This is a genomic window from Modestobacter sp. SSW1-42 (assembly GCF_046635825.1).
Classification (GTDB): Bacteria; Actinomycetota; Actinomycetes; order Mycobacteriales; family Geodermatophilaceae; genus Modestobacter.
This window is the reverse complement of the sequence record NZ_JBISCA010000005.1, coordinates 225369-283039: the sequence shown is the minus strand read 5'-3', so window position 1 is coordinate 283039 and position 57671 is coordinate 225369. Positions and strand designations below refer to the sequence as shown.

Annotated in this window: 46 protein-coding genes, 1 pseudogene and 1 riboswitch (1 of these 48 only partly in view); of the genes and pseudogenes, 35 read left to right on the top strand and 12 right to left on the bottom strand. The window is 74.9% G+C overall.

Going from position 1 to position 57671, the window contains the following annotated elements:
* Positions 1-321, top strand: the final stretch of a protein-coding gene (locus ACGBYP_RS18635) for a helicase-related protein (protein ID WP_411586508.1). Its footprint begins 2841 nt before the window's first position; the window shows 321 of its 3162 coding nt (coding positions 2842-3162); its start codon lies beyond the left edge, outside the window; it ends in the stop codon at positions 319-321.
* Positions 302-2128: a DrmB family protein gene (gene drmB, locus ACGBYP_RS18630; RefSeq protein ID WP_411586507.1), complete on the top strand. Its 1827-nt coding sequence runs from the start codon at positions 302-304 to the stop codon at positions 2126-2128. Before ACGBYP_RS18635 ends, drmB begins: the two co-directional genes overlap by 20 nt.
* 22 nt (positions 2129-2150) lie before the next feature.
* Here the strand turns inward: drmB and ACGBYP_RS18625 are convergent, their stop codons facing one another.
* The gene (locus ACGBYP_RS18625) at positions 2151-3104 is read right to left on the bottom strand and encodes a helix-turn-helix domain-containing protein (protein WP_411586505.1); all 954 of its coding nucleotides are present in this window, start codon (positions 3102-3104) and stop codon (positions 2151-2153) included.
* Positions 3105-3268: 164 nt separating this feature from the next.
* Here ACGBYP_RS18625 and ACGBYP_RS18620 point away from each other — a divergent pair, with 164 nt between their 5' ends.
* The 9 genes from ACGBYP_RS18620 (at position 3269) to ACGBYP_RS18580 (ending at position 13964) form a co-directional block, all read left to right on the top strand.
* Entirely contained in the window at positions 3269-4093 is an 825-nt protein-coding gene (locus tag ACGBYP_RS18620; RefSeq protein ID WP_411586504.1) for an alpha/beta hydrolase, read from the top strand.
* Positions 4090-4866: an MBL fold metallo-hydrolase gene (locus ACGBYP_RS18615; protein ID WP_411586502.1), complete on the top strand. Its 777-nt coding sequence runs from the start codon at positions 4090-4092 to the stop codon at positions 4864-4866. Before ACGBYP_RS18620 ends, ACGBYP_RS18615 begins: the two co-directional genes overlap by 4 nt.
* Positions 4867-4949: 83 nt before the next feature.
* Entirely contained in the window at positions 4950-5534 is a 585-nt protein-coding gene (locus ACGBYP_RS18610; protein WP_411586500.1) for a hypothetical protein, read from the top strand.
* The gene (locus ACGBYP_RS18605; RefSeq protein WP_411586498.1) at positions 5531-6433 is read left to right on the top strand and encodes an alpha/beta hydrolase fold domain-containing protein; all 903 of its coding nucleotides are present in this window, start codon (positions 5531-5533) and stop codon (positions 6431-6433) included. The genes ACGBYP_RS18610 and ACGBYP_RS18605 overlap by 4 nt, the downstream gene beginning before the upstream one ends.
* A 64-nt stretch (positions 6434-6497) precedes the next feature.
* The gene (locus ACGBYP_RS18600; protein ID WP_411586497.1) at positions 6498-7991 is read left to right on the top strand and encodes an amino acid permease; all 1494 of its coding nucleotides are present in this window, start codon (positions 6498-6500) and stop codon (positions 7989-7991) included.
* Positions 7992-8155: 164 nt separating this feature from the next.
* Positions 8156-8824 (top strand): DUF4352 domain-containing protein, encoded by a 669-nt coding sequence (locus tag ACGBYP_RS18595; protein WP_411586495.1) that lies wholly within the window; start codon positions 8156-8158, stop codon positions 8822-8824.
* A 145-nt stretch (positions 8825-8969) separates the two neighbouring features.
* Positions 8970-9956 carry a GGDEF domain-containing protein gene (locus ACGBYP_RS18590; RefSeq protein ID WP_411586493.1) on the top strand — a complete coding sequence of 329 codons (987 nt, stop codon included), beginning with the start codon at positions 8970-8972 and terminating at the stop codon, positions 9954-9956.
* A 138-nt stretch (positions 9957-10094) separates the two neighbouring features.
* Complete coding sequence (locus tag ACGBYP_RS18585) at positions 10095-11849, top strand: bifunctional metallophosphatase/5'-nucleotidase (protein WP_411586492.1); 1755 nt, start codon at positions 10095-10097, stop codon at positions 11847-11849.
* A 345-nt stretch (positions 11850-12194) separates the two neighbouring features.
* Positions 12195-13964: a putative bifunctional diguanylate cyclase/phosphodiesterase gene (locus ACGBYP_RS18580; protein ID WP_411586490.1), complete on the top strand. Its 1770-nt coding sequence runs from the start codon at positions 12195-12197 to the stop codon at positions 13962-13964.
* Here the strand turns inward: ACGBYP_RS18580 and ACGBYP_RS18575 are convergent.
* A complete protein-coding gene (locus ACGBYP_RS18575; protein ID WP_411586488.1) occupies positions 13954-14097 on the bottom strand; it encodes a hypothetical protein in 144 nt (47 codons plus the stop codon). The two genes, ACGBYP_RS18580 and ACGBYP_RS18575, sit on opposite strands and share 11 nt — an antisense overlap.
* 126 nt (positions 14098-14223) lie before the next feature.
* Here ACGBYP_RS18575 and ACGBYP_RS18570 point away from each other — a divergent pair, with 126 nt between their 5' ends.
* Positions 14224-14529, top strand: coding sequence for a hypothetical protein (locus tag ACGBYP_RS18570; protein ID WP_411586486.1), 306 nt, complete (start codon positions 14224-14226; stop codon positions 14527-14529).
* Between the two features lie 59 nt (positions 14530-14588).
* Here the strand turns inward: ACGBYP_RS18570 and ACGBYP_RS18565 are convergent.
* Positions 14589-14831, bottom strand: a pseudogene (locus tag ACGBYP_RS18565) (epoxide hydrolase N-terminal domain-containing protein); the annotation flags it as partial.
* Between the two features lie 71 nt (positions 14832-14902).
* Between ACGBYP_RS18565 and ACGBYP_RS18560 the strand changes: the two are divergent.
* The 3 genes from ACGBYP_RS18560 (at position 14903) to ACGBYP_RS18550 (ending at position 17806) form a co-directional block, all read left to right on the top strand.
* On the top strand, positions 14903-15787 hold the full coding sequence (locus ACGBYP_RS18560) for a DUF4253 domain-containing protein (protein WP_411586484.1): 885 nt from the start codon (positions 14903-14905) through the stop codon (positions 15785-15787).
* Between the two features lie 111 nt (positions 15788-15898).
* Positions 15899-17104 (top strand): DUF222 domain-containing protein, encoded by a 1206-nt coding sequence (locus ACGBYP_RS18555; RefSeq protein ID WP_411586482.1) that lies wholly within the window; start codon positions 15899-15901, stop codon positions 17102-17104.
* 180 nt (positions 17105-17284) lie between these two features.
* Entirely contained in the window at positions 17285-17806 is a 522-nt protein-coding gene (locus tag ACGBYP_RS18550) for a DUF4234 domain-containing protein (RefSeq protein ID WP_411586480.1), read from the top strand.
* 66 nt (positions 17807-17872) lie between these two features.
* Here the strand turns inward: ACGBYP_RS18550 and ACGBYP_RS18545 are convergent, their stop codons facing one another.
* Together ACGBYP_RS18545 and ACGBYP_RS18540 are read right to left on the bottom strand one after the other, a co-directional pair.
* Positions 17873-18946, bottom strand: a complete 1074-nt coding sequence (locus ACGBYP_RS18545) for a DUF5925 domain-containing protein (RefSeq protein WP_411586477.1) — start codon at positions 18944-18946, stop codon at positions 17873-17875.
* A gap of 83 nt (positions 18947-19029) precedes the next feature.
* The gene (locus tag ACGBYP_RS18540; protein ID WP_411586476.1) at positions 19030-24312 is read right to left on the bottom strand and encodes a DUF3320 domain-containing protein; all 5283 of its coding nucleotides are present in this window, start codon (positions 24310-24312) and stop codon (positions 19030-19032) included.
* A gap of 272 nt (positions 24313-24584) precedes the next feature.
* Between ACGBYP_RS18540 and ACGBYP_RS18535 the strand changes: the two genes are divergently transcribed.
* Positions 24585-27314, top strand: coding sequence for an MGH1-like glycoside hydrolase domain-containing protein (locus ACGBYP_RS18535; protein WP_411586474.1), 2730 nt, complete (start codon positions 24585-24587; stop codon positions 27312-27314).
* 103 nt (positions 27315-27417) lie between these two features.
* Here ACGBYP_RS18535 and ACGBYP_RS18530 read toward each other — a convergent pair whose 3' ends face one another.
* Together ACGBYP_RS18530 and ACGBYP_RS18525 are read right to left on the bottom strand one after the other, a co-directional pair.
* The gene (locus ACGBYP_RS18530; protein WP_411586472.1) at positions 27418-27618 is read right to left on the bottom strand and encodes a hypothetical protein; all 201 of its coding nucleotides are present in this window, start codon (positions 27616-27618) and stop codon (positions 27418-27420) included.
* A gap of 104 nt (positions 27619-27722) precedes the next feature.
* On the bottom strand, positions 27723-28226 hold the full coding sequence (locus ACGBYP_RS18525; protein ID WP_411586755.1) for a C40 family peptidase: 504 nt from the start codon (positions 28224-28226) through the stop codon (positions 27723-27725).
* Between the two features lie 24 nt (positions 28227-28250).
* A riboswitch (cyclic di-AMP (ydaO/yuaA leader) is annotated at positions 28251-28405 on the bottom strand.
* A 430-nt stretch (positions 28406-28835) separates the two neighbouring features.
* On the opposite strand from ACGBYP_RS18525, the gene ACGBYP_RS18520 reads away from it, so the two are divergent.
* The 13 genes from ACGBYP_RS18520 to ACGBYP_RS18460 all read left to right on the top strand — a co-directional run bounded on the left by ACGBYP_RS18520 (position 28836) and on the right by ACGBYP_RS18460 (position 40199).
* The gene (locus ACGBYP_RS18520; RefSeq protein ID WP_269177506.1) at positions 28836-29411 is read left to right on the top strand and encodes a TerD family protein; all 576 of its coding nucleotides are present in this window, start codon (positions 28836-28838) and stop codon (positions 29409-29411) included.
* A 65-nt stretch (positions 29412-29476) separates the two neighbouring features.
* Entirely contained in the window at positions 29477-30055 is a 579-nt protein-coding gene (locus ACGBYP_RS18515; protein ID WP_411586471.1) for a TerD family protein, read from the top strand.
* A gap of 55 nt (positions 30056-30110) precedes the next feature.
* Entirely contained in the window at positions 30111-30767 is a 657-nt protein-coding gene (locus tag ACGBYP_RS18510) for a hypothetical protein (protein WP_411586470.1), read from the top strand.
* Between the two features lie 88 nt (positions 30768-30855).
* Positions 30856-31434: a TerD family protein gene (locus ACGBYP_RS18505; RefSeq protein ID WP_411586469.1), complete on the top strand. Its 579-nt coding sequence runs from the start codon at positions 30856-30858 to the stop codon at positions 31432-31434.
* A 34-nt stretch (positions 31435-31468) separates the two neighbouring features.
* Entirely contained in the window at positions 31469-32701 is a 1233-nt protein-coding gene (locus ACGBYP_RS18500; RefSeq protein WP_411586467.1) for a toxic anion resistance protein, read from the top strand.
* Between the two features lie 39 nt (positions 32702-32740).
* Positions 32741-33229: a hypothetical protein gene (locus ACGBYP_RS18495; RefSeq protein WP_411586465.1), complete on the top strand. Its 489-nt coding sequence runs from the start codon at positions 32741-32743 to the stop codon at positions 33227-33229.
* Positions 33230-33239: 10 nt separating this feature from the next.
* Positions 33240-33803, top strand: a complete 564-nt coding sequence (locus ACGBYP_RS18490; RefSeq protein ID WP_411586464.1) for a TerD family protein — start codon at positions 33240-33242, stop codon at positions 33801-33803.
* A gap of 581 nt (positions 33804-34384) precedes the next feature.
* Positions 34385-34927, top strand: a complete 543-nt coding sequence (locus ACGBYP_RS18485; protein WP_411586462.1) for a hypothetical protein — start codon at positions 34385-34387, stop codon at positions 34925-34927.
* 103 nt (positions 34928-35030) lie between these two features.
* Positions 35031-36185 (top strand): HpcH/HpaI aldolase/citrate lyase family protein, encoded by a 1155-nt coding sequence (locus tag ACGBYP_RS18480; RefSeq protein WP_411586460.1) that lies wholly within the window; start codon positions 35031-35033, stop codon positions 36183-36185.
* A complete protein-coding gene (locus ACGBYP_RS18475) occupies positions 36182-37567 on the top strand; it encodes a phosphoribosyltransferase family protein (protein ID WP_411586458.1) in 1386 nt (461 codons plus the stop codon). The genes ACGBYP_RS18480 and ACGBYP_RS18475 overlap by 4 nt, the downstream gene beginning before the upstream one ends.
* A complete protein-coding gene (locus ACGBYP_RS18470; RefSeq protein WP_411586457.1) occupies positions 37564-38712 on the top strand; it encodes a cysteine protease StiP family protein in 1149 nt (382 codons plus the stop codon). Before ACGBYP_RS18475 ends, ACGBYP_RS18470 begins: the two co-directional genes overlap by 4 nt.
* Positions 38709-39572, top strand: coding sequence for an HAD family hydrolase (locus tag ACGBYP_RS18465; protein WP_411586455.1), 864 nt, complete (start codon positions 38709-38711; stop codon positions 39570-39572). Before ACGBYP_RS18470 ends, ACGBYP_RS18465 begins: the two co-directional genes overlap by 4 nt.
* 138 nt (positions 39573-39710) lie before the next feature.
* Entirely contained in the window at positions 39711-40199 is a 489-nt protein-coding gene (locus ACGBYP_RS18460) for a hypothetical protein (protein WP_411586453.1), read from the top strand.
* A gap of 75 nt (positions 40200-40274) precedes the next feature.
* On the opposite strand, the gene ACGBYP_RS18455 is transcribed toward ACGBYP_RS18460, so the two are convergent.
* A complete protein-coding gene (locus ACGBYP_RS18455) occupies positions 40275-41105 on the bottom strand; it encodes a hypothetical protein (protein ID WP_411586451.1) in 831 nt (276 codons plus the stop codon).
* Positions 41106-41308: 203 nt separating this feature from the next.
* Between ACGBYP_RS18455 and ACGBYP_RS18450 the strand changes: the two genes are divergently transcribed.
* Together ACGBYP_RS18450 and ACGBYP_RS18445 are read left to right on the top strand one after the other, a co-directional pair.
* The gene (locus tag ACGBYP_RS18450; RefSeq protein ID WP_411586448.1) at positions 41309-43129 is read left to right on the top strand and encodes a metallophosphoesterase family protein; all 1821 of its coding nucleotides are present in this window, start codon (positions 41309-41311) and stop codon (positions 43127-43129) included.
* 170 nt (positions 43130-43299) lie between these two features.
* Positions 43300-44061 (top strand): biosynthetic peptidoglycan transglycosylase, encoded by a 762-nt coding sequence (locus ACGBYP_RS18445; RefSeq protein WP_411586446.1) that lies wholly within the window; start codon positions 43300-43302, stop codon positions 44059-44061.
* A gap of 36 nt (positions 44062-44097) precedes the next feature.
* Here the strand turns inward: ACGBYP_RS18445 and ACGBYP_RS18440 are convergent, their stop codons facing one another.
* On the bottom strand, positions 44098-45261 hold the full coding sequence (locus tag ACGBYP_RS18440) for an RtcB family protein (RefSeq protein ID WP_411586444.1): 1164 nt from the start codon (positions 45259-45261) through the stop codon (positions 44098-44100).
* 157 nt (positions 45262-45418) lie between these two features.
* Between ACGBYP_RS18440 and ACGBYP_RS18435 the strand changes: the two genes are divergently transcribed.
* From ACGBYP_RS18435 to ACGBYP_RS18420, 4 genes are all read left to right on the top strand, one after another.
* The gene (locus tag ACGBYP_RS18435; RefSeq protein ID WP_411586442.1) at positions 45419-45898 is read left to right on the top strand and encodes an NUDIX domain-containing protein; all 480 of its coding nucleotides are present in this window, start codon (positions 45419-45421) and stop codon (positions 45896-45898) included.
* 102 nt (positions 45899-46000) lie between these two features.
* On the top strand, positions 46001-47692 hold the full coding sequence (locus ACGBYP_RS18430) for a L,D-transpeptidase family protein (RefSeq protein ID WP_411586441.1): 1692 nt from the start codon (positions 46001-46003) through the stop codon (positions 47690-47692).
* 84 nt (positions 47693-47776) lie between these two features.
* Positions 47777-48745 (top strand): TIGR03557 family F420-dependent LLM class oxidoreductase, encoded by a 969-nt coding sequence (locus tag ACGBYP_RS18425; RefSeq protein WP_411586439.1) that lies wholly within the window; start codon positions 47777-47779, stop codon positions 48743-48745.
* A gap of 83 nt (positions 48746-48828) precedes the next feature.
* Positions 48829-48975 carry a hypothetical protein gene (locus ACGBYP_RS18420; protein WP_411586437.1) on the top strand — a complete coding sequence of 49 codons (147 nt, stop codon included), beginning with the start codon at positions 48829-48831 and terminating at the stop codon, positions 48973-48975.
* A gap of 64 nt (positions 48976-49039) precedes the next feature.
* On the opposite strand, the gene ACGBYP_RS18415 is transcribed toward ACGBYP_RS18420, so the two are convergent.
* From ACGBYP_RS18415 to ACGBYP_RS18405, 3 genes are all read right to left on the bottom strand, one after another.
* The gene (locus ACGBYP_RS18415; protein ID WP_411586435.1) at positions 49040-50044 is read right to left on the bottom strand and encodes a zinc-binding alcohol dehydrogenase family protein; all 1005 of its coding nucleotides are present in this window, start codon (positions 50042-50044) and stop codon (positions 49040-49042) included.
* Between the two features lie 63 nt (positions 50045-50107).
* A complete protein-coding gene (locus ACGBYP_RS18410) occupies positions 50108-56308 on the bottom strand; it encodes a DUF4011 domain-containing protein (RefSeq protein ID WP_411586432.1) in 6201 nt (2066 codons plus the stop codon).
* Between the two features lie 352 nt (positions 56309-56660).
* Entirely contained in the window at positions 56661-57332 is a 672-nt protein-coding gene (locus ACGBYP_RS18405; RefSeq protein WP_411586430.1) for a hypothetical protein, read from the bottom strand.
* Positions 57333-57671 lie beyond the last annotated feature (339 nt).

The following is a 57671-nucleotide window of genomic DNA, read 5'->3' as shown; positions in this document are numbered from 1 at the left end:
ATGCGCCAGGCGATCGATCGAGTCGTGAGTGGCCTGCTCGCGGCCATCGAGCGGGCGGATCGCCTTGAGGCACCGGAGGCCGCAGCCGAGGTCTGGCGCCTCCTCCGGGACTGGGACGGTCGTGCCGCGTCGGCCCGCCAGATGGGCGGATCGCTGCCCTATGAACGGAGGCCAAAGGTGGACGAGGCGCTCCTGAAGCGATTCGGGCAGTCGGGTCAGGGTTGGTTGGTCGGTGACTCGATGCGTTCGGTCGAGCCAAGTGTTGCTGTCGAGGTCCAGGAGCCGATGGAGGAGGTGCACCGTGCAGAAGATCAAGCATGACCTTCGCCTGTCCGAGACCATCGCGCCGTACGGGGTGGGTGCGATCGTTGACGTGCGTGGCGAGTCGCTGATCGCGCCGGACACGTCATGGTGGGATCGCCGGTTCTCACCGGAGATCAGTTGCGACCGGTTGAGCGCACGGATCGGTGCCGGTGTCCTCCGTCAACCACCGACTCACGCGGGCCACGCCGGTAAGGACACGGCAAGCCTCCTGTACTGGCGCTTCCCGGCGTGGCGATTCTGCGAGCGGTGCTCGAAGCTGTCGATGTTGACGGGTAGGAACAAGGGCAAGTGGATCAACAAGTGTGAGTGCGGCGGGATCCTGGTCCCGATGCGGTACATCGCGATCTGTGAGAACGGAAGCCACGTGCAGGACGTCTCGTGGTTCAAGTGGGCGCATCGCGGTCACGACCAGGGTGTCACCGATGAGGTTCGCTTCTGTCGGGCCTACAAGGAGTTGAAGTTCGTACGTTCCGCGAAGTCGGGTGAGGGGCTCGGTTCACTGCGTGTCCTCTGTGGTGCGTGCAAGCGCTCGCGGCCCCTGTCGGAACTGGTGGGTACCGAGTCGCTCCAGCGCGACGGCATCAGATGTGACGGACGACAGCCTTGGGAGGACCCAGCCTCCGTCTCCGTTCCGTGTGAGCACCGGCTCGTGGCAGTGCAGCGGGGCGCTACAGGTAACTACCTAGCCGAGCGCATTTCGGCGCTCGACATCCCAGAGGAGCGTCCGCAGTCCCAGGAGCAGGCCGACCGCATCAAGGCCCACGTCTACTTCGAGAAGGTCGTTGCGGACAACGGCGGCCCCCAGGCGCAGATGGTCGCGGAGTGGATTGCCACTGAGATCGGTGTCCCCGTGGAGTCCGTGCTCCGGCTCGCGCAGGGTGAGGAGGAGGTCGACTCGCCCCTCCTGGACCTGAAGGATGGCGAATGGGCCGCATTCCTCAAGAAGCTGGAGGGGGGGCGGGACCGCAGCGGTGAGGACTTCGTGGTGGACGGCTGGCCCCTGTCCGGGGAGAGCCTCGGGCCCCGGGAGCTGACGCGTCGGCTCAGCGGCATCGGCCAGGTCCAGCGGGTGCGGGAGGTCCGAGCACTGTTGGGCTTCCGCCGCCACAACGCGGGTGCTGACCTCATCTCTGCAGACCTCGGCCCGGACCGTCGACGCCGTCCCGTCTATCCGGCCATCGAGCTCTTCGGGGAGGGGATCTTCCTCAGGTTCGACGAGGCTGCGTTGTCCGAATGGGAAGGCTGGTCCGAGGTCCGGGCACGAGCGGACATCCTCGTGAAGCGTCACGCGCAGTCGCCTTGGGCCCAGAGGCTCGACGTGCCCGAGCCTCGTTACATCGCCCTGCACACGATCTCCCACATGTTGATCCGGCGCCTGGCGTTCTCCAGTGGCTACTCCTCGGCGTCGCTGCAGGAGCGGATCTATGCCAACTCCAACCGGGCGGATCGGACTGCCGGCATCCTGATCTACACAGCGGCCGGCGACGCGCAGGGGACGTTGGGTGGTCTCGTCCGGTTGGGTGAGCCGTCGACGCTGCTCCCGTTGCTCATGGCCGCACTGGATGACGCGGATGTGTGTTCGAACGACCCGGTCTGCATCGAGAGCGATCGCCAGAGGTCTTCTTCGCTCAACCTGTCGGCATGTCACGGGTGTGCGCTGGTGAGCGAGACCTCCTGCGAGGCCGGAAACCGTCTCCTCGATCGCCAGCTGGTCGTCGGCGGAAGTAAAGTCCCTGGTTTCTTGGAATCCGTCGTCATCGAGATGCGCGAGGGCATGGGCGTGGCACCTGCCTCGGTCAGGTGATGGGCTACCTGCTGGCATCTACTCAGCCGAATGGGCCACAACGCTGCCATTCGCGCGGTGTTAGGGCATAGGTCGCTCGAAAGCGTCGCGTGAAGTGGCTGGCGTCGCTGAAGCCGCACGCCCGGGCAGTGGCTGCGATCGACCGCCGCCGGCCGGCGGGGGATACCAGCTGCGCCCGCGCCAGCTCCAGCCGCTGCCCGATCACCTCCTGCTCCAGGCTCAGCCCCGCATCGCTGAACAGCCGGTATAGCTGCCGCAGTGACACGTTGTGCGCCGCGGCGATGGTCGCGGGCGTCAGCGCCGGGTCGGTGAGGTGCTGGCCGATGTAGACCCGCACCCGCGTCAGCAACGTCTCCTCCCGCACCTCCCGACGGAGGGCGTCGTCGCCGGCGGCGGACACGATCAGCGCCCGCACCAGCTCCGCCGTCGCCGTCCCCAGGGACGCCGCACCCGGGTCGCCGGCCAGCTGCTCGGCGCGGCCGCACACCTCCTCCAGGTGCCTGCGCACCAGGTCATGCAGCGGGCTCGCCCGCAGCCTCGGGACGGCCCACCGGATCACGTCCACCGGCAGCGCGAGCTGCTCGTGCGGGACCATCACCGACCGCGAGCCACCGCCCACCGCGCAGCCGAACGCGTACGGCGCCGTCAGGTCGACCAGCATCAGGTCGCGGCCCTGCACCAGCTGCTCGTGGCCCAGCTGCGTGTACTCACCGCACCCGGCCGCCTGGTAGGCGATCGCGACGACGTCCGGCCCCTCCTGCTGCACGTGCCGCGGCGTGCGCACCAGCCCGAACGGCGTCGCGTCGGTGGTGAACACCGCCGCCCGGCCCAGCGGCACGAGGTGCATCAGGGCGTGCATGCGCTCGGGCGGCGTCCGCTGCTCGACGCGGCAGGGGAGGGAGGCCTCCAGCATCGCGGCGCGGAAGGCCTCGCCCCGCTCGGCGCGGGGCACGGTGCGCGTGTCCAGCAACAGCATCGGCGGCTCCCGGTGGTGTCGCCGTCGAGCCTGGCAGAAGCGCAAACACCGGGGAAGCGCTTCCGGCACGCACAGACCACAGGCGTGCACGCACAGCCGATCCGGGCCCGACGCCCGCTGCCAGGGTCCCTGGCATCCGCAGCCCCGGCAGTGAGGAGACCACCGTGCCCGCCCCCGACACCATCGTGCTCGTCCACGGCTTCTGGGTGACCCCGCGCAGCTGGGAGCACTGGAAGACCCACTACGAGGCCAAGGGCTTCCGGGTGCTCACCCCCGGCTACCCGGGCTTCGAGGTGGAGGTCGAGTCGCTCAACGCCGACCCGACACCGGTCGCCGCACTCACGCTGCCGCAGATCGTCGACCATTACGCCGCCGTCATCAGCGAGCTCGACAGCCCGCCGATCCTGATCGGGCACTCGGCCGGCGGCACGATCACCCAGCTGCTGCTCGACCGCGGCTACGGCGCCGTCGGCGTCGCGCTCAACTCCGCGCCGACCGAGGGCGTGCGCGTCCTCCCGCTGTCGCAACTGCGCTCGACGTGGACGGCGTTCAAGAACCCGGCCAACCGGCACCGCGCCGTCCCGCTCAGCGAGGAGCAGTGGCACTACGCCTTCACCAACACCTTCGACGCCGAGGAGTCGCGGCGGCTGTACCAGCGCTACGCCATCCCGGCGCCGGGCTCGATCATCTGGAGCGGCGTCCTGGCCAACCTGATGCCCGGCCCGCAGGACGCCCACGTCGACTACAAGAACCCGCACCGCCCGCCGCTGCTGTTCGTCTCCGGCGGCGAGGACCACATCATGCCGCCGTCCGTGCAGCGCTCCAACGCCGCGCACTACAAGGGCGACACCGTCACCGAGGTCCGCGACGAGCCCGGCTACCCGCACCTGCTGCCGGCCTCGCCAGGCTGGGAGCGCATCGCCGACGAGGTGCTCGACTGGGCCTTGGCGCACGCGACCGCGCCGCGGCCGGTGACCGGCGCGCAGTGAGGCTCACCCACGTCGGCGGGCCCACCCTGTTCATCGAGGTCGCCGGCTGGCGGATCCTCACCGACCCGACCTTCGACCCACCGGGACGTCGGTACCGCTTCGGCTGGGGCACCGGCTCGCGCAAGGTCGCCGGCCCCGCGCTGCAGCCCGCGGACCTGCTCCCGGTCGACGCCGTCCTGCTCACCCACGACCACCACGCCGACAACCTGGACGACGCCGGGCGCGCGCTCCTGCCGTCGGTGCCGGTGGTCGTGACGACGGCGTCCGGCGGGCGGCGGCTGGGCGCCCGCGGGCTGCGGCCGGGGGAGTCGACGGTGCTCACCGCCCCCGGGCGCCCGGACGTCGAGGTGACCGCCACGCCCGCGCGGCACGGCCCGCCGCTGAGCCGCCCGGTCGCCGGGGACGTCGTCGGCTTCGCGCTGCGCTGGGACGGCGGCTCGCTGTGGGTCTCCGGCGACACCGTGCTCTACCGCGGGCTGCGCGAGGTCGCCGAGCGGCTGCACGTCGACGTCGCCGTCCTGCACCTGGGCGGTGTGCGGTTCCCGGTCACCGGGCCGCTGCGGTACTCGATGACCGGCCGGCAGGCGGCCCGGCTGGCCGCGGTGCTCGACGCACCGGTCGTCGTCCCGGTGCACTACGAGGGCTGGAGCCACTTCGCGCAGGGCCGCGCCGCGGTCGAGCGCGAGCTGGCGCAGGCACCGGACGACGTCCGGCGGCGGTTCCGCTGGCTGCCGATCGGGGAGCCGGCCGAGGTGGAGCTGAAGACCGGATAGGTGTGGCTGTCGGGGGTCCGCCGGCTCGTCAGGCACCCTGGGTCCGCTCGCCGCGACCGGCGGGCCGAGGGAGGGATGCACGGGTGGAAGCAGCGCCGCCGTCACTGTTCGACGACGAGGTCGAGACCGGACCGGACCACGTCCGGCGGATCCCCGACGCGGAGCGCGCGCCGGTGCCGGTACGGGCAGAACGGTGGACCAGCCTGTCCGCCTGCGTCCTCGACGCGGTGTGGAGCGTGGGCGTCGACCACGACCGGGTCGTCGTCCCGCTCGTGCGCCGGGTGCTGGAGGTCGAGGCGACGGGTCCGCTGCTCGCCGAGACGCCGGCGGACGCCGACAGCCACCCGCTGCCCCGGCTGCTCACCCGCTTCCCCGACGAGCAGGCGCTGGAGGCCGCCGCGCAGAACCGGCAGCGGACGTCGACGCGCGGCGGCGTGACCAAGGCGGAGGCCGCGCTGCGCTACGCCCGGACCCTCGTCACGCACGGCGTCCTCGGCGTCGAGGACCTGCCGCGGCTGACGGCCGACCCGGCGCTGTGGGCGCGCCTCGACCGCGCGCTGAGCCGGGTCCCGGGGGAGGGGCAGCACGGCGCCCGGCGCAGCCACTTCTGGGAGCTCTGCGGCGTCGACGGCTCGGGCAGCAGCCAGGGCGGGGACAGCGCTTCGTGAGCATCCAGATGCGTGCCCTCGAGGTCGCGCTGCGGCTGGCCTACAAGCCGCGGATGGCCACCGCCGAGCGGGCGCGCAAGCGGCTCGCTGCGCCGAAGGGCAGCGCCGAGCCGCCGGCCCGGCTGCAGCAGCGGCACGACGTCCGCGCCCGGCAGGTCGACGGCTTCCCGGTGCACACCGTGCTGCCGTGCGGACGGACGCCGCAGCGCGCCGTCCTCTACCTGCACGGCGGCTCCTACGTCAGCGCCATCGCCCCGCAGCACTGGGCGCTCGTCGGCGCGCTCGCCGACGCCGGCGTCCGGGTGGAGGTGCCGCACTACGGGCTCGCCCCGCAGCACACCCACCGGGACGCGTATCCGTTCGTCACCGAGGTCCACCGCCGGCTCCTGGACGAGACGGACGACGTGACGATCGCCGGGGACTCCGCCGGTGGTGGGCTCGCGCTCGGCCTGGCGCAGACGCTGCCCGACGCCGGTCTGCCGCAGCCGACGCGCATCGTGCTGCTCTCCCCGTGGCTGGACCTCACGCTCAGCCACCCCGACCTCCCCGCCGTCGAGGTGCACGACCCGTGGCTGTCCAGCCGGGGGCTGCACGTCGCCGCCGAGGCGTGGGCCGGGGGCGACGACCCGACCCAGCCGCGGCTGAGCCCGGGCAACGGTCCGCTCGGCGGGCTCGCGCCGATCGACGTCCACGTCGGCACGCACGAGATCTGCCTGCCCGACGTCCGGCTGCTGATCGAGCGCGCCAGCGCCGCCGGCGTCCTCGGGCACGCGGAGGTCTGCGCGGGCGCCGTCCACGTGTACCCGCTGACCCCGACGCCGGAGGGGCGGGCGGCGGCCCGGGCGATCGTGCGGCGGATCGCCGGACACGGAGACGTTCCACCGGCGTCGCACAGCTGACACCCACCCAGGACGGCGCAGCCCTAGCGTCCGCGGCCACGAGTCGCTGACCAGGGAGATCTCCATGACGAGTGGCAGGAGCGGCGTCAGCTACGCCGCCGCGGACGACGGCTACTTCGAGAAGCGGGGCCTCAGCCGCACCGCCGGGTTCTGGGGACTGTGGGGGATGGGCGTCGCCGCCGTCATCTCCGGTGACTTCTCCGGCTGGAACTACGGCATCGCCGGCGCCGGCTGGGGCGGGTTCGCCGTCGCCTGCGTCATCGTCACCGCGATGTACCTGGCGATGATCGCCAGCATCAGCGAGATGTCCGCGGCCATGCCGCACACCGGCGGCGCCTACTCCTTCGCCCGCGCCGCGATGGGGCCGTGGGGCGGGTTCATCACCGGCCTGGCCGAGACGATCGAGTACGTCGCCACCACCGGCGTCGTCGTCTACTTCTCCGCCACCTACGCCGACGCCATCACCGACGAGCTGTTCGGGCTGTCGATGCCCGCGTGGACCTGGTGGGTGGTCCTGTACGCCGTCTTCCTGGCGGTGAACGTCGCCGGCGCCGAGCTGTCGTTCAAGGTCGCCACCGTCGTCGCCGTCCTGTCCCTGGGCGTCATCGCCGTCTTCGGCGTCATGGCGCTGTTCTCCGGGGCGCTGGACCTCGGCAGCCTCTTCGACATCGAGCCCGAGCCCGGCAACTCGACGTTCCTGCCGTTCGGCTGGTGGCAGGTCGTGCTCGCGCTGCCCTTCGCGATGTGGCTGTTCCTCGGCATCGAGGAGTTGCCGCTCACCGCCGAGGAGGCGCACACCCCGGCGCGCGACATCCCCAAGGCCGGCATGCGCGGGATGCTCACGCTCATCGTCTCCGGCGCCATCGTGGTCGTGCTCAACCCCGCCGTCACCGGGTCGGCCGCGATCAGCGAGTCGGGTGAGCCGCTGCTCGACGGGTTCCGCGCGATCCTGCCCAACAGCGACGTCGCGGCCATCCTGTCGGCGTTCGCGCTGATCGGGCTGCTGGCCTCGCTGCAGGGGATCATGTACGCCTACGGCCGCAACATCTACTCGCTCTCCCGCGCCGGCTACTACCCGAAGGCGCTGTCGGTCACCGGCGCCCGCAAGACCCCGTGGGCGGCGCTGCTCGTCGGCGCCGTCATCGGCTTCGCGGCCCTGCTCGCCGTCCAGTTCGGTGGGGACGCCGCCGGCAGCATCGTGCTCAACATCGCCGTCTGGGGCGCGGTCATCGCCTACGTGCTGCAGATGGTCAGCTACGTGCTCCTGCGCCGGAAGTTCCCCTCCGCCGAGCGGCCGTACAAGAGCCCGGTCGGCGTCCCGGGTGCGGTGTTCGCCGGGGTGATCGCGACGCTGATCTTCATCGGGGTCATGACCAACGAGGACTACCGCCCGGCGATCGTCGCCATCCTCGTCGTCTTCGTGCTCGGGCTCATCGGGTTCGCGCTCTTCGGCCGGCACCGGCTCGTGCTCAGCCCCGAGGAGGAGTACGCGATGACCGGTGGCCTGCACGGCGCGGTCGCCGAGACCGGCGAGCCGACGCGGACGCCGACGGCCTGACGGGCGCGCTGGTGGGGTGCGCGGTGCGGATGGTGACGGTGCTGTTCGGTTCATCGAGTAGTGCCCAGCCCCGGACCCGCATTCTGTCTGTTCCGGTTCCTGAGGACGGCTGAGTTCCGACATACGTTCGGCTCAAGCAGTCCACAGCAACGGGGAGACACGAGATGACGTACGCACCTGCGCCGGAGCAGACGCCCGGCCCGCAGACCCAGGGCAAGGTCAAGAAGCCGATCTACAAGCGCGTGTGGTTCATCGTGCTGGCCGGTCTGGTCCTCATCGGGATCGGTGCCAACCTGGGCGGCGGGGCGGAGAAGACCGCTGCTTCGGCCAGTGGCGCCGGCGCCTCCGACGCCGCCGCCCCGGCGGCCCCGGCTGCCGGGGAGCCCGTTGCTGCCGCGCCGGCCGCTGAGACGCAGGCCGAGGAGGAGGAGGAGGGCAACCCGGGCATGGGCGAGCCGGCCGCCGACGGCAAGTTCACCTTCGTCACGGACGCCGTCGACTGCAGCACCACCGAGATCGGCAACGAGTACCTCAACAAGACCGCGCAGGGCACCTACTGCATCGTCGACCTGACGATCACCAACACCGGTGACAAGCCGCAGAGCTTCTTCGGCGACAACGCCAAGCTGCTCAACGCCGAGGGGCAGGAGTTCTCCGCCGACAGCGAGGCCGCGATCTACCTCGAGGACTCCTCCTCGCTGTACGAGGAGATCAACCCCGGCAACACCCTGAAGAGCAAGGTCGTCTTCGACGTGCCGGCCGGCACGACGCCGACCGCGATCGAGCTGCACGACTCCGTCTTCTCCGGTGGGGTCACCGTCGACCTGCAGTGACACCGCACTGACCCAGAGGGGCTCTCCGCGCACCATGCGCGGGGAGCCCCTCTGCGGTCCCGACGGCGTGCCGTCGTCCCCCGTCGGAGCGAGACCACGCGGTCCCGGATCTCGAGCACCGCCGCAGGTGGCCGATGATCGACGGGTGGAGAAGTCAGTCGCACCCGCGGTGGCGACGCCGCGGGTGATGGCGAACGTCCTCAGCGTCTTCTACCTCGCCGGCGGCCTCGCCGGGCTGCTCGCGTCCTCCGGAGCCGTGGACGCCCCCGGGCGCGGCGTGCTCTTCGCGCTCTCGCTCACCGCGCTGGTCGCGGCCGCGGTGGTGGGCTGGTTCGGTCCGCGGTGGCCACGGGGCGCCTTCCACTTCGCGGTGGTCCTGGCGGCGGGCCTGATCGGCACCGCCGTCGTCGCCAGCCCCGACGGTCAGACCGCCGTCCTCGCCGGGGCGCTCATCACCCTCGTCGCCGTCGACGCCTGCTACTTCTTCCACCTGCCGCTCGCGCTGGCCCACCTGGGTCTGGCCGTCACCGTGGTCACCGCCGGGCTCGCGCACCATCCCCACGTCGACGTCCGCACCGCGCTGGCCCTCGACGTCATCGTCGTCGCGCTCGCCTACGTCGCCCGCGCGCTCGTGCTCCGCGCGTCCGGTGCCAGCCGCGACCCGCTCACCGGGCTGCACAACCGGCTGGGCTTCGACGAGGCGCTCGACGAGCTGATGACCAGCGTCGCCCGCAGCGGCTCGACGCTGTCCGCGGCGCTGCTCGACCTCGACCACTTCAAGCAGATCAACGACACCGCCGGCCACCAGGCCGGCGACCGCATGCTCTGCCAGGTCTCCGACGTCTGGCGCGCCCAGCTGCCCGCCGACGCCGTCCTCGCCCGGCACGGCGGCGACGAGTTCTCCCTGCTGCTGCCCGGGGTCGGCGGCGCCGACGCGCTGGCCCTGGTCCGCCGGATCAGCGCGCTGCACCCCGCGATCGGCCTGTCCTGCGGCGTCGCCGAGCACCGCGCCGGCGAGACCGGCTCGCAGCTCATGCGCCGCGCCGACCGCGCCCTCTACGCGGCCAAGGACGGCGGCCGCGGCCGCAGCGCCCTCGACGACGCGCACCAGCCGGGCCGCGCCGCGTCGTAGCCCCCGGGTCCCGCGGCGGTCGGCCAGCCGGCGTGAACAGTTCGTGACACCGCGTCACCCTGTCGGTGGGATTGGTTACCGTGTCTCAGCACGTGCACAGCCGGCTCACCGGGGGCCGGCTGACGAGCTGGGGGACACATGCACACGAGGACGACGGGCATCGTCGGCACCGCGGTACTGGCACTGACCTTCGCAGCAGCGGCACCGGCGGCGGCCGCGCCGGCGGCCGAGCCGCTGCACATCACCATGCTGGCCACCACCGACCTGCACGGCCACGCCCAGGACTGGGACTACTTCCGCAACGCCCCGTACACCGAGCGCTCCGGCGACACCACGGGCCTGGCCCGGGTCTCCTCGGCCATCGACTCGGTGCGCGCGGCGAAGGGCGAGGACAGCGTCCTCGTCGTCGACAACGGCGACTTCCTGCAGGGCACGCCGCTCACCTACCTCGCCGCCCAGCAGTCCGGCGAGGGCGAGCACCCCATGGCCGCTGCCTACGACGCCATCGGCTACGACGCCCAGGTCGTCGGCAACCACGAGTTCAACTACGGCCTGGACACCCTGGCCGACTACGTCGACGACGTCGACCACCCGGTGCTGGGTGCCAACGTCGTCGACGCGGCGACGGGTGAGCCGTACCTGCAGCCCTACACGCTGCAGAGGATGCACGTGCCCGGCAGCAAGCCGGTCACCGTCGGCATCCTCGGCCTCACCACGCCGGGCTCCGCGATCTGGGACAAGGGCAACGTCGAGGGCCGGGTCGAGTTCCGCGACATGGTCGAGACCGCGCAGGAGTGGGTCCCGATCGTCGACGCCCAGGCCGACGTCGTCGTCGTCCTCTCCCACGCCGGGGTCGGCGGGACGTCGTCGTACGTGTCCGACACCGTCCCGACCGAGAACCCCAGCGACGTCATCGCGCGCACCGTGCCGGGCATCGACGCGATGGTCGTCGGCCACACCCACCTCGACCGCCCGTCGCAGACGGTCGTCAACGAGGTCACCGGCCAGCCGGTGCTGCTCACCCAGCCCCACCGCTGGGGCGCCACCGTCAGCCAGGTCGACTTCTCGCTGACCAAGACCCGCGGCCAGTGGGACGTCACCGCGGCCACGGCGACCGCGCTGCGCACGCGGGACTTCCCGGAGGACCCGGCGGTCCTCGACGTCGTCGCCGGCGCGCACCAGGAGACCGTCGACTACGTCAACCAGGTCGTCGCCACCTCCACCGAGCAGCTCACCACGCTGACCAGCCGCTACGAGGACACCCCGATCCTCGACTTCATCCAGCAGGTGCAGACCGAGACCGTCGACGCCGCCCTCGAGGGCACCGACCGGGCCGACCTGCCGGTGCTGTCCATCGCCGCACCGTTCAGCCGCGAAGCCGTCTTCCCGCAGGGTGAGGTGACCATCCGCGACATCGCCGGGCTGTACGTCTACGACAACACCCTGGAGGCGGTCGAGCTCACCGGCGCCGAGGTGCGCGCCTACCTGGAGAAGTCGGCGGCCTACTTCACCCAGGTGCCGGCCGGCGGCGCCGTCGACCCCGAGACGATCACCAACGCCAACGGGACGCCGGACTACAACTACGACGTGCTCTCCGGCGTCGACTACGACCTGGACGTGTCCCGGCCCGCCGGCTCCCGGGTCACCCGGCTCGAGATCGACGGGACGCCGGTGGCCGACAGCGATCGGTTCGTCGTCGCGGTGAACAACTACCGGCGCTCCGGCGGCGGTGGCTTCCCGGCCGTCTCCACCGCGCCGGTCGTCTACAACGAGCAGCGGGAGATCCGCCAGCTGCTCATCGAATGGGCGCAGGAGCGCGGCGTCATCGACCCGGCCGACTTCTACACCGAGAACTGGCAGCTCGTCCGCAACGGTGAGCCGCTGCTCGGCTGATCCACCCGCACCACCTCCGACCGCAGCGCCGCCGGGCCCGACCCGGCGGCGCTGCGGCGCGCCCGGGGCGTGCCGGGAGGTGGCAGCCGCGCTGGTGGCCGGCTCCGGTGAGGGACGCCAGGGCCGGGGGAGGGCTTGCCGGCCGCTGCCCGTCCCGGGTCCGCGGCGGCCGGGCGCCGGGCCCGAGGGACCCGCCCGCGCCCGTCCCGCCCACCGAGCGGACGACCACCCGCCCGCCCACACCGACGACGGGGTTGTGGCGCGGCTCACCCGGGCGGGGGAGTGGCGGTCGCCGTCCCGGCCCGGACGGTCAAGCGGAACGAGGTCGGTGTCGAACCTGACCGGGTGAGCCTGCTGCGCGCCCCCGAGGTCGCCACCCCGCGCGCCATCGCCGGCATCCTCGCCGTCTTCTACCTGGTCGGCGGGACGGCGGGCCTCCTCATCACCTGGGGCTCGCACACACCCGGGACCGCCCGGACCGTGATGGTCGCGATGTCGGTCAGCGCCCTGCTGTCGGCGCTCGTCGTCCTCCGGTGGGGACGGCGGTGGGGGCGCAACGCCTTCCACCTGCCGATCGGCTCGGCGTCTGCGCTCATCGGCACCGGCGTGCTGTTGTCCCCGGACGCCGGCACCGCCGTGGCCACCGCCGCGCTGGTCGCGTTCACCGTCATGGACGCCGTCCTGCTCTTCAACCTCTTCGTCGCCGCGGTGCACACGCTGCTCGCGCTGTCGGGCATCACCGCCGCGCTCCTGGTGCAGAGCGACGTCGCGTTGCCCACCGCGCTCGCCCTCGACGCGGTGGTCGTCGCGCTGGCCGTCGCCACCCGGGTGCTGGTCATCCGCGCCTCCGACGCCTCCCGCGACCCGCTCACCGGGCTGACCAACCGACGCGGCCTTGACGAGGAGCTGCGCCACCTGCTCGCCGACCTGCCGCGGGACGGCGTCCGGCTCTCCGCGGCGCTGCTCGACCTCGACCACTTCAAGGCCATCAACGACACCCGCGGCCACGAGGCCGGTGACGAGGTGCTGTGCCGGGTCGCCGACGACTGGACCCGGGCCCTGCCGCACGACGCGGTGCTCGCCCGGCACGGCGGCGACGAGTTCGCGCTGCTGCTGCCCGGGTTCACCGGACCGGCCGCGCTGGAGCTCGTGCGCCGGATCTGCGCCGAGCACCCCGGCGTCCGGATGTCGGTGGGCGTGGCCGAGCACCAGGTCGGTGACTCCGCCGCCCAGCTGATGCGCCGCGCCGACCAGGCGCTGTACGCCGCCAAGGCCGCCGGCCGGGGCCGCTGCGAGCTGGACGGCGCCACCGAGGGCAGCCGGGACCTGGCCCGGGACCTGGCGCTGGCCGTCGCCGCGGGCAGGATCGCCGTGCACTTCCAGCCGATCGTCGAGCTGCGCTCGGGCACGGTCGTCGGCGTCGAGGCGCTGGCCCGCTGGACCCACCCCGAGCTCGGTGCGGTGCCGCCCCTGGAGTTCATCGGCGTCGCCGAGCAGCACGGCCTGATCGGCGCGCTCGGCCAGCACGTGCTGCACTCGGCCTGCGCCCAGCTGACCGCCCTGCGCCGGCAGAGCGGCCGGACGCTGCGGCTGGGGGTCAACGTGTCCGGCCTCGAGCTGTGCGACCCCGGCTACCCCGAGCGCGTCGCCGCCGTCCTGGAGGAGACCGGCTGGCCGGCCGAGGAGGTCGTGCTCGAGGTGACCGAGAGCCTGCTGGAGGCCGACTCGGAGGTCGCGGTCGCCGCGCTGCACACCCTGCGCGGCCTCGGCATCCGGGTCGCCCTGGACGACTTCGGTACCGGCTACTCGTCCTTCAGCCGGCTCGACACCCTGCCCGTCGACGTCCTCAAGGTCGATTCGTCCTTCACCGCCACCATCACCAGTTCGGTGCGGCGGGCGCAGATGCTGCGCAGCATCGTCGACCTCGCCGGAGCGCTCGGCCTCGACATCGTCGCCGAGGGCATCGAGACCGCCGACCAGGCCGACCTGCTGCGCAGTCTCGACTGCACCTTCGGCCAGGGCTGGCTGCACGGCCGCCCGATGCCGCTGCCGGTGCTGGCCGCGGAGCTCGCCGCCCGCCCGGTGCCCGCCCGCCGGCTCGCCGTCAGCGGCTGAGCGCCACCGCCGTCGGGACGAAGCCGACGAACTCCTCGGGGCGCTCCCACGCGGCGAAGTGGCCACCCGCGCTCCCGTGCTCGAACACCCGCAGGTCGAACTGCGCCGCGGCGACCGAGCGCGGCGCCTGCACGAGGTCGTGCGCGGGAACTGGCTGACCACGGTCGGGACGTCGATCCGGCCGGTCGGCGGGCTCTGCCGGGCGTAGGGCGCGAACGACGTCCCGATCGCCCCGGTCACCCAGTAGGCGGTGACCCGGGTGAGCAGCTGCTCGCGCGGGAACACCGACTCGACGTCGCCGCCGCAGTCGCTCCACGCGCGCAGCTCCTCCACGATCCAGGCCGCCAGTCCGGCGGGGGAGTCGCCGAGCGCGACGGCCGGCGTGTGCGGCCGGGTCGACTGCTCGGGCATGTACGCGCCCTCGGTCGGGGTGCCGGGCGGCCAGCGCGGTGGCGACGCCGCGGCCGATGTCGCCGCCGGAGACGGCGTGGCGTTCGTGCCCGAGCTCGGCCATCGCCTCGGCCACGACCCCCGCCATGTCGGCAGCGGGAGGGCCCGCTCGTAGCGCAGCACCGAGTCGGGCCAGCTGTGCAGCAGGACGACGGCGATGGCGTCGGGGTCGGCCGCGCGCTGGTGCACCAGGCGCATGCGTGCGGTGCGCTCCCACGGCAGGGCGCGGATCCGCTCCTCGTGCGGACGCCAGCCGTGGTCGGTGGCCCAGGTGCTGAGCAGGTCGGCGAGGTGGGTGGGCTCGGTGCTGCGGTCCCGACCTGCTGTGCCGGTGAGGTCGACGGGGCGCCAGGCCTGCAGGCGGCGGCGGAGGTCGTCGAGCACGGCCTGCTCGACGAGCGACGGAGCGGCGTCCATGGCGGGCAGCCTCGCGGCCCGCCTGTGGACAGAGCACCTCGGCTGTCGTGGGACTTCGGCAGGCTCGGGCCATGCCGATCTTCCGTCGCTCCCACGACCCGTTCGGGCTGCTGAGCCCGGCCATCGACGTCCCGCTGCTCACCGGCGGCCCGGCCGGCGAGGCGCCGGTCCCGCCGCTCGGGCCGCTGGTGCTCGGAGGTGTCAGGCTGCCTCCGGGGCGGCCCGCCTCCTCGCCGTCGCTGTGGCTCACCGACGACGTCGTCCCCGACGCCGTGCGGGCCTGGCGTCGGCTGGTGGACCAGTACCCGTCCACCGGCCTGTGGCCGTTGCTGCTCACGCCGCTCTCCGGTGAGGTGGCGCGGCCGTGGGACTCCGGCGAGCTGTACCCGGTGGACCTGGCCACGGTGGACGCCGTCGACGTGGAAGGGCTGCTCGGGGAGCGGTGGACGGACAGCGTCGTCCCCATCGGCGGGCCGACGGTCCACCCGGCGATCGAGCGGGCGCTCGCCCCGTTCGGGGCGGAGTTCCCCGGTCGTGCGCCGTCGCTGCCGTCGACAGCCGAGCCGGCTGTCGTGGCCGCCGCATCGGTTGCTGCCCCCAACACCCGGATCGGGCTGGTGCGGTGCCCGCGGCCGGCGGACGCCGTGGCCGCCATCGGCTGGTGCGGCGCGATCAACCGGCTGCAGTCGGAGGAGGTGTCGGCCGTGCTGCGCAGCTGGGAGGACCGGTTCGGTGTCGTCGTGGCCGGCCTGGCCTTCGCGACCGTCACGCTGCTCGTGCCGAACCCGCCGCGCGATGAATCGCACGCACTGTCGCTCGCGGCGGAGATCGCGGCCTTCTGTCCCGATGCGCTGTGGCAGGGGAGCGACGGGGCGTGGCTGGGGAGCGACGACACGCTCACCGGGCTGGCGCACATGCTCCTGCACCGCCCTGTCTGGCGGTTGTGGTGGGACTGAGTCGGTCGGCGGGCACGCGGCCGACCAGGCTCTGAGCCGGGAGTTCGGCTTGTCCGATGGTCGGTGGACCGATGGACTTCGAACACGTGTTCGAACGGCTCGGGAGGTGTCGTGGGAGAGCTGCAGTCGGCTCTGGACTCCCTCGCGGCCGACGACCTGACGCCGGTGTTCGGGCCCCAGCTGCTCGAGCGGCTGGCGCCTCTGCTGCGAGCGCACAACGCGCTCATGGTCGAGATCACCCGCACCGTGCGCGAGTGCGACAAGACCGGCGCCGCCGAGCACGACGGGCTCAAGACCATGCAGTCGTGGCTGCGCGGGCACGGTCGGCTGTCGACCAGGGCGGCGTCCCGGCTGGTGGCCGACGGGCGGGCGCTCGAGCACCTGCCGGCCGTCACGGCCGGGTTCACCGCCGGCGCCATCACTGCCGAGCAGGTGGGCGTCGCGGCCCAGGTGGCCACACCGGAGCGGCTGGCCCAGGCAGCGGCGCAGGGCGTGGACGTGCGTGGCTTCGACGAGGCGCTGGCCGAGGCGGCGGTCAACGCGCCGGCCCGGCTCCCGGAGGTCGTCGAGATGTACCTGGCCGCCCTCGACCCCGACGGACCCGAGCCCGACCCCACCGAGGGGCGCCGGCTGACCATCGCCAAGCACGCCGACGGCAGTGTGTCCGGCCGGTTCGACCTGGACGCCGTGGGTGGGGAGAAGGTCCAGGCGGCGCTGGAGTCGATCGTCCAGGCGGCCCGGCCGAAGGGCGACACCCGCACCCGCGCCCAGCAGAACGCCGACGCGCTCGTGCAGCTGTGCGACAACCAACTGGCCGGCGGTCACCTGCCGTTCCTCCGCAGCGAGAAGCCGCACCTCGTCGTCACCATCGGCATCGAGGACCTGCTCGACCCGAGCACCGCGCCACACGCCGCCGAGACCGGCTTCGGCGCGACGCTGTCGGCGGCCCAGGCCCGCTGGGCGGCCTGCGACGCCAGGGTCTCCCGGATGGTGCTGGACGCCGACGGGCTGCCGCTGGACGTCGGGCGGGCCAAGCGGCTGGTCCCCGCGCACATCCGCCGGGCGGTCGAGCGCCGCGACCGGCTCTGCGTCTTCGCCGGCTGCTCCGCGCCCACCCACTGGTGCGACGTCCACCACCAGCTCGAGTGGCTTCGCGACCACGGCGACACCAGCCTGGAGAACTCGGCGCTGCTCTGCGAACGCCACCACACGAAGGTCCACCACGGGTTCCGGGTCGAACGACCACCGGACGGCCGATGGCGCACCTACCGCCCCGACGACACCGAGATCGTCATCGGACCAGCGCTGCGGGTCTGACGTCTCGACGTGCCCGGGTCGAGGGCCTTCACGGCGTCGCGAGCGGCTGGTGTGACAGAAGGGTCGAAACCGGTACGACTCCGTCCGCTGAAGCGTCGGGGTGACGCTGCGCGGCTCTACGGTCGGCGGGCGCTGTCGGACCTGCCGGCGGCCTCGAACGGGGGTTCCACGATGTCCGCGATGGAAGAGCAGCCGGTCAAGCCCATGTACGCGCCGGCCCCGCCGCCGCCCGCCCACTACGCGCCGCAGCAGCAGGTCGTCAGCTACGGGCAGCAGCCGCAGCACCCGGCTCCGCAGCAGCACATGCAGTACGGCGTCGCGCCCCACGGCCGGCCGCTCGGCCCCGTCGGCAAGGTGCGCAGCACCTGGGCGGTGCTCGGCCTGAGCCTCATCACCTTCGGCATCTACGCCCTCTACTACCACTTCGCGACCCACGAGGAGATGAAGCAGCACTCCGGCGAGGGCGTCGGCGGCGCCATCGGTCTCGTGCTCTACATCTTCACCCTCGGCCTGGTGACGCCCTTCGTCCTCCCGAACGAGGTCGGCAACCTCTACGCCCGGCAGGGGCGGCCCCGTCCGGTCAGCGCCACGACCGGCCTCTGGGTCCTGCTCGGCTGGATCATCCTGGTCGGCCCGCTGGTCTGGCTGATCAAGACCAACGGCGCGCTGAACGCGTACTGGCGCAGCATGGGCGCCCGCTGATCCGATCCCGCTCGACGCCCCGCTCCTGACCACGGGAGCGGGGCGTCGCGGTCTCCGCCCGCCTGGTCAGAGGTAGCCGCCGATGTCCGGTGTCCGGTCGGTGAGGTCGGCCCGCTCCTCGCGCAGCGCGTACAGCTCCGCCAGCGTCGAGGCGCCGGTCGGCGCGGTCGCGGCGGTGCCGAGCCACGCCTGCGCCTCCGGGTGCGTCAGCCGGGCGAACTCCACCTTGCCCAGGCAGCGGCCCGGCCGGGTGATCGCCGGGTGCAGGCTGCCGACGTCCTCGTTGGTGGTCAGCAGCACGACCACCCGCAGGCCGTGGCCCAGGATGCCGTCGCACAGGTTGAGCAGGCGGCCCAGCGACGCACCGGCGCGCAGCTTGGCGTCGGTGCGCAGGTACTCGTCGCAGTCCTCGGCCACCACCAGCCGCCACTGCTGGTCGTCGTCCTCGCCGCGGTCGCCGTCGACGCCGGCGACCTCCAGCAGGTAGCCCGGGTCCTCGAACAGCCGCTCCGGGTCGGTCACGTAGTGCGTCTGGCACCAGGACGACCACTCCCGGCTCAGCGCCCGCGCCGCCGTCGTCTTCCCGGTGCCCGGCTCGCCGTGCCACAGCACCAGCCGTCCGGCCCGGCCGGCCACGTCCGGCATCGCCATCAGCGCGCCCAGCGGGCTCGCCGTGCGCGCGGCGTAGTTGCCGACCACGTCCGACCAGCCGGGTGCGGTCACCTCGCGGGAGGACATCGAACCGTCGCCGTCCTTCGACGCCGACCAGAACCGCATCCGCACCGTGCCCTCGGGCACCGCCACGGCCGCCCGCGCCGCCGCGACCACCTGGGCGACGACGGCCTCCACTCCGGTCGCCGTCGCGCCGCACGCCCGCACCCGGGTGACCGCCCGCCGCCGCTCCAGCTCCAGGATCACGCCGGGCAGCTCCACGCACAGCGTCGCGTGGTGGTCGAACCGCTGGTCGACCCGCAGCACCGCGCCCTCGGGCACCAGCGCGGCCAGGTCCTCGACCCCGCCGGGCACCGACTCGGAGCGGTAGTGCGGCAGCGCCCCGGTCCACTGCGCCTGGAGCATCAGCGCGGTGCCGACGTCCTCGACGTACTCCAGGGAGAGCCGGGGCACGACGGGCAGCGTCACGAGAGGTCTCCCAGCGGGTCGGGTGAGCGGGGCCGGTGGACCGTACGTCCGGCCACCGACAGTCGCGAGCCGATTCCCGGGCGTCAGGCGGCGACGATCAGCGGGCCGGTCGGCTCCCGGGTCACCCGGCTGGCGCGTACGGCCGTGCCCAGCGCGCGCTCCAGGTGGGGCACCAGCACCGGGTGCCGCCGCGGGTGGCCGAACACCGCCAGCGTGCGGGCGAACAGCTCGTCGCGGGTCATCCCCGCGCTCGCCCGGCACAGCGCCACCATCGCGTTGCCGATCTCCTCGGGCGCCACGTGCTCCAGCGGGCGCTCGTCGAAGCCGCCTTGCCGGCGGAAGCCGGTCCAGGTCGCCGGGTCGACGCCTGCCGGCCACAGGAACTCCGACCCGGCGTCGGGCAGCAGCGACAGCACCTCCGCCGTCCGGGCCGCGTTGACCCGGGCCACCCCGAACGCGGCGGCGGTCCGCTGCACCAGCCGGTCCCGGTGCACCGGGCCCTCGGCGGCGATCCCCGCCTCCAGCACCCGCCGCACACGCCCGGCGACCTCCGGGTCGCCGAGCTCGCGGAACGACCGCGGGGATCCTGACGACGGCGGCGTCCACGGTACGAACGGCTGCTCGCCGGCCAGCACGGCCGGGGCCACCGACGGCCGCGCCGTCGTCCGCACCGGCTCGACGAGGGCCGGGGCGGCCGGGGCGGCCGGGCGGGCAGTCGGCGGGGGGACGGGGACCAGCGGGTGGGCGCCCTCCTCGGCCGCGGCGACGGGCTCGTGCACGGTTGCCGGCACCGCCGCCACCAGCCGGTCGAGCACCGCCTCGCGGTCGGCCAGCCACGCCGGCAGCCACACCCGCGCCACCGCCGGCCAGCCCAGCCGCTCGCGCAGCACCTCGTCGGGCAGCCCGTCGGCGACCGTCGGCTGGGCCGCCCACGCCGGGCCGTCCAGCAGCACGGCCAGCACCGGGCGCTCCGGGGCCTCCGCCCGCGCAACGGTCAGGTCCAGCCGGGACGACGACAGCCCGACGTCGGTGCGCACCACCAGGCCACGGGCCCGCAGCGCGGCGGCGACGTCCTCGCGGTGCGGGTCGGGTGCGGCCAGCGTCCGGGGCAGCGTCGCGGCCCCGGTCACCACGTCGAGCCAGGCGCGCAGGTGCCGCACGCCGGTCAGCGCCGTCGCGTCGTCCCGCAGCTGCGCCGGGTCGAAGGAGGCGAAGACGACGACCTCGTGGCTGGCGCGCGCGGTCGCCGCCGCCAGCCACCGCTCGCCGCCGGCCCGGCTCAGCGGACCGAAGTCCCCAGGCAGGGCATCGGGCCCGCAGCCCAGCGAGAACAGCACGACCTCGGCCGCCGGGACGTCGGTGACCGGGACGACGGTGACGTGCCCGGGCTCCGCGTGGTCGGCCAGCAGCCGCTCGATCAGCGCCCGCTGCGGCTCGGTGAGGGTGACGACGGTGACCGGGCGGCCGGACCGCCGGCGCACCTCGGCCACCACCGCGTGCGCCTCGGTCGGGTTGGTGCCCTGCAGCTCGCCGGCCGCGCGCAGCACCGCACCCGGCACCCGGCGCAGCGAGACGGCCGGGCCGGTGGGGGAGGGGAGGGTGGCCAGCGACCCGGACAGGTGGGTGCGGTTGGCGAAGGCGACCAGCGACTCGTCCCGGCTCGCGTGGTGCACGGTCAGGTCGCGGCGGGGCACCCCCGCCCGCAGGCACGCGGTGGCCAGGTCGCCGGGCGCGGCGGCCAGCGGGTCGCCGACGACCACCGCCGTCCGGGCCCGGCTGAGCGCACCCAGGCCGGCGACGACCGGGAACCCGCCGTCGACGACGACGAGGTCGAAGCCGTCCGCGCCGGGCGGGAGCAGCCGGGCGACCGCGTCCGGGGAGGCCAGCACCACCTGCCCGTCCCCCGGGACGGCGGCCGCCCGCAGCGCGCGGGCAGCCGCCAGGTGGTCGCGGACCGCGGCGTCGAGGTCGGCGCCGGCGTCCGGGCCGGCTGCCGCGGAACGCTCGGCCAGCGAGGTCACCGCCAGCCCGCGGTCGAAGGCCGCGGCCGCGTCGGCCGCGGCGATCCCGCCGGTGAGCAGGACGCCGCGCAGCTCGCCGAGCCCGGCGGCGTCCAGCAGCCGCAGCTGCTGCAGCAGGTCGCGCCAGCGCCCCAGCGACGGCAGCCCGAACTCCTCCATCGCCCGCTCGGCCTGCGTGGTCTCCCAGCGCGGCACGAACCCGGTGCCGCACCACGCGGCCCATGCAGTCGGCGCGGGGCGCACCACCGCCAGCAGCCGGGCCAGGGCGTCGCGCAGCGCCGTCACGGCCGCGGCCGCCGCCGGGTCGTGCGGCGGTCCGGTGTCCAGGTAGCGGCGCAGCGCCGGGGTGAACGGCCGCGACCGGTCCATCGCCGCCCGCAGCTCGCGCAGCCGGGCCACCTGCCGCTCCACGAGCCCGGGGTCCAGCAGCGGGTTCCACGACCACGGCACACGCAGCCCGGCGACGTCCCCGGCGCAGTCGGCCAGCTCGCGCATCGCCGTCTGCACCTCCAGCAGCGACGCGGTGAGCTCCGCCAGTCCCGCCGGGTCGGCGACGGCGTCCGGCCGCAGCAGCGGGGCGAGCAGCTCGTGGACCGCGGCCAGCCGCTTGGCCCGCCCGATCCGTCCCGAGCCCGCGGCCGCCCGCGCCGACTCGGCGAGCTCCACCAGCGGCTGGTCGAGCGCCTCGGGCCGGGCGACGTCCAGTGCGGGGTGGGGGAGCGCGACGAAGGCGGCGACCTCCGCGACCAGCTGGTCGGCGGTGTCCGCCCAGTCGGGGAGCCCGGTGCGGTCCAGTTCGGCCAGGGGGACCGGGACGCCGGAGAGCACCGTGACCACCGCGTCGAGGTCCGCGGGCTGCAGCGCGGCGGCGACCACCCGGGCCAGCGGGCCGGCCGGGGGCAGCTGCGCGAGCGCGGCGTCGACGGCGACGACGGCGTCGGCCAGCACGACCGGGTCGAGCTCGGGGTCGTCGAGGAAGCCCCACGGGTGCCCCGGTCGTGGCCGGGTCGGGTCGGCCACCGCGGGCAGGCCGGCCAGCACCAGGCGGACGGCGGCGGTGGTGCGCACCGACGCGGTGGCCACGAACGCCTCGGGCACGGGCAGCACCGGGGCGTCGGGCTCGCCGTGCAGCAGGGCGCCGTGCGCGCGGTACAGCGACAGCCCGGCCGAGTTCGGGGTGTGCAGCCGGGCGGCGTGCGCGGCCAGCGCGCGGCGGGCGGCGGCCAGGTCGGCGGTGGTGTCCGTCCTGGTCGGCCGGGGCGTGCCCGGGACAGCCGCACCGGACAGGTCCTGCACGCGCCCGCCCAGGCCGGCGGTCCCGAGCCGGTCGGCCAGGACGGCCAGCGCGGCCGGGCGGGCGGCGACGACCAGCACCCGCCGACCGCGGCCGACAGCGGCCGCGGCCAGCGCGGCGACCGTCTGCACCGCGCCCGTGCCCGGAGCGGCGGCCAGCACGGTCGTCTCCCCGGCCAGGGCCGCCGCCACCGCCCGCAGTTGGGAGCCGTCGGCGGCGAGCGGGAGGGAGTCGGCCAGCGCGTCGAGGTCCGGGACGGCGTCCGCCGTGGGCGGCTCGGCGTCGCGCGCCCAGGTGGGCTCGGGGTGCAGCAGTGTGGAGACCAGCGGTGGGCGGCCCGGCCCGGCCGCGGCCCGGACGGCGTCCTCCCGGGTGCGCAGCGCCGCGGCCGGCACCCGGGCCAGGTCGGCGGTCGGCTCGACCCGGTGCGGCAGGCCGGCCAGGGCCAGGGCTGAGCGCAGCGCCCCCAGGTCGGCGGCCAGGTCGGGGACCGCGCCGACGGCGGGCACGTCGACGCCGAACCGGTCGCGCAGCTCGGCGAGCAGGCAGTCGTTGTACGCGGGCGCGCCCCCCGGCGCGGCGGCCACCCGGTGGGCGTCGCTGCCGGGCACGGGCGTGAGGACGACGGGCACCAGCAGCAGCGGGGACCGCACCGGCCGCCCCGCGCGCTCCCACACCACCGACCCCAGGGCCAGGTGCAGCTCGGCGGCCCCGGTCCGCGCCACGGCGCCGCGCGCCCGGGCGGTGAGCTCGCGCAGCCGCGGCAGGTAGGCCACCTGCGGCAGGTCGGTGTAGACCCCCGCATGCCGCTCCAGCAGCTCGGCGAGCTGGTACGGCGGGAGGTCGCTGCCGGCGCGGATGCCCCGGGCGCGCTGGGCGGCGCCGAGCTGGTCGGCCGGCAGCAGGGTGAGCGCCGTCCCGGCGGCCAGCAGGTCGGCCAGCGCCGGCAGCCGCAGCGACCGCACGCCCAGGGAGACGGTGCCGGCGCCGAGCTCCAGCAACGCGTCGCGGACGCCGTCGGGCAGGGCGAGCGGGTCGGCCGGCGGCTGCGGTGCGGCCGGCCGCCGGTCGGGGCCGGGGGTCCGCAGCGGCAGCGGGTGCACCCCGTCGGCTCGGGCGCGGTGCACGTCGGTGACCCCGAGGACCCCGGTCCGGTCACCGGTCAGCCAGGTGGTGGCCGGGATGCGGTGCAGGTCGCCGAAGGTGGCCGACGCGGCGCGCTGGGTGAGCATCGTGGTCTCGACCAGCTGCACCTCCCCGCGGTGCACCAGCTCGGCCAGGGCGGTCACCTCGGTGGTCGCGGTCGTGTCCGCGCAGCGGTCGGTGCGCCAGTAACCGAGGAAGGCGTGGTCGGCGCAGATCCACAGCAGCGGCCGCAGGCCGGCGTGCTCCAGCGCGGCGGCCAGGACGACGACGGTGTCCAGGCTGCTGCCGATGCGGTCCTCCAGCACCTGCGTCGGGGTGCGCACCGGCTGGGCGACGGTGGCCCAGCCCGGGCCGGGGTCGGCGGCCCGGATGCTGCGGCGGCGCATCGCCTCCACGATCGCGGCCGCCGTCTGGTCGACCCGCTCCGCACTGGCCGCACCGGCGACCGAGGCGTCTCCGGTGCGCCAGTACAGCGTGTCGGTGGCCGCGCCCACCAGGGCGGCGACGGCCGGGTCGTCGGGCCGCACGTGGGCGGCCAGCGTCTCCAGGGCCAGCGGCAGCGGAGCGGCCAGCCACGCACCGGCGGCCAGCACGGTCACCGGGCTGCCGGCCCGCCCGACCAGCTCGCCCGCGCACTCGGCGACCACCTCGACGCTGCCGATCCCGGGGGTGGTGCGCGCGGCGAGGACGTCGGCGTCCAGCAGCAGCGGGACGTCGGTCAGCGCGACCACCCGGCCCGGCTCCAGGTCGCAGCGCAGCTCGACCGGGGCGCCCAGCGGGCCGTCGTCGGTGGTGACCGCGACGGTGACGCGGACGTCGCGCAGCGGGCGGTCCCCGCCGGTGAGCGTCAGCCGGGTGACCACCGGGGCGCCGAGCCGGGCCAGTGCCTCACCGACCACGGGCACGGCGGCGACCGTGACGGACGTGCGGCCGGCTGCCGTCCCTTGCGGGACCGGCGGGGGGCCGGGGTGCGCGCCCATGGTCCCTGTCTACCCGCACCCCGCCGCGCGGGCGCGGACCCGGCAGCGTGCCTGTGACCGGTGGGGCGGGTGGTCCGAGCTGCCCGCCCCGCCCGCCGTCCGCTCCTCGTCCGGCGTCGACCGCCCCGGCGGTGACTCTCGTCTCGGCCCGCCCGTCCACCCGGAGGCGGGCGCCTGCGCATGGCAGTCTGGAGGTCGTGTCTGCCGCCACCTCCGGGTACGACGAGTCCACGAGCCCTCCCGGTCCGCAGGACGCCGACACCCCCCGCTCCGCCGAGCACGCCCGCCTCGCCGAGTCCTCCGACATGTCCGCGCCCTGGCGCATGTGGGGTCCCTACCTGGCCGGACGCCAGTGGGGGACCGTCCGCGAGGACTACTCCGAGGACGGCGACGCCTGGGCGTCCTTCCCGTTCGACCACGCCGTCGCCCGCGCCTACCGCTGGGGCGAGGACGGCCTGGGCGGCATCTGCGACCGCTACGGCTTCCTCAACTTCTCCGTGGCCATGTGGAACGGCAAGGACCCCGTCCTCAAGGAGCGGCTCTTCGGGCTGACGAACGCCGAGGGCAACCACGGCGAGGACGCCAAGGAGCACTGGTGGGCCGTCGACGGCACGCCGACGCACTCCTGGATGCAGTGGCTCTACCGCTACCCGCAGGCCGAGTACCCCTACGAGCAGCTGCGCGCGGAGAACGCCCGGCGCACCCGGCTGGAGCGCGAGTACGAGCTGTCCGACACCGGCGTGCTCGACGAGGACCGGTTCTTCGACGTCCAGGTCACCTACGCCAAGAACGCCCCGGACGACGTCTGCATCGTCGTCAGCGCCACCAACCACGGGCCGGACGCCGCCCCGCTGCACCTGCTGCCGCAGGTCTGGTTCCGCAACACCTGGTCCTGGGGCCACGACAAGCGCCAGGGCACGCTCACCCAGCTGCTCGCCCCCACGCTCACGGTCAACGGCGTGGAGGCGGTCGAGGCCGAGCACGGCTACCTCGGCCGCTACGTGCTGGCCGCGGAGGGCACCCCCGAGGTGCTGTTCTGCGACAACGAGACCAACGCCGTCGAGCTGTTCGGCGCCAAGCGCAACGCCACGAAGTACCCCAAGGACGGCATCAACCGCCGCGTCGTCCACGGTGACAAGTCGGCCGTGAACCCCGCCGACACCGGGACCAAGGCCGCGTTCTGGTACTCGTGGGACGCCGTCGCGCCGGGGGAGACCGTCACGGTCAAGCTGCGGCTGCGCACCGCCGAGCCCGACACGGAGATGTTCGGCCCGGCGTTCAACCGCGTGCTGCGCAGCCGCCGCACCGAGGCCGACGACTTCTACGGCAACGTCATCCACCCGGGGCTGTCCGACGACGACCGGCACGTCGCCCGCCGCGCCTACGCCGGGCTGCTGTGGACCAAGCAGCTGTACCGCTTCGACGTCGCGCAGTGGCTCGACGGCGACCCCGACGTCCCCGCGCCCGAGTCGCGGCGCGGCCGCGGGGGACGCAACACCAGCTGGCGGCACCTGGCGTTGGCCGACGTCATCTCCATGCCCGACGAGTGGGAGTACCCGTGGTTCGCCGCGTGGGACACCGCCTTCCACACCCTGCCGCTGGCGCACGTCGACCCCGACTTCGCCAAGGAACAGCTCGTGCTCATGTGCCGCGAGTGGGCGATGCACCCCAACGGCCAGCTGCCGGCGTACGAGTGGGCCTTCGGTGACGTCAACCCGCCGGTGCACGCCTGGGCGGCCTGGCACGTCTACCGGATCGACGGCTACCGCGACCGGGCGTTCCTCATCCGGGTGTTCACCAAGCTGCTGCTGAACTTCTCCTGGTGGGTCAACCGCAAGGACGCCGACGGCTCGAACGTCTTCGAGGGCGGCTTCCTCGGGATGGACAACATCGCGCTGTTCGACCGCTCCGCCCCGCTGCCCCCGGGCTACCGGCTGGAGCAGTCGGACGCGACGAGCTGGATGGCGTTCTACTGCCAGCAGATGCTCAAGATCGCCCTCGAGCTGTCCCGGTCCAACCAGGCCTGGGACGGCGTCGCGACCAAGTTCTTCGAGCACTTCCTCGCCATCGCCGAGGCGATGAACGCCTTCGGGTCGCAGGAGGTGAAGCTGTGGCACTCCGACGACGGCTTCTTCTACGACGTGCTCGTCGCCCCCGACGGGACGGCGGAGCCGCTGCGGGTGCGGTCGATGGTCGGGCTGCTGCCGATCCTGGGCGCCACCGACATCCCGGCGTGGGTGAGCACCCAGGTGCCCGACGTCGCCGAGCGCGTGCGGTGGCTGCAGAAGCGCCGTCCGCAGCTGATGGGCCCGCTGCGCAGCCGGTCGGCGGTCGAGGGCCGCAAGATCCTGCTGTCGCTGGTCGACAAGGACCGGCTGGCCCGCATCCTGCAGCGGATGTTCGACACCGACGAGTTCCTCTCCCCGTACGGCATCCGCTCGCTGTCGAAGTCCACCGGCCAGGTGATCGCCAAGGTCGGCGGCCGGGACGCGTCCATCGAGTACGAGCCGGGGGAGTCGCGCACCGGGCTGTTCGGCGGCAACTCCAACTGGCGCGGGCCGGTGTGGTTCCCGGTCAACGTGCTGCTCGCGGACAAGCTGCGCACGCTGGGCCGGCACTACGGCGACACGTTCACCATCGAGATCCCGACCGGGTCGGGCAACCGCTGCACGCTGGTCGACGCCGCCGACCTGATCGACTCCAGCCTCACCCGGCTGTTCCGCCCGGTCGACGGCAGGCGCCCGGCCGACGGCGACCGGATCGAGGCCAGCGACTCACCGCTGTGGCGGGAGCATCCGACCTTCAGCGAGTTCTTCGACGGCGACACCGGCGAGGGCCTGGGCGCCACCCACCAGACCGGCTGGACGGCGCTGGTCGCGCACCTGCTCAACCCGCGGCTCCCACCCGACCCCCGCTGGGCCGGCTGACCGCCGCTCGATGGAGTCCCAGGGGTGCGTTACCGGCGCGCTGGGACTCCATCGGTGGACAGCGCGTCGTCGTACCGCCCGCCGGGCGGCCCGGTCGGGTCGGTCACCGCGGCGGCAGCTCGGCGGCGGCGCCGGAGTCCCAGCTCAGGACGTCGGCCAGCGCGACGTCCGCCTCGACCGCGGCGACCACCGTGGCCGCCACCTGCCGCGGCTCGACGTCCGGTGCGGCCGGGCTGGGGTCCGGCAGCCGGCGCGGCGAGGCGACCGCCGACCGGGTGCGGGCGAGCTCGGCCTCCGACTTCACCCTCGACGCCGACGACCGCATCGCCGTCCCGACCATCGCCCCGTGAACGGCTGACGGAGTCCCAGCGCTGCGGATCCCGAGCGCTGGGACTCCATCAGTGGGCGTCAGGCGATGCGGCGGGCGGAGTTGTAGCCCCACATGCGGTCGACGTCGGCGATGCGCACGACGTCACCGCGGGTCGGGGCGTGCACCATCTTCCCGTCGCCGAGGTAGATGCCCACGTGGCCGACCGGGTTGTAGAAGAACACCAGGTCACCGGGGCGCAGGTCGGCCCGGGAGACGGGCGTGCCCGCGGTGGCCTGCGCGCGGGACGTGCGCGGCACCGAGACGCCGGCCGAGGCCGCGGCGTACTGGACCAGCCCGGAGCAGTCGAAGCCCCGGGTGGTGGACCCGCCCCAGACGTAGGGCGTGCCCTGCAGCGAGAGGGCGGTGTCGACGATCCGCTGGGCCGCGCCGTTCGGGGCGACGACCTGGCTGGGGGCCGACACCACGGGGGCGCCGGGAGGAGCGGCCGCCTGGGCGGCCATCGGGCTGAGCATGATGCCCGCGCCGGTGAGCAGGGCGAGAGCCGCCCCGCGGGTGGAACGACGGGACGTGGTGGTGCGCATGGTCGTCACGGACGACGTTTCTCCTGGTTCTCCGCAACCGCCTACCGAGTTAGCTGACGGGTTCGGGCGGGGAACTCGCCCGGCGCTGCGGCACGGGTGTGCCGGTCGCGCTTCACCCCAGGACTGCGATGGGTCCCCGGCCCGGGCATGGTGCCGCCGTGGCTCGGCGGCCGCCCGGTTCGGCGGTGCCCGCCGGCTCGTCGCCGGGTCGGCGACTGGTGGAACGCGGCGGGTGACGGGAACGTATGGCGGTCTCCCGGTGATCGCACAGCGGCCCGGCGGGGTCCCCGGACGCCGACGGCCGGACACGGCGCGCCATGGTCGCGCGACTCGCCGTGACTGACCTGCGCGGCTCCAGGCCGGTCCGCCGAGGAGCCGGCGGAAACGGCCAGGACAAGTTGGCCGACACATCTTCTGGTCATCGCGTGCCGGAAACGTACAGTCACCGACCGTTCACCCAGTTGTGGACGATCGAGGGGGTGGGTCGGGACCGTCCACCGGACGGGCGGACTCCCAGCAACCCCACAGCGATGCTGCCTAGTATCCGAGCCGAGAGAGCCGGGTCGGCAGGTGTCGGAGCGGCCCGCGAACCGATCAGAGGAGATCCAGGTGGCAGTCAGCCTCAGCAAGGGCGGGAACGTCTCACTCACCAAGGAGGCTCCCGGGCTCAAGACGGTGATCGTCGGCCTGGGCTGGGACGCCCGCACCACCGACGGCAAGCCCTTCGACCTCGACGCCTCCGCGATCGGCCTCGGCGCCGACGGCAAGGCCCCGGCCGACGAGTACTTCGTGTTCTTCAACAACCTGCGCAGCCCCGACGGCGCCATCGAGCACACCGGCGACAACCTCACCGGTGAGGGCGGTGGCGACGACGAGCAGATCAAGGTCGACCTCGCCGGCGCCCCGGCCACCCTCGACCGCGTCGTCTTCCCCGTCTCGGTCTACGAGGCCGACGAGCGCGGGCAGAGCTTCGGGCAGGTGCGCAACGCCTTCATCCGCGTCATCAACGCCGCCGACAACCGCGAGATCGCCCGCTACGACCTCTCCGAGGACGCCTCCACCGAGACCGCCATGGTCTTCGGCGAGCTGTACCGCAACGGCAGCGACTGGAAGTTCCGCGCCGTGGGCCAGGGCTACTCGGCCGGCCTCGGCGGCATCGCCCGCGACTTCGGCATCAACGTCTGACCTCCCCGGCCGGCGGCGGGCCCCGCCGCCGGCCACCGCGGACCCACGGAGCAGAGGAGTCGGACATGGGCGTCAGCCTCGCCAAGGGCGGCAACGTCTCGTTGACCAAGGAGGCCCCCGGCCTCACCGCGGCCGTGGTGGGCCTGGGCTGGGACGCCCGGACGACGTCGGGCTCGGCGTTCGACCTCGACGCGTCCGCGCTGCTGGTCAACAGCGTGGGGCGGGTGCTCTCCGACGAGCACTTCGTCTTCTTCAACAACCTGGTCTCACCCGACGGCTCGGTCGAGCACACCGGGGACAACACCACCGGCCTGGGCGACGGCGACGACGAGGCCATCCGGGTCGGCCTGGCCGCCGTGCCGCCCGACGTCGACAAGATCGTCTTCGCGGTCTCCATCTACGAGGCCGACGCCCGCCGGCAGTCCTTCGGCCAGGTCCGCAACGCCTACATCCGGGTGGTCGACGCCGACGACGGTGTCGAGCTCGCCCGTTACGACCTGTCCGAGGACGCCTCCACCGAGACGGCGATGATCTTCGGCGAGGTGTACCGGCGCGGCGGCGAGTGGAAGTTCCGCGCGGTCGGCCAGGGCTACCAGTCCGGGCTGGCCGGCATCGCCACGGAGTTCGGCGTCAACGTCGGCTGAGCGTGGTTGGCTGCACGGACGGCGCCCCGGCGCTCCGACACGAAGGGACCCCGAGGTGCCGATCGACTACACCAAGCGGCCGCGCGAGCAGGCCCCGGCGACGCCGGGGAGGGTGACGCTGACCAAGGCCGCGCCGACCGTGTCGCTGACCAAGTCCGGCGGCGGGGGCGGCGTCCTGCGGGTCAACCTCAACTGGACCTCCCGCCCGGCCGGCGGTGGCTTCCTGCGCAAGCGCGAGCCGGACGTCGACCTGGACCTCGGCTGCCTCTACGAGCTCACCGACGGGAGGAAGGGCGTCGTCCAGGCGCTGGGCAACGCCTTCTCCGTCACCGCGCCCGGCGCGGCCTCGCCGACCATCTGGCTCGACGGCGACGACCGGTCCGGCGGCAACGCGGCGGGGGAGAACCTGCACGTCGACCTGGCCCAGTCGGCCGCCATCCGGCGGGTGCTGGTGTTCGCCTACATCTACCAGGGCCCGGCGAACTGGGCCGCCGCCGACGGCCTGGTCACCCTCACCCCGGTGTCCGGGCCCACGATCGAGGTGCGCCTCGACGAACCCCGCGACGGCGCCCGCACCTGCGCCATCGCCCTGCTCACCCCCAGCGGCGGCGACCTCGCGGTGCGCCGCGAGGTCCGCTACGTCGACGGCACCCAGGCCCAGCTCGACGCGGCCTACGACTGGGGCATCCGCTGGGGCGTCGGCCGCAAGTGAGCCCGGCCCCGGGAACCCCGGACGCCCGGCCGTCGTCTGACCGGCCGGACCCCCACGTGCACGGCACGACCACAGAGGAGTGGCATCGATGAGCGTCAACCTGAGCAAGGGCCAGAAGGTCAGCCTGTCCAAGCGGGACGGCGGCTCGCTGACCCGCGTCCGCATGGGCCTGGGCTGGGACGCGGTCAAGAAGAAGGGCTTCTTCGGCGGCGGCAAGGCCCAGTCGGTCGACCTCGACGCCTCCGCGCTGCTGCTGGACGCCTCGGGCAACCTCGTCGACCAGGTCTGGTTCCGCCAGCTGCGCAGCTCCGACGGATCGGTGCTGCACACCGGTGACAACCGCACCGGCGCCGGCGACGGCGACGACGAGGCGATCCAGGTCGACCTGTCCCGGGTGCCCGCCTCGGTCACCAACGTCGTCTTCACGGTGAACTCCTTCACCGGCCAGGACTTCTCCTCGATCGCCAACGCCTTCTGCCGGCTCATCGACGAGACCACCGAGACCGAGATCGCCCGCTACGAGCTCACCGGCTCCGGCTCGCACAACGCGCAAATCATGGCGCGGGTGACCCGCGACGGCGCCGGCTGGTCGATGACCGCTCTCGGCGTCCCGGCGTCCGGTCGGACGTTCCGCGACCTCATGCCCGCGGTCTCCAGCGCCCTCTGACCGACCCGACCGATCCGCTGTAGGAGGAACCCCCGTGTCCGAACTGGACCTCAGCGCGTCGTCGGCCACCCCGACGGCGACCCCGGCCGCGGCGCCGGCGGCGGGCGCGCTGGTGCTCGCCCCGCCGGCCCCGGTCGTCGTCGTCGCGCCGGAGGCGGCTGCCGGCGCCGTCCCGATCGAGGACACCAAGGCGGTGGAGCTGCGCAGCCGGGCCGAGGCGTTCGTCGCCGACCTGGTCTCGCTGGACTCGAGGTCGCCGGCGTTCGCGGAGAAGGTCGCCTCGATCACGAACATGGGCGACAAGGAGATGCGCTCCTCGGCGGCGGTCTCCAACCGCATGCTCGAGCGCCCGGCCGCGGCGATGGGCAAGGGCGCCGTCCAGGGCGCCGACGCCCAGACCCGGGTCTCCAACACCCTGGTCGACCTGCGCACCACCGTCACCGACCTGGACCCCAACCGGGCCGACCTGACCGGGGTGAAGAAGGTCCTCAAGTGGATCCCGGGCGGGGACAAGGTCGACCGGTACTTCGCCAAGTACCAGTCGGCGCAGTCGCACCTGGACTCGATCATCAAGGCGCTGGAGTCCGGTCAGGACGAGCTCCGCAAGGACAACGCGGCCATCGAGACCGAGAAGACCAACATGTGGGCGCTGATGGGCAAGCTGCGGGAGTACAACGAGCTCGCCGCCGCCCTCGACGCCGCGCTGGAGCAGCGGGTCGCCGAGCTCGAGGTCGCCGGCCGCACCGAGGACGCCACCACGGTGCGCTCCGACGCACTGTTCCCGGTGCGCCAGCGCCGGCAGGACATCCAGACCCAGATGGCGGTCGCGGTGCAGGGCTACATGGCCCTGGACCTCATCCGGCGCAACAACCTGGAGCTGATCCGCGGGGTCGACCGGGCGCAGACCACCACGATCGCCGCGCTGCGCACCGCGGTCATCGTGTCGCAGGCGCTCAGCCGGCAGAAGCTGGTGCTCGACCAGATCAACGCGCTGAACACGGTGACGTCGAACCTGATCGAGTCCACGTCGGAGCAGTTGCGCATCCAGGGCGGGGCGATCAACCAGCAGGCGGCGTCGTCGACCATCGACGTGGCCAAGCTGCAGGCCGCGTTCGACAACGTCTTCGCCACCATGGACGCCGTCGACACCTTCCGCGCGCAGGCCGTGGACTCGATGGCTGCGACCGTGCAGGCGCTGGAGGGCCAGATCCAGCGGGCGCAGCCCTACCTGGAGCGCACCCGCCGGAACGAGATCACCGGCGGGTGAGCGCACTGACCGGCACGGCGGACGGGGGGAGGCGCGGCGGTGGCGTGGTTCAGGCGGCCTGAGGCCGTCTCCCGGGTCGTCGCCGAGCTCACGCCCCAGGACGAGGACAGCCCGGCGGCGCTGCGGACGGCGATCACGGGCGTGAACCGGCTGGTGAACGCCTCCGCCGGTCGGCTGCCCCTGGCCGCGGTGGTCGCCGCCCGGCGGATCACCGACGCGCTCGGCGAGGTCGTCGACGGCGCCGAGGTGCGTCCGCTCGACGTCTACGCGGTCATCTCGGTGCGGGCCACGGCGACGGACTACCTGCCCACCACGGTGCGCGGCTACCTGGCCGTCGACGAGGAGCTCGTCGACACCCCGCGGGCCAGCGGCCGCACGCCGACCGAGTCGCTGCTCGAGCAGCTCGACGCGCTGGAGACCGCGGCGCTCGCCGTCCGGGACGCCGCGGCGCACCAGGACGTCGACGCGCTGATGACCCAGGGCAGCTTCCTGCGCACCAAGTTCTCCCGATCCGATCTCGACCTGTGAAGGACGCCTGATGCCGGCGATGAGCCGCGGCGCCAACGTGGCGCTGACCCGCGAGATCCCGGGGCTGAGCCGGATCCTCGTCGGCGTCTCCTGGAACGCCGGGGCCGAACGGCTGGTCCAGGACAACCTGGTGCTGGGCACCGTCCTGTGCGACGCCGACAGCAAGGCGCTCTCGCCCGAGCACTTCGTGTTCTTCAACCAGCTCACCTCCCCGGAGGAGTCGGTCGCCCAGCGGGAGACCGCGCTGGCCGGTGACGACGAGCAGGTCGAGATCGACCTGACCGCCGTCCCGGCCGAGGTCACCCGGGTCGTCGTGGTCCTCTACCTCAACGACGGGACGGCGCAGCGGCGCACCCTCGGGCAGCTGCGCGAGCTCACCGTCGTCGTCCGGGAGGCGCCGGGCAGCCGCGAGCTGGTGCGCTCGGAGAACCTGGCGAGCGCGCTGTCGGGGGAGACCGCGCTGGTGCTCGGCGAGGTCTACCGGCACCAGCGCGACTGGAAGTTCCGGGTGCTCGGCGCCGGCTACACCAGCGGGATCGCCGGCATCGCCGCCGACTACGGCCTGCCGCTGTGATCGGGCAGCCGCCGGCGTCCGCGCCGCCGCGCCCGGACCTGGGCTGGCTGCGGCACCGCACCCGGCGGCCGGTCCCGGGCACCGCACCGGCGCCCGAGCCGCCACGCCCCGCGCCGGCTCCCGAGCCCGCGCAGCCCACGCCGTCGGTGGGGCTCGACCTGTCCGCGCCGTCGGGCGGACTCGACCTGTCCGACCCGGCTCCGGTGCCGGGCCCCCGGCCGTCGGTGTCGCTGGACCTGTCGGATCCGGCCGCCGCGCCGCCCTCGCCCGCGGGCCCGCGGCCGGCGCCCTCGCTCGACCTGTCGGACCCGCTGGACCTCTCGGGTCCTCCCTCGGTCCCGGCGCCGAGCCCGAGCCCCCGGCCGTCGTCCTCGTTGGACCTGTCCTCACCGCTGGACCTGTCCGAGCCCGGGGCAGCGCCGGTGCCCGCCGCGAGCCCCCGGCCGTCGGACCCCTCGCCGCTCGACCTCGGCCCGGCGAGCCCGCCGCCCGCCGCCCCGGCCCCGGCCCCGGCTACGGCCCCAGCGCGGACGCCGGCGCCGGTGCGCCGCGCGGTGCCCCGGCTCGCCCCGGGAGGCCGGGTGATCCTGACCCGCCGCGACCCCACGGTCACCCTCACCCGGGTGCAGTCCGGCGTCGGCACGCTGACCATCGAGGCGATCTCGTCCGCCGCGGTCGGCGACGTGCGGATCGGGGCGCTGTACGCCCTGGCCGACGGCACCTCCGGCATCGTGCAGCTGGCCACCGGCATCGGCACCGCGCCGCCGGACTCCCGCCGTCCGGTGGTCACCGGCGCCCGCGGCGCCCACGAGAAGCTGACGGTCGACCTGCGGCAGTCCCGGGCGCTGTGCCGGCTGCTGGTCTACGCGTTCTCCGAGTCCGGCCGCGAGCTCGACTGGGGCGGCACGCTGCGGGTGACCACGTTCGGCGGGGCCCGGGTCGAGGTCCCGCTGGACGTCGGCCGGCACGCCGGTCCGGTCGCCGCCCTGTCGCTGTACGCGATCGACGGGGAGTTCGTGCTGCGCGCGGAGGGCGAGCTGCTCACCGGCGCCGTCCGCGAGGTCGCCCAGGCGTTCGGCTACGACCGGATCACCTGGGCCGACGGCGCCACGCCCGTCCTGTGACGCCCGGCATCCCGCTGTCCCTGGTCCGCTGCCGGGCCTGAGCCGTCCCGCGTCCCCCGCCCGCACCACCCAGCCACCGGTGGTCTCCCTCCCGAGGTCCTTCATGCGCCACTTCGACACCCTGACCGGCGCGGACCAGGCGCGGCTGTTCACCCTGCCGCCCCAGCCCTTCACCGCCACCGACGACGCCGCCGTGCTCGGGCTGGCCCTCGGCGCCACGCTCTACAGCCCGGCGACCCGCCCGGCCCTGGCGGGGGACCTCGCGCGCAACCGCGCTGCCGGGGTGCTCAGCGCCGTCCTCTGCCTGGAGGACGCGATCGCCGACGCCGACGTCCCCGCCGCCGAGCGCAACGTCGTCGCCCAGCTGCACGAGCACGCCGCGAGCGCCCCCGACGGCCCGCTGGTGTTCGTGCGGGTGCGCGCCCCCGAGCAGGTGCCGGCGATCGTGGCCGGGCTCGGCGGCGACGTCGGCGTGCTCACCGGGTTCGTGCTGCCCAAGTTCACCGCCCGCACCGGGCCGGCCTTCCTCGCCGAGGTGGTCGCCGCCAGCGAGCGCACCGGCCGGCTGCTGCGGGTGATGCCGGTGCTGGAGTCCCCGGAGATCGCCCACACCGAGTCCCGGGCGGCGGCGCTGCTGGGCATCCGCGACCTGCTCGCCGCGCACCGGGAGCTCGTGCTCGCCGTGCGGATCGGCGCCACCGACCTGTCCGCGGCCTACGGCCTGCGCCGCAGCCGCGAGCTCACCGTCTACGACGTCCGGGTGCTGGCCGACGTCATCGCCGACATCGTCAACGTCCTCGGCCGCGCCGACGGCACCGGCCACGTGATCACCGGCGCGGTCTGGGAGTACTTCTCCAGCCCCGAGCGGCTGTTCAAGCCCCAGCTGCGGCAGACCCCGTTCGAGGAGCACCAGGAGCGCGCGCTGCGCACCGAGCTCATCCGCCGCGACCTCGACGGGCTGATCCGCGAGGTGGTCCTGGACCGGGCCAACGGGCTGAGCGGCAAGACGGTCATCCACCCCTCGCACGTCGCCGCGGTGCACGCGCTGTCGGTGGTCACGCACGAGGAGCACAGCGACGCCGTCGCCGTCCTGGGCACCGGCGCGGCCGGCGGGGCGGCGGCCTCGGCGTTCGGCAACAAGATGAACGAGTCCAAGCCGCACACGGCCTGGGCGCTGCAGACCCTGCGGCGGGCCGCGGTGTTCGGCGTCGCCCACCCGAGGACGTCCTTCGTCGACCTGCTCGGGGCCGCGCTGTGAGGACCTGGAGCGGGCAGTGGACCGCCGACCGGCTCGGCGCCCGGCTCACCACCACCGCCGGCGTGGGCGGCCTGGTCGCCGAGGACCTCGTCGGCATGGCGCTGCGGCGCAACCCGCGCCGGGCGCACCTGCTGGTCAGCCGGGTGCTGGGCAAGCACGTGCCCACCGACCCTCGGCTGGTGCACGGCGCCGGCCGGCTGCTCGGGGCGCTGGTCGCCGACCGGCTCACCGGGGTGCCCAGCGGCGTCGCCGGGGACGGCGGTGCGCTGGTCGCCGCCGCGCTGCGGGGCGACGGCACGGCGTCGTCCCGGCTGCTCACCGTCCTCGACGCGCACCTGCCCACGGCGGCCGCCGACGCGCTGGTGCTCGGCTACGCCGAGACCGCCACCGGTCTCGGGCACGCGGTGGCCGACCAGCTGCGCGCCCCCTACCTGCACTCCACCCGGCGGCCGGTGCCCGGCGTGCCCCCGGTCGGGGCGTTCGAGGAGTCGCACTCGCACGCCACGAGCCACCTGCTGCTGCCCACGGACGCCGGGCTGCTGACCGGGCCGCGGCCGCTGGTGCTGGTCGACGACGAGCTGTCCACCGGCGCGACGGTGATGGACACGATCCGCGCCGTCCAGGCGTCCGCCCCGCGGCAGCGGTACCTGGTCGCCGCACTCGTCGACCTGCGCCCGGCCGCCGACCGGGCCGCGCTGGCCGCCTTCACCCGCCGCACCGGGGTGGACGTCGAGGTGGTCGCGCTGGTGTCCGGGGAGATCGCGCTGCCCGCCGACGCGCTGGACCGCGGCGCCGCCCTGGTCGAGGAGCACGGCCGGCCGCCGGTCGAGCCCCCTCCCGGGCCGGCCGCGGTGCGCACGGTCACCGGCTGGCCGGCCGGCGTCCGGGACGGCGCACGGCACGGCTTCGACGACGCCGAGCGCCCCGCCTTCGACGCCGCGGTGGCCGACCTGGCCCGGGAGCTGCTGCCCGGTCTGCCGCGCACGGCGGGGGAGCGGCTGCTCGTGCTCGCCACCGAGGAGCTGATGTACCTGCCCACCCGGCTGGCCGCCGAGCTCGCCGCGCTGCTGGCCGGCGACGGGGTGGAGGTGCTGGTCAGCAGCACCACCCGCTCGCCTGTCGTCCCGGTCGACGAGCCCGGCTGCGCGATCCGCACCGCGCTGACCTTCCCCGCGCACGACGACCCCGCCGACGGGCCCGGGCCGCGGTACGCCTACAACGTGGCGCCGCCGGCGGGCGGTGCGCCGTTCGACGCGGTGCTGCTGGTGGTCGACGACGCGACCACGGACGCCGACGCCGCGCTGCGGGCCCGGCTGGCCGCGGTGGCCGCCGGCCCGGTCACGGTCCTCACCGTCCCGAGCGCACGCCCGGGTGACCGGTGACCGCGACACTGCCGTCCGCGCTGCCGCCCGCGCTGCACGGCCCGGCGTTCGGCTCGTACCGCGCCGAGGAGGTCGGCTGGCTGCTCACCGACCTCTCCGGGGCCGACCTGGAGGCGCCGGTCGAGGAGCGCGAGGAGGCCGTTCAGTCGGGTGCGGCGCACTACTCGGAGTCGCTGCCGGTCGAGTACCAGCCGGGACCGGAGTACCAGCGGCTGTTCGACCGGGCGCTGGAGTCCTCGGCGGGGACGCTCGCGCACGCCGTCGGGCTGGTCACCGAGCTCGTGCTCGCCGAGCGCGCGCGCCCCCCGGTGCTGGTCTCCCTGGCCCGCGCCGGCACCCCGGTCGGCATCCTGATGCGCCGCTGGGCCCGCGCCGCCCACGGGCTGGACCTCCCGCACGCGGCCGTGTCGATCCTGCGCGGGCGCGGCATCGACCAGGTGGCCCTGGCGTACCTGGCCGCCCGGCACGACCCGCGGGACGTCGTCTTCGTCGACGGCTGGACCGGCAAGGGCGCGATCAGCCGCGAGCTGGCCGGCTCGGTCGCCCGGGCCAACGCGGCGCTGCCGGCCGGACGCGGCTTCTCCGCCGAGCTGGCCGTGCTCGCCGACCCCGGCTCCTGCACGCCCACGTTCGGCACCCGGCGCGACTTCCTCATCGCCTCCGCGTGCCTGAACTCCACGGTGTCCGGCCTGGTGTCGCGCACCGTGCTCACCGACCGGCTGATCGCCCCCGGCCAGTTCCACGGCGCGAAGTTCTACGCGGACCTCGCGCCGGCCGACGTCTCGGCGCGGTTCCTGGACACCGTCAGCGACCGGTTCGCCGCGGTCGCCGGCCGGGTGGCCGCCGACCTGCCGGCCCATCGCGCCGCCGACCGCACCCCCACCTGGTCGGGCCGGGCGACCGTGCAGCGGCTGGCCGCCGAGCACGGCATCGCCGACCTGGACCTGGTCAAGCCCGGGGTGGGCGAGACCACCCGGGTGCTGCTGCGCCGGGTGCCGGAGAAGGTGCTGGTCCGCCGGGACGCCGTCGCCGACCTCGGCCACGTGCTGCTGCTGGCCGACCAGCGCGGCGCCGCCGTCGAGCTCGTCGACGACATGGCCTACGCCTGCGTCGGGCTGATCCGGCCCCTCGGGAGGACCACGTGACCCGCACGCTCATCGCCAGCGACCTCGACCGCACGCTCATCTACTCCGCGGCGGCAGCGCCCTCCGGTGGGCTCGTCGCCGACCCCGACGGCCCGGGCGCCACCGGGCTGGTCGCCGTCGAGCGGTACGAGGGCCGCGACATCTCCTTCATGACCCCCGCCGCCGCCACCGCGCTGGCCGCGCTCGCCGCGCGGGAGGTCGTCGTCCCGGTCACCACCCGGACCCCGGCCCAGCTCGCCCGGGTGCGGCTGCCCGGCCCCGCCCCCCGGTACGCGATCGCCGCGAACGGCGGGGTCCTGCTCGTCGACGGTGTCCCCGACCCCGTGTGGGCCGCCCGCGTGGCGCGCGAGGTGGCCGCGGTGGCGCCGCTGTCCGCGGTCCTCGCCGACCTCACCGCGCTCTGCCGTCCGGAGTGGGCCGGCCGCCCCCGGATCGCGGCCGACCTGTTCTGCTCTGTGGTCGTCGACCGGCCGGCCGTCCCCGCCGGGGTGGTCGAGCGGCTCACCGACCGGGCCCGGGCCGGCGGCTGGTCGGTGTCGCTGCAGGGCCGCAAGATCTACCTGGTGCCGCAGCCGCTGCAGAAGTCCACCGCGGCGATGGAGGTGGCCCGCCGGGTCGGCGCCGACGTCGTCCTGGCCGCCGGCGACTCGCTGCTGGACGTCGACCTGCTCGCCGCCGCCGACCGCGCGGTGCGCCCCGGGCACGGCGAGATCGCCGCCAGCGGCTGGTCGGCGCCCTGGGTCGACGCGCTGACCAGCACCGGAGCCGCGGCGGGGGAGGAGATCGTGGCCTGGTTCGCCGCGCACACCGGGAGCGTGCCGCCCCGCGACCGCCCGGACGCGCAAGCCGCCGTCCGGTAGCCCGCAGGCCGGCGCACACCTCGTTGTGGCACTGTCGTGACCGCCGGTGTGCGCGCCCGCACCCAGACCGGCACCACCCCCAGACCACCCTGCCGCGGCCACGCGGCGCCCGACCACCCCGAGCGAGGCACGGACCCGATGAGCACCGACGGCAGCACCCACCCCACCGAGCCGGGCTCGGCCGGGCCCGTCCCGCAGACCCCGGCCGGCGGCGCCACCTCCGTGGGCACCGCTGACACCCCGGGTGTCACCAGCCAGGGCACGATCGGCGACGGCACCACCCCGCACGGCACGGACCCCGACGGCACGGTCGGCGACGGCTCCGGCGAGCCCGGCTGGGTCGCCCGCAACACCAACGCGCTGATCTCGGCGCTGCTGGTGGTCATCGTGGCCGCCCTGGCCATCGCCGCGGTCGTGCTCTACCGCAACCAGCGGGACGACGCGAACGCCGACACCGAGGCCGCGGTGACCACGTTCCTGGCCGGGCAGGACCTCGAGGTCGAGACGATCGAGTGCACCGGCGACACCTGCGCGGTCATCGTCGGCGGCCAGGCGGCCACCGTGCTCGTCCAGGAGGACGACAACGGCGACCAGCACTTCGGCGTCAGCGCCTACAGCGGCGACTGACCCGCAGCACCACCGACACGACGAACGCCCCGCTCCCGGGAGACCCGGGGCGGGGCGTTCGTCGTCGGCGCCGGGTCAGCTGCGCGACAGCACCGGCTGGTTCTTCGCCCACTGCAGGAAGCGGGTGGCCTCCTGCAGGTCGGGCAGCTCGTTGCCGACCAGCGACCGCAGCAGGTCGTTGCTCCACACGGCCAGCCGGCCCACGGTCCACGCGGACTTCTCCACGGGCGGCAGGTCGAGCTCGAAGACCGCCTTGGCCAGCTCCTTCTTGCCGCCGGCCGCCGCGGTGTACTTCACGACGGGCAGGAACCGCTCGGGCTCGACCACGCACAGCACCTTGGTCAGCAGCGCCTCCTTGAAGGAGGGGAAGCCCAGCCCCTTCTTGGTGCCGTCGACCAGGTGGGTGAAACGGTCCTCGAGCTTGAGGCTCTCGGGACCGAACAGCAGGTACTCGATCGTCGCCCGCACCTGGCCGGCGGCCTTGTCCGGGCCGGCGGTCTTCCACGCCCGGTTGAACCCGGAGATGTTGCCCGGGTCGGCGACGGTCGTGGAGTTCGCGAAGTGCAGCAGCTGCTCGGGCGTGGCCGAGGACAGGCCCTCGCGGGTGAACAGCGCCGCGTAGCGCTCGCGGTAGGGGACGACGTCGGGGTCGGGCTCGGGCCGCTCCATCAGGAACTCCGACGTCAGCAGCATCACCCGCTCCCGCACGTCCGGTCGCACGTCGGCCGCGGCCGGGAAGCTCGCGTGCAGGGACTCCGACGTCTGGACCGCGGGGCGGGCCGGGTCGCGCCGGGCCTCACCGCGCAGCCACTCGTGGCCGCAGTCGTTGCAGTGGATCAGCAGCCGGCTGTCGGGCTGCGGCGTGCCGTTGATGTCGTCGGAATCGCAGGTGGGGCAGGTGATCATTGCCAAGGGAGCCCCGTTCGTCGGCGACGAGTCGGCGAGTGCGTCGTCGTCGGTCGTCTCACAGCGTCCCACGGATCGCCGGTGGGCCCGTCCCGACGGACCCACCGCCCACCCGGACGGGCCGACCGCGGGCGGGCGGTGTCGCCGGGACCACCCGCGCACCCGGGGCGTCCGGGCGCCGCGGCACGGGATGATGGGAGGCGATGGCGCACAACCGGCACGACGCCCAGCAGCTCACCCTGCCGTTCCCGGTGACCCGCCGGCAGCGCGCCGAGCACGTGGCCCGGCGGGCCGGTGACCTGGCCGCCGCGGCGCTGCGCTTCGTCGTCCGCTGGGTGCTGCGCATCGCGCTCCCGCTGGGCAGTGCGGCCGCGGTGCTGCAGGCCTTCCCGTACCACGCGACCGTGCAGGGCGTGCCGTTCGAGGTGCAGGGCTCGCTGTTCACCCGGCCGGGGCTGAGCGCGGACACCACGCTGGGCAGCTGGGAGTTCCCGGCGGTCAGCGGCGTGCCCTTCGGCGTGCACATCAGCCCCGAGGACGTCGACGTCCTGGCGCTGACCCGGCTGGCCGGCGGCGACGTCCCGAGCTTCGTGCAGCGGCTGCAGGCCGACGTGACCGAGCAGGCCCCCACGATCATCGGCTGGCTGGTGGCCGAGCTGCTCCTCGGCCTGGCGCTGGGGTTGGCCATCGCCGCGGCGCTGGGCATGTCGGTGCGCTACCTGCGCGGGCGCCCGCGGCGCCCGCACGAGCTGCGCCGCCGGGCGGGCCAGGCGGCCGCCGCCGCGGCCGTCACCGTGGCCGTGGCCGCGTACGGGGTGCTGAGCTACAACCCGAACTGGGTGCGGGAGTCGCAGCTCACCGGCACGCTGGCGGCCGCGCAGCTGTTCCCCAGCGAGCTGAGCCAGTACTACTCGCAGCAGTCGAAGGCCTTCGACGTGCTCGGCTCGGTCGTCGGGATCCAGGCCGCGCTGCAGGCGCAGATCGAGGACGACCAGACGCCGGAGACGGCGCTGCAGATCATGGTCATCTCCGACATGCACCTGGCCGCCAACTACCCGCTGGTGGCGCAGTACGCGGCCAACTACGGCGTCGACCTGGTGGTCAACGCCGGTGACGAGAGCGAGTTCGGCACCGCCGCCGAGCTCACGCCGTCCTACCTCGACGCCGTCCGGGCGCTGACCGCCACCACCCCGATGCTGTGGATCGCCGGCAACCACGACTCCCCGGCGACGGCGCAGGTCATGGGGGGCGTCCCCGGGGTCACCGTGCTGGGCACCAAGACGACCTTGGGCGGGGGCGGCTACGCAGTGACCGCCGGGGTGGTCGACGCCTTCGGGCTGACCATCGCCGGGCTCTCGGACCCCCGCGTCTACGGCGCGGCCGGCCGCTACGGCGCCGACGACCCCTCGGTGGTCGAGCCGCTGCAGCAGGAGGCGGCGCGCGAGGCGGTGGGCCCGCCGGAGGAGGACGAGGCGAGCGCGTCGTCCGCGACCCCGTCCGCGGCCGCCCCGTCGTCGGCGGCCGCGCCGACCGGCGGCGAGCAGGTCGACGGCGTCGCGGCCGAGGCCCGCCCGGTCGACGTGTTCGTCGCGCACGAGCCGGTCGCCGCCGAGGAGCTGCGCGAGGTGCTGCCCGGGCGCATCCGGCAGACCGTGTCCGGCCACGTGCACGCGCAGAACGACAGCGCCGACGTGCAGGCCGGCGACGCGACCATCGACCTGGTCGAGGGCTCGACCGGCGCCGGTGGGCTGGACAACATCGTGCGCGGCACGGAGCGGCCGCCGATCGAGTTCAGCATCGAGTCGGTGGCGGCGAACTGCCAGTTCACCCGGGTCGTGCGCTTCTCGATCGAGTCGGCCGCGCCCACCTTCGGCGACGCCCCCGAGGCCGTCACCACCCCGCAGGCGTTCGGCGACGACGTCACCGCCTCGACGATCTACTTCCGCCCGCAGGACGTCGCCCCCGACCGGGTGTGCGGCACCGAGCTCGGCATCGGCCCCGAGGAGCCCTGGCCCGGGAGCTGACTCCCGGTCCGCCGGAGCGGTGTCCTGCCCCGGGATGACGTCGTCCACCCCTGGGAGGAGCCGCCTGACCTGCGGGAAGTCACTCCCCAGGGCGATCACGAGATCGGCTTCTGCCCGGATCCTGGACGTGCGCCCGTCGGGGCGGCACGTGATTCGGGAGGAGGAAGTCGATGGCATCTGGTCTGCTGGACAGCCCGGAGGTGAGCCGGCCGCCGGCGCAGCGCTCCCGGGGACACCGTGTGCGCCGCGGCCTGCGGCGGGTCGTGGTCGCCCTGCTCGCCGCGCTGGGGCTGGCGCTCGGCATCGGCTGGGTGGTCACCCCCTCGGTCGACGACGCCGCCGAGCGGGTCACCGCCTTCCTCATGGCGCACGAGTCCCCCGCGCTGACCGTCGAGCCGGCGCCGGAGCTGCTCCAGGCGCTGGTCGCCACCGAGGACAGCAGCTTCTACGCCAACCCCGGCATCAGCCCGACCGGCGTCGTCCGCTCGTTCCGCGGCCTGGTCACCGGCACCGACGAGGGCGGCTCGACGCTGCCGCAGCAGCTGGCCAAGAACCTCTACCTGGACGGGGAGAACGGCCCGGTGCAGAAGGCCGAGGCCGTCGTCCTGGCCCTCAAGCTCGACGGGGCGTACAGCAAGACCGAGCTGCTCGAGATGTACCTCGACGACGGCTACTACGGGCACGGCTTCCACGGCCTCACCGCCGCGACGCAGGGCTACTTCGGCGTCGCGCCGGACCAGCTGACCTGGGCGCAGGCGTCGCTGCTGGCCGGGCTGTTCCAGGCACCGTCGGCCTACGACCCGCTGGTGCACCCCGACCTGGCCCGCGAGCGCCAGGCGCACGTGCTCGACCGGCTGGTCGACGTCGGTGACCTGACCCAGCGCCAGGCCGACGGCATCGCCACCGACGACTGGGGCCTGGTCACCGGCTGACGGCGTCCGCGCGGTGCGGTCGCCGCCAGCCGGCGTTCAGTCGCCCTTGACGTTGACGACCTGGCGGAGCGTGTGCCGGATCTCGACGAGGTCGGCGGCGTCGCGCATGACGACGTCGATGTCCTTGTAGGCATCGGGGTGCTCGTCGAGGAACGCGTCGGAGTGGCCCCACGCGATGCCGCTCATCCGCTGCTCCAGGTCGGCCCGGGTGAACAGCCGGCGGGCGGCGTTGCGCGAGTGGTTGCGGCCCGCGCCGTGCGGCGAGGACTCCAGCGCGTCGGCGTTGCCCCGCCCGGAGACGACGTAGGACGCCGTCCCCATGGAGCCCGGGATCAGCCCGGCCTGCCCCTCCCGCGCCGAGATCGCGCCCTTGCGGGACAGCCACACGTCGCGGCCGAAGTGGTGCTCGCGCTCGGTGTAGTTGTGGTGGCAGTTGACCGTCTCCAGCCGCTGGACGTCGTCGCGGAGGAAGCGTCCGGTCTGCTCGACGACGCGGTCCATCATCTCGGCGCGGTTGAGCCAGGCGAACCGCTGTGCCCAGTGCAGCGCCTCGATGTAGGCGTCGAACTCCGGCGTCCCCTCCTCGAGGTACGCGAGGTCGCGGTCGGCCAGCTCGACGCCGTGCGCGCGGCACCACTCCTGCGCCCGCCGGATGTGCACCGTGGCCAGCTTGTTGCCCACCCCGCGCGAGCCCGAGTGCAGGAACAGCCACACCCGGTCGCGCTCGTCGAGCGACACCTCGATGAAGTGGTTGCCCGAACCGAGCGAGCCCAGCTGCAGCGGCCAGTTGCCGGCCGCCCCGTCGGCCTGGTCGGCGCCCGGCAGCCCGCGCAGCTCCTCGACGCGGGGCTCGGCGGTGGCCCGGACGCGCTTGTCGTACCGACCCGCCGACAGCGGGACCGACCGCGAGATCTGCCCGTGCAGCACGCTCAGGTCGCGGCCGGCCAGGTCGGCGGCGTCGAACTGGGTGCGCACGGCCATCATCCCGCAGCCGATGTCGACCCCGACCGCCGCCGGGATGATCGCGCCCTCGGTCGGGATGACCGACCCGACGGTCGCGCCCATGCCCAGGTGCGCGTCGGGCATCAGCGCCATGTGCGGGTGGATGAACGGCATCGCCGCGGTGCGCTCGGCCTGCTCCCGGGTGTTGGGCTCCAGGACCGACGCCCAGTTGTAGAGCCGGTCGTTGATCTTCTCCATGGTCGTCCCTTTCCCTCCTGGTCCTGACCCGCCGGGACGACGTGCGGACGTCGTCCCGGCGGGTCGTGGCTGGCGCCGCGCGGCCGCTGCAGTCAACGCGGGTGCCGTCGGGACCGCACCTGCTTTACCCGGACCGGCGCCGTGGCACGCTGGCGTGATGCCAGCCAGGAAGAGCGCCGGGATCCTGCTGTACCGGTTCACCGACGGGCGGCTGGAGGTGCTCATCGGGCACATGGGCGGCCCCTTCTGGGCGCGCCGCGACGCCGGCGCCTGGTCGATCCCCAAGGGCGAGTCGCTGCCGGGGGAGGAGCTGATGGACGTCGCCCGGCGCGAGTTCGCCGAGGAGATGGGCTCACCCGTGCCGGCCGAGGAGTTCCTGCCGCTCGGCGAGCTGCGCACCTCCAGCAGCAAGCTGGTCACCATCTGGGCCGCCGAGGGCGACCTGGACGCGAGCGCCACCCGCAGCAACACCTTCCGGGTCGAGTGGCCGCCGCGGTCCGGGCGCGTCCAGGAGTACCCGGAGATCGACCGGTCGGCCTGGCTGCCGGTCGAGCAGGCCCGGGAGAAGCTGGTCAAGGGGCAGGGGCCCTTCCTCGACCGGCTGCTCACGGCACTGGCCGGCCTCCCCGGACGCTGACCCGCCCGGCCCCGGGCCGTCCCCGTGTGCCGGGTGGGGGCCGCGGGACGGAGGAGCAACGGAACTCCCACGGACGCCCCCGCGCGACCTACGGTCCTGCCCGTGCAGACCTCCCGCAGCAGGAGCGCCGTGCGGGTGACGCCCGCCCTGCTGGCCGCGCTCACCGTGCTCGCCCTGACCGTCCTCCTGCTCGGTCCGGTGACCGCTGCCCGGGCCGCGGCGGGGGGCAGCACCCTGACCGCGGGTGAGCGGCTCGCCGCCGGCCAGCAGCTGAGCTCACCGGACGGCCGGTACCGGGCGGTGATGCAGGCCGACGGGAACCTCGTCGTCTACGCCCCCGACGGGCGGGCGCTGTTCGCCTCGAATACCTACGCCCGCGGCAGCCGGCTGGACGTGCAGCCCGACGGCAACGTCGTCGTCTACGCGCCCGACGGTGCGGCGCGGTGGAACAGCGGCACCTGGACCTCGCCGGGCTCCCGGCTGACCCTGCAGGACGACGGCAACCTGGTGCTCTACCGGCCGGACGGCCGGGCCGCCTGGTGGTCGGGCTGGGACGCCCCCGACCGGCTGCGGCCGGGGCAGGTCCTCCTCGCCGGCCAGCAGCTCACCTCGCCGGACCGCCGGTACCGTGCGGCGATGCAGCCCGACGGCAACCTGGTCGTCTACGGACCCGGGGACCGGGTGATCGCGGCGACGTACACGTTCGGCACCGGGAACTGGCTGGCCATGCAGGCCGACGGGAACCTCGTCGTCTACGCCCCTGGGAGCCGCCCGCTGTGGCACGCCCGGTCCTGGGGCGCCGACGGGGGCGCGGTCCTCCAGGACGACGGCAACCTCGTCGTCCGCCGGGCCGACGGCCGGGCGGTCTGGTGGTCGGGCTGGGACACCCCGGACCGGCTCCGGCCCGGGCAGCAGCTCGCGGCCGGCCAGCAGCTCACGTCGCCCGGTGGACGGGCGCGGGCGGTGATGCAGGCCGACGGCAACCTGGTCGTCTACGGCGCCGGGGACCGGGTCTTCTCGGCCACCGGGACGTTCGCGGCCCGTAGCCGGCTGGCGATGCAGACCGACGGGAACCTGGTCGTCTACGCTCCCGACGGCCGGGCCGTGTGGGACAGCCGCACCTGGGGTGCGGACGGGGGGGTGGCCCTGCAGGACGACGGCAACCTGGTGTTCCGTCGCGGCGACGGCTCGCCGGCCGGCGCCTGGCCCTTCCCGATGGCGGTGTCCCCGGGGGACTCCACCCAGGTCGTCACGGTCGCCGCGCCGTCGGCCGGCTCCACCACCGGCCGGCTGGCGGCGTGGGAGCTGACCCCCGTCGGGTGGACCCGGGTCCTCGGCCCGGTGACGGCCTGGCTGGGGTCCAGCGGGATCGGGGTCGCCTCCGAGGGGTCCACCCGCACACCGGCGGGCACGTACACGCTCACCGAGGCCTTCGGACGGTCGGGCAACCCGGGCACCGCGCTGCCCTACCGGGTCATCGACCAGCACGACTGGTGGGTGTCCGACGTGGCCAGCCCGCTGTACAACCGGCACACGCGGTGCGCTCCCGGCACCTGCTCCTTCCGGGAGTCCGCCGGGGAGAACCTCTGGCAGCAGGGGTGGGTTTACGACCTCGCGGTCGTCCTCGACCACAACCGCCAGGGCACGCCGGGGGCCGGGTCGGCCTTCTTCCTGCACGTCACCAACGGGGCGCCCACCGCGGGTTGTGTCGCGATCGCCCGGGACGACCTGGCCGCGCTGATGCGCTGGCTGCGCCCCACGGCCCGGCCCCTGGTGTCCATCGGCGTGGGGTGACCCGGCGGGCCCGGTGTCGTTTCCGCTCCCGGCCCTCCGGGCACCGGGGCGGGAGAGACCCACCGGACGACGAGGGGATGCACGATGCAGGTCGGTTACAAGCTCGCCACGGAGGCGTTCAGCCCCACCCAGGTCGTCGAGCAGACGATCGCGGCCGAGGAGGCCGGGTTCGACTTCGTCGAGCTGTCCGACCACTTCCACCCCTGGCTGGAGGAGCAGGGCCACAGCGGCTTCACCTGGACGATGCTCGGGGCGATGGCCGCGCAGACCTCGCGCATCGGGCTGGCCACCGGCGTCACCTGCCCGATGATCCGGTACCACCCCGCGGTGATCGCCCAGGCCGCAGCGACGACGCAGATCCTGTCCGGGAACCGGTTCACGCTGGGCATCGGCGCCGGCGAGCGGCTCAACGAGCACGTCGTGGGCGGCGGCTGGCCGGCGGTGCGGATCCGGCACCACATGCTGCGCGAGGCGCTGGAGATCATCAACTTGCTGTGGCAGGGCGGCTACCAGTCCTACGAGGGCGAGTACCTGACCCTCGAGGACGCCCGCGTCTTCGACCTGCCCGACCAGCTGCCGGTCATCGCGGTGGCCAGCGGCGGACCGGGCGCCTCCAAGCTCGCCGCGCAGTACGGCAGCGGGCTGTTCGCCACCGAGCCCAAGCCCGAGCTGGTCGACGCCTACGCCGAGCACGGCGGCGCGGGGCCCAAGTACGCCGAGGTGCCGATGGCCTGGGCGGAGACCGAGGACGCCGCCGTGCAGGCCGCGCTCCAGACCAGCCGCTGGTCGCTGTCGGGCTGGAAGGTCATGAGCGAGCTGCCCAACCCGGTGAACTTCGACGCGGCCAGCAGCACCGTCGACACCGACGACATCCGCGGCCAGTTCTCGGTGGGCCCGGACCTCGACGTCCACGTGCAGCAGGCCCAGCCCTACGTCGACGCCGGGTTCGACCACATCGTGCTGCAGAACACCGGCCCGGATCCCGAGGGGTTCCTGGCCGTGTGCAAGAGCGAGCTCATCGAGCGGGTGCGCGGGCTGACCCCGTCGTCCTGACCGGGACCAGCGAGTTCCGGTTGACCGTCGTCCGGGTGGGCAGGAGGGAGCGGAACCTGCCCATCCGGACGAAGGAGCACACCGTGGGACTGTTCAGCGCGATCACCAAGGGCGCCCTGGCGAAGAAGGCCGTCGACGAGGCGCGCAAGCCGCAGAACCAGGCGAAGATCAAGAGCGCCATCGCCTCGATGCGCAACAAGGGCGGGACGGGCACGACCGGGCGTCGCTGACCCCGCGGGGACGCTCGTGCCCTGCTCACCACGGGGAGCAGAGCACGAGCGCCGCAGGACCGGGTCAGCCGGCGGCGAGGACGACCTTGCCGATGGTGGCCGAGGACTCCAGCAGCCGGTGGGCCTCCTGCAGGGTCGCCGCGTCGATCGGCGAGAGCCGGGTGGTCAGCGTCGTGCGCAGGGTGCCGGCGTCGACCAGCCGGGCCACCTCGTCGAGCAGTTCGCGGTGCGCGGTGCTCTCCGGGTCGTGGATCACGCGGGTGAACATGAACTCCCAGTGCCAGCCCTGGCTCTTCCACTTCAGCGGCAGGGTGTCCACGCCCTCGGGCTCGTCGATGGCGACCACCGAGCCGCCCACCGCCATCACCTGCGTGTAGGTCTCCACCATCCCGGCGGAGAACGGGCTGAGGACGAAGTCGACGCCGCGCGGGGCGATCGCCGCGACCTGCGCCACCAGGTCGTCGCGGTCGACGGCGTGGTGCGCGCCCAGACCGGTGGTCCACTCCCGGGACTCCGGGCGGCCCACCGCGGCGATCACGGTGAGGCCGGTGAGCTGCCGGGCGAGCTGCACCAGGATCGAGCCGACGCCGCCGGCGGCGCCCATGACCAGCAGGGTGCCGGTGCTGTCGGCGGTGAGCCGCCAGCGCTCGAAGAGCGTCTCCCACGCGGTGATCGTGGTCAGCGGGAGCGCCGCCGCCTCGGCGAAGTCCAGCGAGGTGGGCTTGCGGCCGGCGACGCGCTCGTCGACCAGCTGGAACTGCTGGTCCGAGCCCGGCCGCTGGATCGACCCGGCGTAGTAGACCTCGTCGCCGACGGCGTAGGCGGTCACCGCGTCACCGACCGCGCGCACGACACCGGCGCCGTCGTAGCCGAGCACCTGCGGGCCGTCGCCGCCGGGGAGCGCGCCGCCGCGCAGCTTCACGTCGACCGGGTTGACCGAGACCGCACGCACCTCGACCAGCAGGTCGCGCGGTCCGGGGCTCGGGACGTCGAGCTCGACGTCGGTCAGGACGTCGACGGGGCCGCTCGCGGTGGCGACGACGGCCCGGTTGGTGGTGGGGATGTCCATGCCCCGACGGTAGATCGGGGCCTCCGGTGACCCGCAGCACGCCTCCCGGCGGCCGCGGGCCGGTCAGACGGTGAGGCGGCCGTCGGGCTGCTCGGTGAGCCGGCCGGCCGCCAGGCAGCCCGCCAGCGCCGCGTCCAGCAGCGGGACCAGCGCCGGGGTGCGGCGCCGGTGCCCGAAGACGTCGGCGGTGCGCGCGAACAGCTCGTCGCGGGCCAGGCCGTCGGCCGCCCGGCACAGCGCGACCATCGCGTTGCCGATCTCGCGCGGGGCCACCTGGTCGAGCGGGCGCTCGGCGCTGGTGGACTGGCGGCGGAACCACGGCCAGGCCTCCCGGTCGACGCCGGCCGGCCAGAGGAAGTCGCCGTCCTGGACGCCGGCCGGCAGCAGCGCCAGCAGCGCGTCCCGCCGGGCCTCGGTGACCCGGGACAGCCCGAAGGCGTTCGCGGCGACCCGGGTGAGCCGGTCGCGGTGCACCGGCCCCTCGGCCTTGAGCCCGGCGGTGAGCACCCGGCGCACCACCCGGGCGACCGCCGGGTCGTGGAGCCGGTCGAGCTGGCGCTTCTGCCCGGTGAGCCGCGGCGTCCAGGCGATGAAGGGCTGCTCCTCGTCCAGCGGCGCCGACTGCGCGGCCCGCGCCGCGGGCCGGGCCTGCCGCGGCCGCGGCGCAGCCGGCCCACGGACGGCGACCGGCGCGGGCTCGGGCCGGACGACGGGCTCGGGCTGGACGACGGGCTCGGGCTGGACGACGGGTTCGGGCTGGACGACCGGCTCAGCCTCGACGACCGGCTCAGCCTCGACGACCGGCTCGGGCGCGACCGGCTCCGTCTCGGCGGCGGGCTCGGGGGCGGGCTCGGGGGCGGGCTCGGCGGCGGGCTCGGGGGCGGGCTCGGGGGCCGACCGGCGCAGCTGGATGACCTCGGCGAGCGCGCCGTCCCAGGGCCGGTCCTCGGCGAGCGCCGGCGCGACCCGGGGGAGGACGTGCGCCGTCCGCACCTCGGGGGCCGGCTCGGGCTCCGGCGTCCGCACCTCGGGGGCCGGCTCCGGCTCCGGCTCCGGCTCGGGCTCGGGCTCCGGCTCGGGTTCGGGGGCCGGCGGGGTGGCGGCCTCGACGGCGTCGGCCAACCGGTCGAGCACGGCCTCGCGGTCGGCCAGCCAGGTGGGCAGCCAGACCCGCGCGACGGCCGGCCAGCCCATCAGCTCGCCCAGCACCTCGACCGGCAGGCCGTCGCGGTCGCCGACGGTCTCCCGCCGCGCCCACTCCGGGCCGTCGAGCAGCACCGCGAGCACGGGGGAGTCCGGGTCGGAGGCCGGTGCCACGGTCAGGTCGACGCGGAAGTCCGAGAGCCCCACGTCGGTCTGCACCCCCAGCCCTCGGGCCCGCAGCTCGGCGGCGACGTCGTCGCGGTGCCGGTCCTCGACCGCGACCCGGTGGGCGGTGCCGGGCAGCGCGGCGGGGCCGTGGGCGGCGAGGTCGAGGTAGGCGCGCAGGTGCTTGACCCCCACCGAGGCGGTCTCCTCGGCGCGCAGCTGCTCGGGGGTGAAGGAGCTGAACACCACGACCTGCCGCCGGGCCCGGGTGACGGCGACGTTGAGCCGCCGCTCCCCGCCGCGGCGGTTGAGCGGGCCGAAGTTCAGCGGCAGCCGGCCGGCGGCGTCCGGGCTGAAGCCGGTGGAGAACAGCACGACGTCCCGCTCGTCGCCCTGCACGTGCTCCAGGTTCTTGACGAACAGGCCCTCGCCGTCGGTGCGGTCCAGGGCGTCGACCACGCGGTCGTCGCCGGAGTCACGCAGCAGCTCCTCGATGAGGGTGCGCTGCGCGGCGTTGAAGGTGACCACGCCGATCGAGGGCACGACCGGCAGGCCGATCGAGGGCACCGGCGGCAGGGCGCGGGCGAACCGGCGCAGCACCTCCTCGACCACCGCCTGCGCCTCGACCGGGTTGGTGCGCAGCCCCGGGCCCGAGCGCAGGAACGTGCCGGGCACCCGCACCAGGGAGATCCCGCGGTCGGCGGTCGTGCGGGCGGGCGTGGGGAAGGTGGACAGCCGGCCCTCGTAGTACTGGGCGTTGCTGAAGGCGATGAGCGTCTCGTCCTGGCTGCGGTAGTGCCAGGACAGCCACCGCCGCGGCACGCCGGCCCGCACGCACGCGGACAGGACGCTCTCCTCGTCGGCGTCCCCGGCGCCGTCGGCGTCCGTGCCACCGCCCTCGCCGACCGAGCTGGGCGGCAGCTGGCGGCTGTCGCCGACCACGACCGCGGCCCGGGCGCGGCCCAGCGCCCCGATCGCGTCGGCGACCCGGATCTGGCTGGCCTCGTCGAACACGACCAGGTCGAACAGGTCGGTCGTGGCGGGGAGGAAGCGGGCCACGGTGTCCGGGCTGACCAGCATGCAGGGCATGACCGCGGTGATCAGCTCGCCGTGCGCGGCCAGCAGCCCGCGCACGCCCAGCCCGCGGCGCTGCTCGACCAGCTCCCGCTTGAGCGCGCCGACCTGCCCGCCGCCGGAGGTGACGTCGACCGGCCGGGCGGCCAGCAGCCCGGCCGGCAGCGCGGCGGTCAGGTGCGAGCGGACGGCGCGGGAGGCGGCGGCGAACCGGTCGATGGTCTGCTCGTGCCGCCCGGCCTCGAACTCGTCGAGCCCGGTCGCCGCGCGCCGTTCGGCCAGGGAGGCCTCGGCCAGCCCGCGGTCGAAGGCGGGCACGGCGTCCTCGGCCCGCACCAGGCCGTGCCGCAGCAGCTCCCGTGCCCGGGTCAGCCCGGCCAGCCGCAGCGGCTCGAGGGTGTCCAGGAGGCTCACCCACCGGCGCAGTGACAGCGGGTGCACGTACTCCACGCCCCGCTCGGGGCGGGTCATCGTCCAGCGCATCACCAGGCCCTCGTCACCGGTCCAGGCGGCGAGCAGCGCCGGGGTGCTGGAGCAGACGGCGAGCAGGTGGGTGACGGCGTCGCGCAGCCGGGCCACCGGGGGGACGGCGGAGGCGTCGGCGACCGGGCCGCCGGCCAGCGACCGGCGCAGTGCACGCGCCAGCCGGGAGTCGCCGTCGACCGCGGCGGCGGCGCGGCGCAGCCAGCGCACCTCGGCGTCGACGAGGAACCGCCCGGAGTCCAGGAACGGGTTCCAGTCGGCGGGCACCTGCAGGCCGGGGATGCCGGCGGCGCGGGCACCGAGGGCGTGCACCGCGGCCTGGACCTGGTGCAGGTCGGCGAGCAGGTCGAGGACGTCGCCGGGCCGCACCGTGGCGCCGGGCTGCAGCACCGGTGCCAGCCGGTCGCGGACCGAGGAGAGCTTGCCGCGCCGGGCCAGCCAACCGGTGTCGGCGGCGGCGCCGGCCTGCTCGCGCAGCTCGGCCAGTGGCAGGGTCAGCGCCTCGGGCGTGACGAGCTCCCACGCCGGGTGCGGCGCGGCGACGAGGGCGGCGATCTGCGCGGCGACGTCGTCGGTGGCCGCGCGCCAGCGGGCCGAGCGCACCTCGTCGAGCACGTCCAGGCCCACCCGGGGCCCGGTGAGCAGGTGCACCAGGGTGTCGAGGTCCTCCGCCGTGCCGGCGGCGCGCACGGCGCCGGCCAGCGCACCGTCGGCGCGCAGCTCGCGGACGGCGGTGTCGACGGCGGCCGCGGCCTGCTGCACGGCGGTGATGTCCAGCTGGATCGTGTCGATGAAACCCCACGCGTGCGTGGCCGACGGGCGCGCGAGGCCCGCGATGTCGGGCAGCAGCGCCAGCGCCCGGCGCACGGCGGTGACGACGTCGGCGTCGGCCCGCGCGGCGAAGGAGGCGGTGACCGGCAGCGGCGGGGTGGCCGGGTCGGCGGCCAGCGCGTCGGTGTGCGCCGAGTACAGCGACGTCCCCGCCGGGTTGGGCGCGTGCAGCAGCTCGGCGTAGTGCTCCAGGGCGCGGGTGGCCGACCGCAGCTCCTCGGCGTCGCCGCTCAGGCCCGGCTCGTCGACCGCGACGGCGTGCTCGAGCGCGGCCCGGACCTGCGCCCGGACGACGGCCGGGCGGCTGCCCCGGTCGTGCAGGTCGAGCACGAACGGCCCCATGCCCACGGCGTCCAGCCGACGGGCCACGACGTCCAGGGCGGCCCGCTTCTCGGCGACGAACAGCACCCTCCGGCCGTCGGCGACGGCTCGGGCGAGCAGGTTGGCGATGGTCTGGGACTTGCCGGTGCCGGGCGGGCCCTCGAGCACGAACGTGCGGCCGGCCAGCGCCTCGGCCACCGCGCGCAGCTGGGAGGCGTCGGCCGGCAGCGGGCACCGCGCGGCCAGCTCGTCGAGGTCGACGTCGGTCGCGGTGCCCGGCGCCGGGTCGGCGAAGGGGGTGTCGGGGCGGTCGACGAGGTGGCCGACCAGCGGGCTGGTGACCAGCTCTGGCCAGTGCCGGTCCAGGTCGTGCCACATCCGCGACGTCGAGAACGGCAGCACCGCCAGGTCCGCGGTGGCCTCCACACGCCAGCGGAGCCCCGCGGCCGACAGGGCCTCCTGCACGGCGCGCATCGCGGTGGCCAGGTCCAGGCCGCGGCCGCCGGGGGAGTCCAGGGCGGGCACGGTCACGCCGTGCAGCTGGGCGAGCTTCTGCAGCAGGACGGGGTTGGCGGTGCCGGCGCCGGACTCGTCCAGGGTGAGCCGGTAGGCGCCCCCGGACGAGGCGGTGCTCAGCTCCACCGGGACGAGCACCAGCGGGGAACGCAGTGGGCGGCCGTCGGCCTCCCAGTGCAGGCTGCCCAGCGCCAGGTGCAGGTTGTTCGCGCCGGTCTCCTCCAGCCCGGTCCGCGCCCGGTGCGCGAGCGCCCGCAGCCGCGGCAGGTAGGCCGCCCGCGGGACGTCGACGTGCACCGACCGGGCGGCGGTCAGCAGCTCGGTGAGCGTCCGTGGGGGCAGCTCGGCGGCCGAGCGCAGGCCGCGGTCGCGGTGCTCGTCGGCGAGCTGGTCGCCGGGCAGCAGCGTGAGGGTGGACCCGGTGGCGACGAGGTCCTCGAGCGCGGCCAGGGCGTGGCCGGGGACCGTGAGCGGGATGCCGGCGCGCTCGCTGTAGTTGACCAGCCGGTTGCGGACGCTGAGGTCCAGCAGCGCGTTCTGCCACTGCCGCACCCGGGGCGGCGGTGGGGCGGTCGCGGCGCCCGGCGGGTCGGGCACGAGCTCGACCGGCGCCTCGCTGACGGGCTCGGGCGCGGGCTCCGGCGCCTGCGCGGGCTCGGGCTCGGGCGGGGTGTCCACCGCGGTGGCGGTGGGCAGCGGCTGCACGCCGACCTCGCGGGCGCGGGCGACGTCGGTCACGCCCAGCACCCGGGCCCGGTCGCCGGTCAGCCAGGCCCGGTAGGCCGGACCGTGCAGGTCGGCGCTCGTGTTCCCGCGGTCGGTGAGCAGCCGGGTCTCGACCAGGCCCATCGCGCCGGCGTCGACCTCGGCCACCAGGGCGGAGACGTCGGTGGTCGCGGCGTCCGGGGCGCTGCGGTCCTCGCGCCAGTACCCGAGGAACGCGTGCCCCTCGACGACCCACAGCAGCGGCCGCAGGCCGGCTCGCTCGCAGGCCGCCGCGAGGGTGACGACGGTGTCCAGGCCGGTGCCCACCCGGCCGTCGAGGACCTCGGTGGGCGTACGGACGACCTGGCCGGCGTCGACCCGGCCCACCGGCGGCTCCTCGGCCCGGACTTCGTGGCGGCGCATCGCCCAGGTCAGCGCCTCGACCACCTCGTCGACCCGCTCCGGCCCCTCGGCGTACCCGGGCATGCTCGGGCTGTCGGTGCCCTCCTGGAGCAGCTGGGCGGCCTCGGCCAGCAGTGCGGTGACCGCCGGGTCGCCGGGCTGGACGTGCGCGGCGAGCAGTGCCAGGGCCAGCGGCAGGGGAGTGGGCGCCCACTGCGCGGCGGGGAGCAGGTGCACCGGGGTGCGGTGCTCGGCCAGCAGGACGCCGCCGGCCTCGAGCTGCACCCGGACCCAGGCCAGCGACGGTGCGGACACCGCGCGCACGACCGCCGGGTCCAGCGTGAGCCGCACGTCCTCGACCACGGTCGTGGCGCCGGCCCGCAGGTCGACCCGCTGCTCGGCGGCGGCGCCGACCGGGCCCTCGGCGTCCTGCACGGCGACCCGGAGGGTGGCCCCGGTGACGCTGGTGGTGCTGGTCAGCGCCAGGCGAGCGACGACCGGGGTGCCGGTGGCGGCGAGGGCGGCGGTGAGCGCGGGGGTGACCGTGGCGTCCAGCGCGACCGTGGGCGACGACGGGGGCACCGGGCCCCCGGTGCTCAACTGACGGTCCGCGACGTTCCCCATGCGTTCTGTCTACCCGGTCGGACGGAACGTTCCCCTACCGACCGCTCTCTTCGTGGGACGGGTGGGGCGCAGGTGCCCGGTGGGGTGGACCGATCCGGATCGGTACTGCGCACCCGGGCCGCCGGCCGGCGGCGTCCGCGCGGGTCCGGTGCGCCGGGCTCCCGCGTGCCGGGTCCGTGCCGACGGTGCGCGACGGGACGGACGGTGCCGGGGAGAACACGCTCGGTACACGCTCGGAGGTGTCCCGCCCGTCCCACCCGTCCCAGGAGCACCGGGACGGGCCCGGACATGGCTGCACCGCCGCCGCCGACCTTCCCCCCGGTCGGCGACGACGGTGCAGGACCGTGGGCGATCAGGCGGCGGCGAAGCCGGCCCGGTCGACCTTGCGGTGGAAACGCTCGCCGAGCTTGCCGCCGAGGACGGCGCCGAGGAGCGTGACCACCAGGACGGCGACCAGGGCGATGATCCCGGCGGTGGTCGCCGTGCCCTCGTCGACGGGGATGCGGGGGAGGTTCAGCTGCGAGAGCACGTTGTACTGGGCGCCGGCCACGGCGGCCACGATCGCCAGCACGACGACCACGAGCAGGCCGATCAGCCAGACCGCCACGCCCTGGCGCAGACCGTCGAAGCGGGACATCCGGCCGGCGACGTACCCGCCGGCGAGGTAGGCCAGGAAGAGGACGACCAGCAGCGCGATGCCGCCACCGATGCCGATGCCGCTGGCGTTGGAGGTGGCCTCCTCGGCCGAGGGCACGCCCTGGGTGAGCCCGATGGCCACGCCCGCAGCGGAGATCAGCGCGATGAGCAGGACGGCCAGGCCGTTGGCCGACAGCCAGCCGAAGAAGGCGGCGCCCCACTTGATGCCGCCGAAGCGCTCGTGCTGGGCGTCCACGGCGTCGCGGGCCGCGCCCTTGCTGGCGCGGGCACCGTTGCCGGCCTTGGCCGCCGCGTTGTTGCGGAAGCTCGTGGTCCGGTCGCTGGTCGACAGGTTGGTCTCGTTCGGGTCGTGCGAGGCGGTGCTCATGGTGTCCTCCAACGGGGTGGTCGTCGCGATCGGCGGGCGAGCAGCCGCTCGCCGATCGCGACGAGTTCGGGTGCGGCCGGACGGCGGGAGGTGCCGGACGGCGGCGGGGTGGGGCGGGAGTCGGGGGAGCCCGCGGCCTGCGGGTTCGCGCGCGGGACGGAGAGCCCGGTCGTGCGCGTGACGAGGGCTCCTCGGCGGGCGCGGCGGGCGCTCCGCGGCGGCGGGCTGGACGTGCGGGGTGCTGCGGTGGTGCGTGCCGGGATCCCGGTGACGCCGGTCCGGTTCTGGTACACCCCCGGAGGCGGCGTCGAGGACGGCGAGGACCTCCGCACCGCCGCC

Coding starts and splice junctions, on each gene's coding strand:
- ACGBYP_RS18480 (WP_411586460.1), top strand. CDS start 35,031: ATGCGCCACTTCGACACCCTGACCGGCGCGGACCAGGCGCGGCTGTTC.
- ACGBYP_RS18505 (WP_411586469.1), top strand. CDS start 30,856: ATGAGCGTCAACCTGAGCAAGGGCCAGAAGGTCAGCCTGTCCAAGCGG.
- ACGBYP_RS18415 (WP_411586435.1), bottom strand. CDS start 50,044: ATGGACATCCCCACCACCAACCGGGCCGTCGTCGCCACCGCGAGCGGC.
- ACGBYP_RS18550 (WP_411586480.1), top strand. CDS start 17,285: ATGGAAGAGCAGCCGGTCAAGCCCATGTACGCGCCGGCCCCGCCGCCG.
- ACGBYP_RS18585 (WP_411586492.1), top strand. CDS start 10,095: ATGCACACGAGGACGACGGGCATCGTCGGCACCGCGGTACTGGCACTG.
- ACGBYP_RS18600 (WP_411586497.1), top strand. CDS start 6,498: ATGACGAGTGGCAGGAGCGGCGTCAGCTACGCCGCCGCGGACGACGGC.
- ACGBYP_RS18425 (WP_411586439.1), top strand. CDS start 47,777: ATGCAGGTCGGTTACAAGCTCGCCACGGAGGCGTTCAGCCCCACCCAG.
- ACGBYP_RS18435 (WP_411586442.1), top strand. CDS start 45,419: ATGCCAGCCAGGAAGAGCGCCGGGATCCTGCTGTACCGGTTCACCGAC.
- ACGBYP_RS18560 (WP_411586484.1), top strand. CDS start 14,903: ATGCCGATCTTCCGTCGCTCCCACGACCCGTTCGGGCTGCTGAGCCCG.
- ACGBYP_RS18490 (WP_411586464.1), top strand. CDS start 33,240: ATGCCGGCGATGAGCCGCGGCGCCAACGTGGCGCTGACCCGCGAGATC.
- ACGBYP_RS18445 (WP_411586446.1), top strand. CDS start 43,300: ATGGCATCTGGTCTGCTGGACAGCCCGGAGGTGAGCCGGCCGCCGGCG.
- ACGBYP_RS18405 (WP_411586430.1), bottom strand. CDS start 57,332: ATGAGCACCGCCTCGCACGACCCGAACGAGACCAACCTGTCGACCAGC.
- ACGBYP_RS18595 (WP_411586495.1), top strand. CDS start 8,156: ATGACGTACGCACCTGCGCCGGAGCAGACGCCCGGCCCGCAGACCCAG.
- ACGBYP_RS18440 (WP_411586444.1), bottom strand. CDS start 45,261: ATGGAGAAGATCAACGACCGGCTCTACAACTGGGCGTCGGTCCTGGAG.
- ACGBYP_RS18525 (WP_411586755.1), bottom strand. CDS start 28,226: ATGCGCACCACCACGTCCCGTCGTTCCACCCGCGGGGCGGCTCTCGCC.
- ACGBYP_RS18455 (WP_411586451.1), bottom strand. CDS start 41,105: ATGATCACCTGCCCCACCTGCGATTCCGACGACATCAACGGCACGCCG.
- ACGBYP_RS18625 (WP_411586505.1), bottom strand. CDS start 3,104: ATGCTGTTGCTGGACACGCGCACCGTGCCCCGCGCCGAGCGGGGCGAG.
- ACGBYP_RS18460 (WP_411586453.1), top strand. CDS start 39,711: ATGAGCACCGACGGCAGCACCCACCCCACCGAGCCGGGCTCGGCCGGG.
- ACGBYP_RS18410 (WP_411586432.1), bottom strand. CDS start 56,308: ATGGGGAACGTCGCGGACCGTCAGTTGAGCACCGGGGGCCCGGTGCCC.
- ACGBYP_RS18515 (WP_411586471.1), top strand. CDS start 29,477: ATGGGCGTCAGCCTCGCCAAGGGCGGCAACGTCTCGTTGACCAAGGAG.
- ACGBYP_RS18450 (WP_411586448.1), top strand. CDS start 41,309: ATGGCGCACAACCGGCACGACGCCCAGCAGCTCACCCTGCCGTTCCCG.